41 protein-coding genes and 2 tRNA genes are annotated in these 57,671 nt (G+C 42.8%); 31 read left to right on the top strand and 12 right to left on the bottom strand.

Annotation, left to right across the window (positions count from 1 at the left end):
* The first annotated feature begins 279 nt into the window (after positions 1 to 279).
* The 4 genes from G500_RS0100505 to lhgO all read left to right on the top strand — a co-directional run bounded on the left by G500_RS0100505 (position 280) and on the right by lhgO (position 4,111).
* A tRNA-Ser gene (locus tag G500_RS0100505) sits at positions 280 to 366 on the top strand.
* A 55-nt stretch (positions 367 to 421) separates the two neighbouring features.
* A tRNA-Pro gene (locus G500_RS0100500) sits at positions 422 to 496 on the top strand.
* A gap of 756 nt (positions 497 to 1,252) precedes the next feature.
* Positions 1,253 to 2,779, top strand: coding sequence for an AAA family ATPase (locus tag G500_RS0100485; RefSeq protein ID WP_027001173.1), 1,527 nt, complete (start codon positions 1,253 to 1,255; stop codon positions 2,777 to 2,779).
* A 135-nt stretch (positions 2,780 to 2,914) separates the two neighbouring features.
* On the top strand, positions 2,915 to 4,111 hold the full coding sequence (lhgO, locus tag G500_RS0100480) for an L-2-hydroxyglutarate oxidase (protein ID WP_027001172.1): 1,197 nt from the start codon (positions 2,915 to 2,917) through the stop codon (positions 4,109 to 4,111).
* A gap of 100 nt (positions 4,112 to 4,211) precedes the next feature.
* Here lhgO and G500_RS0100475 read toward each other — a convergent pair whose 3' ends face one another.
* On the bottom strand, positions 4,212 to 5,297 hold the full coding sequence (locus G500_RS0100475; RefSeq protein ID WP_027001171.1) for an o-succinylbenzoate synthase: 1,086 nt from the start codon (positions 5,295 to 5,297) through the stop codon (positions 4,212 to 4,214).
* A gap of 300 nt (positions 5,298 to 5,597) precedes the next feature.
* Between G500_RS0100475 and G500_RS0100470 the strand changes: the two genes are divergently transcribed.
* The 6 genes from G500_RS0100470 to G500_RS21795 all read left to right on the top strand — a co-directional run bounded on the left by G500_RS0100470 (position 5,598) and on the right by G500_RS21795 (position 11,150).
* Positions 5,598 to 5,942 (top strand): HepT-like ribonuclease domain-containing protein, encoded by a 345-nt coding sequence (locus G500_RS0100470; RefSeq protein WP_027001170.1) that lies wholly within the window; start codon positions 5,598 to 5,600, stop codon positions 5,940 to 5,942.
* 218 nt (positions 5,943 to 6,160) lie between these two features.
* Entirely contained in the window at positions 6,161 to 6,349 is a 189-nt protein-coding gene (locus G500_RS21805; RefSeq protein WP_035755864.1) for a hypothetical protein, read from the top strand.
* 103 nt (positions 6,350 to 6,452) lie between these two features.
* Positions 6,453 to 7,421, top strand: coding sequence for a polysaccharide biosynthesis/export family protein (locus tag G500_RS0100460; protein WP_161626050.1), 969 nt, complete (start codon positions 6,453 to 6,455; stop codon positions 7,419 to 7,421).
* Positions 7,422 to 7,514: 93 nt separating this feature from the next.
* The gene (locus G500_RS24645) at positions 7,515 to 9,983 is read left to right on the top strand and encodes a GumC family protein (RefSeq protein ID WP_051203182.1); all 2,469 of its coding nucleotides are present in this window, start codon (positions 7,515 to 7,517) and stop codon (positions 9,981 to 9,983) included.
* A complete protein-coding gene (locus tag G500_RS0100450; protein ID WP_027001168.1) occupies positions 9,980 to 10,756 on the top strand; it encodes a tyrosine-protein phosphatase in 777 nt (258 codons plus the stop codon). The genes G500_RS24645 and G500_RS0100450 overlap by 4 nt, the downstream gene beginning before the upstream one ends.
* A gap of 10 nt (positions 10,757 to 10,766) precedes the next feature.
* Positions 10,767 to 11,150: a 2Fe-2S iron-sulfur cluster-binding protein gene (locus G500_RS21795; RefSeq protein ID WP_051203181.1), complete on the top strand. Its 384-nt coding sequence runs from the start codon at positions 10,767 to 10,769 to the stop codon at positions 11,148 to 11,150.
* Here the strand turns inward: G500_RS21795 and G500_RS0100440 are convergent.
* Entirely contained in the window at positions 11,108 to 12,346 is a 1,239-nt protein-coding gene (locus tag G500_RS0100440) for a tetratricopeptide repeat protein (RefSeq protein WP_154656956.1), read from the bottom strand. The genes G500_RS21795 and G500_RS0100440 overlap by 43 nt on opposite strands.
* 267 nt (positions 12,347 to 12,613) lie before the next feature.
* Between G500_RS0100440 and G500_RS0100435 the strand changes: the two genes are divergently transcribed.
* The 3 genes from G500_RS0100435 to G500_RS0100420 all read left to right on the top strand — a co-directional run bounded on the left by G500_RS0100435 (position 12,614) and on the right by G500_RS0100420 (position 17,896).
* Positions 12,614 to 15,157: a coiled-coil domain-containing protein gene (locus tag G500_RS0100435; RefSeq protein WP_154656955.1), complete on the top strand. Its 2,544-nt coding sequence runs from the start codon at positions 12,614 to 12,616 to the stop codon at positions 15,155 to 15,157.
* A 130-nt stretch (positions 15,158 to 15,287) separates the two neighbouring features.
* Positions 15,288 to 16,028: an ABC transporter ATP-binding protein gene (locus G500_RS0100430; protein ID WP_051203180.1), complete on the top strand. Its 741-nt coding sequence runs from the start codon at positions 15,288 to 15,290 to the stop codon at positions 16,026 to 16,028.
* Between the two features lie 425 nt (positions 16,029 to 16,453).
* Complete coding sequence (locus G500_RS0100420) at positions 16,454 to 17,896, top strand: aldehyde dehydrogenase (protein WP_027001163.1); 1,443 nt, start codon at positions 16,454 to 16,456, stop codon at positions 17,894 to 17,896.
* 94 nt (positions 17,897 to 17,990) lie between these two features.
* Here the strand turns inward: G500_RS0100420 and G500_RS21790 are convergent, their stop codons facing one another.
* The 3 genes from G500_RS21790 to G500_RS26415 all read right to left on the bottom strand — a co-directional run bounded on the left by G500_RS21790 (position 17,991) and on the right by G500_RS26415 (position 21,191).
* On the bottom strand, positions 17,991 to 18,962 hold the full coding sequence (locus tag G500_RS21790; protein ID WP_035755803.1) for a phosphoribosylaminoimidazolesuccinocarboxamide synthase: 972 nt from the start codon (positions 18,960 to 18,962) through the stop codon (positions 17,991 to 17,993).
* A gap of 102 nt (positions 18,963 to 19,064) precedes the next feature.
* Entirely contained in the window at positions 19,065 to 20,723 is a 1,659-nt protein-coding gene (locus G500_RS24640) for a sensor histidine kinase (RefSeq protein WP_154656954.1), read from the bottom strand.
* A gap of 342 nt (positions 20,724 to 21,065) precedes the next feature.
* The gene (locus G500_RS26415) at positions 21,066 to 21,191 is read right to left on the bottom strand and encodes a hypothetical protein (protein ID WP_281169302.1); all 126 of its coding nucleotides are present in this window, start codon (positions 21,189 to 21,191) and stop codon (positions 21,066 to 21,068) included.
* A gap of 112 nt (positions 21,192 to 21,303) precedes the next feature.
* Here G500_RS26415 and pheT point away from each other — a divergent pair, with 112 nt between their 5' ends.
* The 3 genes from pheT to G500_RS0100385 all read left to right on the top strand — a co-directional run bounded on the left by pheT (position 21,304) and on the right by G500_RS0100385 (position 25,355).
* Positions 21,304 to 23,751: a phenylalanine--tRNA ligase subunit beta gene (gene pheT / locus G500_RS0100400; RefSeq protein ID WP_027001162.1), complete on the top strand. Its 2,448-nt coding sequence runs from the start codon at positions 21,304 to 21,306 to the stop codon at positions 23,749 to 23,751.
* 261 nt (positions 23,752 to 24,012) lie between these two features.
* Positions 24,013 to 24,573 carry a TerD family protein gene (locus G500_RS0100390; RefSeq protein ID WP_027001161.1) on the top strand — a complete coding sequence of 187 codons (561 nt, stop codon included), beginning with the start codon at positions 24,013 to 24,015 and terminating at the stop codon, positions 24,571 to 24,573.
* 143 nt (positions 24,574 to 24,716) lie between these two features.
* Complete coding sequence (locus G500_RS0100385; protein WP_027001160.1) at positions 24,717 to 25,355, top strand: TerD family protein; 639 nt, start codon at positions 24,717 to 24,719, stop codon at positions 25,353 to 25,355.
* Positions 25,356 to 25,955: 600 nt separating this feature from the next.
* On the opposite strand, the gene G500_RS0100380 is transcribed toward G500_RS0100385, so the two are convergent.
* On the bottom strand, positions 25,956 to 28,139 hold the full coding sequence (locus tag G500_RS0100380; protein ID WP_027001159.1) for a glutamine synthetase III family protein: 2,184 nt from the start codon (positions 28,137 to 28,139) through the stop codon (positions 25,956 to 25,958).
* Between the two features lie 354 nt (positions 28,140 to 28,493).
* On the opposite strand from G500_RS0100380, the gene G500_RS21780 reads away from it, so the two are divergent.
* The 6 genes from G500_RS21780 (at position 28,494) to G500_RS21770 (ending at position 37,676) form a co-directional block, all read left to right on the top strand.
* The gene (locus G500_RS21780) at positions 28,494 to 29,129 is read left to right on the top strand and encodes an RNA polymerase sigma factor (protein ID WP_086047763.1); all 636 of its coding nucleotides are present in this window, start codon (positions 28,494 to 28,496) and stop codon (positions 29,127 to 29,129) included.
* A 26-nt stretch (positions 29,130 to 29,155) separates the two neighbouring features.
* Positions 29,156 to 30,262, top strand: coding sequence for a tetratricopeptide repeat protein (locus tag G500_RS0100365; protein ID WP_027001158.1), 1,107 nt, complete (start codon positions 29,156 to 29,158; stop codon positions 30,260 to 30,262).
* A 279-nt stretch (positions 30,263 to 30,541) separates the two neighbouring features.
* Positions 30,542 to 34,315, top strand: coding sequence for an nSTAND1 domain-containing NTPase (locus G500_RS0100360; protein WP_027001157.1), 3,774 nt, complete (start codon positions 30,542 to 30,544; stop codon positions 34,313 to 34,315).
* Positions 34,316 to 34,882: 567 nt separating this feature from the next.
* On the top strand, positions 34,883 to 36,301 hold the full coding sequence (locus G500_RS0100345) for a dihydrolipoamide acetyltransferase family protein (protein ID WP_027001155.1): 1,419 nt from the start codon (positions 34,883 to 34,885) through the stop codon (positions 36,299 to 36,301).
* Positions 36,302 to 36,414: 113 nt separating this feature from the next.
* Positions 36,415 to 37,032, top strand: coding sequence for an OmpH/Skp family outer membrane protein (locus G500_RS21775; RefSeq protein ID WP_051203177.1), 618 nt, complete (start codon positions 36,415 to 36,417; stop codon positions 37,030 to 37,032).
* A 95-nt stretch (positions 37,033 to 37,127) separates the two neighbouring features.
* Complete coding sequence (locus tag G500_RS21770) at positions 37,128 to 37,676, top strand: OmpH/Skp family outer membrane protein (protein ID WP_035755799.1); 549 nt, start codon at positions 37,128 to 37,130, stop codon at positions 37,674 to 37,676.
* 125 nt (positions 37,677 to 37,801) lie between these two features.
* Here the strand turns inward: G500_RS21770 and G500_RS0100330 are convergent, their stop codons facing one another.
* From G500_RS0100330 to G500_RS0100320, 3 genes are all read right to left on the bottom strand, one after another.
* Positions 37,802 to 39,412: a carbon-nitrogen hydrolase family protein gene (locus G500_RS0100330; RefSeq protein ID WP_027001154.1), complete on the bottom strand. Its 1,611-nt coding sequence runs from the start codon at positions 39,410 to 39,412 to the stop codon at positions 37,802 to 37,804.
* Between the two features lie 369 nt (positions 39,413 to 39,781).
* Positions 39,782 to 40,009, bottom strand: coding sequence for a hypothetical protein (locus tag G500_RS0100325; protein WP_027001153.1), 228 nt, complete (start codon positions 40,007 to 40,009; stop codon positions 39,782 to 39,784).
* A 139-nt stretch (positions 40,010 to 40,148) separates the two neighbouring features.
* A complete protein-coding gene (locus G500_RS0100320) occupies positions 40,149 to 40,754 on the bottom strand; it encodes a cytochrome c oxidase subunit 3 (RefSeq protein ID WP_245574446.1) in 606 nt (201 codons plus the stop codon).
* A gap of 419 nt (positions 40,755 to 41,173) precedes the next feature.
* Here G500_RS0100320 and G500_RS0100310 point away from each other — a divergent pair, with 419 nt between their 5' ends.
* The 4 genes from G500_RS0100310 to G500_RS24635 all read left to right on the top strand — a co-directional run bounded on the left by G500_RS0100310 (position 41,174) and on the right by G500_RS24635 (position 47,556).
* Complete coding sequence (locus G500_RS0100310) at positions 41,174 to 42,544, top strand: HU domain-containing protein (protein WP_027001151.1); 1,371 nt, start codon at positions 41,174 to 41,176, stop codon at positions 42,542 to 42,544.
* Between the two features lie 84 nt (positions 42,545 to 42,628).
* Positions 42,629 to 43,618, top strand: coding sequence for a M48 family metallopeptidase (locus tag G500_RS21765; protein WP_086047761.1), 990 nt, complete (start codon positions 42,629 to 42,631; stop codon positions 43,616 to 43,618).
* Between the two features lie 472 nt (positions 43,619 to 44,090).
* Positions 44,091 to 46,055 (top strand): AAA domain-containing protein, encoded by a 1,965-nt coding sequence (locus G500_RS0100295; RefSeq protein WP_027001150.1) that lies wholly within the window; start codon positions 44,091 to 44,093, stop codon positions 46,053 to 46,055.
* A gap of 322 nt (positions 46,056 to 46,377) precedes the next feature.
* Positions 46,378 to 47,556, top strand: coding sequence for a T9SS type A sorting domain-containing protein (locus G500_RS24635; RefSeq protein ID WP_154656952.1), 1,179 nt, complete (start codon positions 46,378 to 46,380; stop codon positions 47,554 to 47,556).
* 206 nt (positions 47,557 to 47,762) lie between these two features.
* On the opposite strand, the gene G500_RS0100285 is transcribed toward G500_RS24635, so the two are convergent.
* Complete coding sequence (locus tag G500_RS0100285; RefSeq protein ID WP_342664591.1) at positions 47,763 to 48,749, bottom strand: DUF58 domain-containing protein; 987 nt, start codon at positions 48,747 to 48,749, stop codon at positions 47,763 to 47,765.
* Between the two features lie 142 nt (positions 48,750 to 48,891).
* Complete coding sequence (gene mnmG, locus G500_RS0100280; RefSeq protein ID WP_027001148.1) at positions 48,892 to 50,754, bottom strand: tRNA uridine-5-carboxymethylaminomethyl(34) synthesis enzyme MnmG; 1,863 nt, start codon at positions 50,752 to 50,754, stop codon at positions 48,892 to 48,894.
* A 358-nt stretch (positions 50,755 to 51,112) separates the two neighbouring features.
* On the opposite strand from mnmG, the gene G500_RS0100275 reads away from it, so the two are divergent.
* From G500_RS0100275 to G500_RS0100250, 5 genes are all read left to right on the top strand, one after another.
* Positions 51,113 to 51,625 (top strand): DUF6438 domain-containing protein, encoded by a 513-nt coding sequence (locus tag G500_RS0100275; RefSeq protein WP_161626049.1) that lies wholly within the window; start codon positions 51,113 to 51,115, stop codon positions 51,623 to 51,625.
* 376 nt (positions 51,626 to 52,001) lie between these two features.
* Positions 52,002 to 52,385 carry a RidA family protein gene (locus G500_RS0100270; protein WP_027001146.1) on the top strand — a complete coding sequence of 128 codons (384 nt, stop codon included), beginning with the start codon at positions 52,002 to 52,004 and terminating at the stop codon, positions 52,383 to 52,385.
* Between the two features lie 388 nt (positions 52,386 to 52,773).
* Positions 52,774 to 53,304 (top strand): hypothetical protein, encoded by a 531-nt coding sequence (locus G500_RS0100260; RefSeq protein WP_211220119.1) that lies wholly within the window; start codon positions 52,774 to 52,776, stop codon positions 53,302 to 53,304.
* Between the two features lie 162 nt (positions 53,305 to 53,466).
* Positions 53,467 to 55,746 (top strand): helix-hairpin-helix domain-containing protein, encoded by a 2,280-nt coding sequence (locus G500_RS0100255; protein ID WP_051203174.1) that lies wholly within the window; start codon positions 53,467 to 53,469, stop codon positions 55,744 to 55,746.
* Positions 55,747 to 55,926: 180 nt separating this feature from the next.
* Positions 55,927 to 57,225 (top strand): GDSL-type esterase/lipase family protein, encoded by a 1,299-nt coding sequence (locus G500_RS0100250; protein WP_027001142.1) that lies wholly within the window; start codon positions 55,927 to 55,929, stop codon positions 57,223 to 57,225.
* Positions 57,226 to 57,247: 22 nt separating this feature from the next.
* On the opposite strand, the gene G500_RS0100245 is transcribed toward G500_RS0100250, so the two are convergent.
* Positions 57,248 to 57,481 carry a PspC domain-containing protein gene (locus G500_RS0100245; RefSeq protein ID WP_035755839.1) on the bottom strand — a complete coding sequence of 78 codons (234 nt, stop codon included), beginning with the start codon at positions 57,479 to 57,481 and terminating at the stop codon, positions 57,248 to 57,250.
* Positions 57,482 to 57,671 lie beyond the last annotated feature (190 nt).

The raw sequence follows: 57,671 nt of genomic DNA, 5'->3' as shown, positions 1-57,671 counted from the left end.
AATCCAATGCCATCAAAGAGGAGAAATGCTCTTCTGTGCATTTCTTTTTGGAGGGGTGTTTGAAAAAAAAGCAATTTTTTTTATATTTAATGCCTTGAAAATCAAACCGAAAAGAGAAAACTTCTGAAAAAAGCGAAAAAAAAAGCGCGAAACATTTGGAGGTTATCAAAAAACGCCTTACCTTTGCATCATCATTTCGGACGGAGATGACAAACAAAATCAAATCTTCTTTTAGTCTTTGGAACTAAACCGAACTAAAAGCGGTTTTCTAAAAAAGATAGAGAGGTGGCCGAGTGGCTTAAGGCGGCACCTTGCTAAGGTGTTGTACTCGTAAGGGTACCGGGGGTTCGAATCCCTTCCTCTCTGCAATCTTCCTAAGATTTTGTTCTGTCTTTCTAAGCAAACGAAATCTTAAAGAGTTCGGGGTGTAGCGTAGCCCGGTTATCGCGCCACATTTGGGATGTGGAGGTCGCAGGTTCGAATCCTGCCACCCCGACGAATTTACTTCATAGGATTGTTGAATAGATGCTTTTATATCTGTTCAACAATTTTTTTATCTTGTTTTGTCGCTTTAAAGTGCCAAAATAGATAAAAGTTGGTTCCTTAGCTCAATTGGATAGAGCAACTGCCTTTAAGCCTTTGCAAAAAAGACTTGCAAAATTAGGAGCCTTTATAGAGAAACAAAATCTATAAAGTGGATAGTACTATATCGGTGAAGCCTTCCTTAGATGTAAATCTAAAATGGTAATACCGAGGAAACTCTTATCCTTTGGGGATAGGGTGTCTTGAAGGCTCAAATCGAATTTAAGATTTGAGGGTAGAGATGCCTAAAAACAATCAGCAGGCAAATGTTCATCTTGCCTCTGATTATTTGGAGGTTCCGTAGAGACTACACGTACTACACCTGAAATGGTGAAGATATAGTCCAGACCACAAATTATCTTTGAATTTGAAGAAGATAAGCAATGAAAATTGTAGTTGGTACGCTAAGCAGTAGGTTGCTGGTTCGAATCCAGCAGGAATCACGATAAAAAATCTGCCTCACAAATTCTAATGGTAGAATGGTGTTAGAATGGCATTTGATAGGGCGTAAGACCCCAAAAAAGACCAAGACTCTTTGCGAAAAGTCTTGGTCTTTTTTGTTTGCTTTGCGTTGTATTGAAAAGTAAGCCCAAAAACCTTTTCGCCCTTATGCAAGTTTAAGAAAGGGTACTTTGTTTTTATTCACCAAAAGCCACTTCCTCTCTATTTTATGCCCTCATCTCTTACTTATACGCACCTTAGCACGTCACAACGCCTTGAACTTAAAACCTTAGGCGACCTAAAAGCGGCAGGTTATATGCCAATTTCGGTCAAAGAAGAGCTTAGACAGAATCTTATCCAAGCCTTAGAAAGTGGAAAGTCTGCCTTCGAAGGAATTTATGGATATGAAGATACCGTTATTCCGCAGTTGGAAAGGGCGATTCTTTCGCGTCATAACATCAATTTGCTCGGTTTGCGTGGGCAGGCAAAAACGCGCTTGGCACGCTTGATGGTCAATCTTTTAGATGAATATGTCCCCATTGTGGCAGGTTCAGAACTCAATGACGACCCTCTTGCGCCACTTTCACTTTACGCGCGGACGCAAATAGAAACTTTTGGCGACCAAACACCGATAGCTTGGCTACCCCGTCAGGAACGGTACACCGAAAAATTGGCTACGCCCGACGTAACCGTAGCCGACCTAATTGGCGATATAGACCCCATTAAGGCGGCAAACTTGAAAATATCCTATTCTGATGAGCGCAGTATCAATTTTGGTCTAATTCCTCGCACGCATCGCGGCATCTTTGTCATCAATGAAATTCCCGATTTGCAGGCGCGTATTCAGGTAGCACTTTTTAATATTTTGCAGGAGGGCGATATTCAGATTCGTGGCTTTAAGATTCGCTTACCGCTTGATATTCAGTTTGTTTTTACGGCTAATCCCGAAGATTATACCAATCGCGGCAGTATCGTAACGCCACTCAAAGACCGTATTGGCAGCCAAATCATTACACACTATCCGCCTACGATTGAGGTTTCTAAAAAAATTACGCAACAAGAGGCACAGGTCAAGACCGAACAGAAAAATCGTGTCCAGACCTTTGAATTTAGCGACAATTTGCTCGAAGCCATTGCTTTTACGGCACGTGAAAGCGAATTAGTAGATGCCAAAAGTGGCATTTCGGCGCGTCTGACCATTTCGGCTTATGAAAACCTTATCAGCACAGCCGAAAGAAGGGCGATTTTGAACAAAGAGCCACACACGTATTTGCGTATCAGCGATTTTATGGGCATTGTGCCTGCTTTGGCGGGCAAAGTAGAGTTGGTGTATGAAGGCGAACAAGAGGGCGCAGGTATTGTGGCACAAAGTCTTATCAATAAGTCCTTGCGCAACATTTTTACACAATATTTTCCTAATCCAGAAAAGGAAAAGAAAAATAAAATAAACCTTTACAAAAACCTGCTCGATTGGTTTGAGGCAGGCAATACGCTCGAACTGCTCAATGACTTATCTACGGCAGACTACGAAGCCAAACTCGATAGCGTGCCTTTTCTCAAAAAAATAGTTTTAGCAAAGATGCCGACTTTAAAGGGGGCAGAATTGTATCTGATGATGGAATTTTGTTTGCATGGCTTGGCAGAATACTCGGCTATTGGTCGGAAAAATTTGGATAATGCCCTTACTTTCAGCGACTTACTTAGTGGCATGTTTTCCCTACCACAAGAAGATGACGACGAAGAAGACGACTATTAAAACAAAAAATAGGGCAGCCACAAGGCTTTGAAAGGTCGTTTGCGCCTTTGAAAACGCGCTCTCTTTCGGGGTGCTTGTGCTTACTTTGCGCCCTTTTTTCTACCTTTGCGCCTTCAAAACGCTTTTCCAAACTTCATGACTTACGACATTACGCTCATCGGTGGTGGTATCGTTGGCTTGGCTACCGCCTATCAAATCTTACAACGCAACCCCAACCTGCGTCTTCAAGTTATCGAGAAAGAAAACGCCGTTGCTGCTCACCAGACGGGCAATAACAGCGGAGTCATTCATTCGGGGATTTACTACAAGCCCAATAGCTTGAAGGCGAAAAATTGTATAGAGGGCTATCATCTGCTTCTCGATTTTTGTCAGAAAGAAGGTATTTTTTACGACTTGTGTGGGAAAGTGATTGTCGCGACACAAGAAAGTGAGCTGCCTGCGCTGCAAAATATCTATGAGCGTGGAAAAGCCAACGGCTTAGGAGATTTAAAACTACTTTCTGCCGAGCAAATCAGGGAGCATGAGCCGCATGTGGCAGGCATTAAAGGCATTTTTGTATCACAGACGGGTATTGTGGATTACCGTTTGGTGGCAGAAAAACTTTGGGCTGCGGTACAAAAGGCGGGTGCCGAGGTGCGCTTAGGTGAAAAGTTGCTCGAAATAAAGCAAGAAGGCAGCCTGCTGCACCTCGAAACTTCGAAGGGTACTTATCAGAGCCGCTTCCTTATCAACTGTGCAGGATTGTATTCCGATAAAGTGGCTTTGATGACGGAAAAAAAGTTGCCGTTGCGCATTGTGCCGTTTAGAGGCGAGTATTACAAATTAAGACCTGAAAAGGAATATTTAGTAAAATCACTTATCTATCCTGTACCAGACCCTGCCTTTCCCTTCTTGGGCGTGCATTTTACGCGCATGGCACGTGGCGGCGTGGAGGCGGGACCTAATGCAGTTTTGGCATATCAAAGGGAAGGGTATCGCAAGTCCGATATTCAGTGGGGCGAACTCTATGAAACCCTCACTTGGAAGGGCTTTCAAAAAGTGGCGTTTAAATATTGGAAAACAGGCTTAGGCGAACTTTATCGTTCCTACTCAAAAGCTGCCTTTACACGTGCGCTGCAAAAGTTGATTCCCGAAATCACCGAGCAAGACCTCATAGACGGTGGCGCGGGCGTGCGTGCGCAAGCCTGCGATAGAGAAGGTGGCTTATTAGATGATTTTATGATTGTAGAGAAAAACAACATCTTGCACGTCTGCAATGCCCCTTCCCCTGCCGCTACTTCTTCTTTGGCAATCGGCAAGACTTTGGCAGAGATGATTCTGAAAAAGGTATAAAATATTGATTAGTAAATTAAGTTTTAAATTTATACTTCAAAGCTAACTGTCTAAGGGCAGTTGGCTTTTTTGCTTCTAATGTTTTTCATTTTTCATACTACTATCTTTTAAAATAAAGTTCTTCGCTTTCCAAAGTAAGGGGGGAGGGAATGTTGTTGTGATACAAACCACCCGTACCCAGACCTTGTGGTAGTGCCAAATCATACTGCGCTGCAAATTGTGCGATAGCGTTAAGCCCTATATTCGATTCAAGTGCCGAGGTAAGCCACCAACCTATGCCCTTTTCTTGTGCTAATTCTATCAAAAACTTACTCTTTTGCAAACCTCCCAAAAGTGTAGGTTTTATGATGCAATAGGCGGGACGCACGGCTTCCAACAAGGCGGGTAGGCTTTCTGAATCTTTGCCGATAAGTTCTTCGTCTAAGGCTATTGGGATAGGTGAATTTTTGCACAAATCGCTTAAAAAGTCCCATTCTTCGGGATTAGAAGGGGCAATGGGTTGCTCGATGGAATGAATTTGATACTTTGCAAGTTGTTCTAATTTTCTCAAAGCCTCCTGCTTCGAAAAAGCACCATTGGCATCTAAGCGAAGGATAAGTCTTGGGTCTGCTTCCTTTTTTTCTCTTATTTCTGATAAAATCTTACATTCTGTTTCGAAGTCTAAAGCTCCAATTTTGAGTTTGAGGCAGGAAAATCCAGCTTCTATTTTGGCTCTAATTTGCGCCCGCATGACTTCGGGTTTTCCTATCCAAATAAGCCCGTTGATGTGAATTTTTTTTCTGCCCCGATAAAAATCTTGGTCAAAAATTTTCCACTGATTGTGTGGGTCTTGATTTTTGAGCAAGTAGTCGGAAAGACGTGCTTCCAAATTGAGCCACGCCGTTTCCAATCCAAACCGAAAGGCAGGGTGTTGAAGGGGGGCTTGTTTCCAAAAGCCTTGCGATTCGGGAAGCAAGCCCTGTGCAAACAACGACTCGACTTCGGCGACCCATTTTTCTATTTCTACCTGATAATCGGGGCTTAGATGTGAAAGTGGAGCGGCTTCGCCACAGCCTTTTATTTCGGGCAAATCGCGATGGCAGAGATAGATTTGATAACTTTGATGCGTTTGAAGCACGCCTTTTGAAGTGGCAGCCTCGAAGCGAAATGCCAAGGGGTGCTTTTTGATAGAAATTTGATAGGGCATAAAAGCAGAAGGAGGGGCTATTTTTTGTTAAAAAAAGTCAAAACAGAAACCTAAGAAGCAAGATAACACAAAATCCTAAGTTTTCACTGCATTTTCGCTCTTTGGGTTTCGAATAGAAAATATTTTTTTGTATTTTGCCTTCGATTTACGCTACCCCTGCACTTTTGCTGCTTTTTTCGTCCGATTTGAAGAGGGGCGAGCCACCTTGCCTTCTCCAAATGGGAAGTCCGCGCTGGTCTGTTTTACCGCCTTTTACCTGTTCTAAATTGCTTTACTTTTGAAATTGTAGCCCTTATCCAAATGGAAAAAACCTTAGACGATTCGCCCCTAAACCAAATCTTGGATAGCATTTATGATGTAGAAAGCTATGTCGCAGGCAAAACGCATGAGGATTTTCTCAATACCTCCCTGATACGCATGGCTACCCTCAAACAGTTGGAGATTATTGCACAGTTAGCCAGCGAACTGCCCGAAGACATCAAAAACGAGTATAGGGAAATTCCTTGGGCAGAGATTCAAAAGTTTGGCGACAACCTGCATCACGAATACTATGGCATCAACCATGAGCGGATATGGCGTATTGCCAAACAAGAGATTACGCCGCTGCGCAAACAAATTGAGAGAGTGATAGACAAAAAGTTGTGAAAATCATAGGCGAAAAGGGCTTAAAAGTAGCTTTATGGAGGGCTTAAAAAATGTAAAAATTGCTATTTTTAGATAAAAGCCTTATTTTTGTCCTGCTCTTAAAAGTTCCTCACGACAAGGGCAAAAGGCAACTCTAAAAACACAAGGACAAAAAAATGCCTTGTTGCGTTTCGTCCTTTTTCTTCTCCTTTTTACTCACTCTTTTAGCTTGTTTTGGTATGTTTATTCAAATAATGGTTACATTGCTTGTCTTGGGACTCTTTTTTGCACTCATGGCAGTGCGTTTGGTGGCAAAAAAAGACGGCGAATTTCGTGGGACTTGTGCCAGCCAGAATCCTTTTCTGAAAAGAGAGGGCGAAAGTTGCAGTTATTGTGGCAAATCGGTAAGCGATTGTCCTAATAAATAACCCTTTGGGGCAATATTCAAGTGTAGAAAACCTTTTTGATACCTTTCTTGTGGCTAAAAACCTTTTATTTATTTTCCTAATGCGCTCTTTTTGGCAATCTCTAATGGGCTTAATTCTTCCTTTTTCCAAAAAAAAGACCTCACTTTTTGTTATTCCCTACTTTTCGCCTCTACTTTTGGTTTCTGTCGTCTTTCTTTTTAGCTCTTGTGCAAGCTATCAGAACAACCTACTCTTCCGTACAGGCGAAGACTTCGACAACCGCGCCTTCGATGCCTTAAAAGCAGATGCAGAAAAAAATTACCGCTTAGAGGCTTTTGACCAAATTACCTTTCAAATTTTTACCAATGACGGCGAGGTTTTGGTAGAGCCAAACTTAGAATTTACAGAAGCCGTTACTGATGAAATAGAGGGACAAAGCGCAGCCCGACGCGGGCAGCAGGCACGCGACCCACAGGCAGAGCCAGAGCCGCAGATTGGCGTGAGCATGCAGCAAAATAATAACATTGGCATTGGTGGAGTCGGAGGGGCAGGGCGATTTACACAACTTCGCCGCTATACTATCTTCGAAGATGGAACAGTTTTGTTTCCCAAAATTGGAATCGTACCTGTAAAAGGCTTGACTTTGAGAGAGTTAGATACCCTTTTGGCACAGAAATTTGCAGAATTTTATGTAGAACCCTATGTCATTACCCATTGTGTGAGCAGGCGTGTGATTGTGATGGGGGCAATGGGAAACAAAATCTTACCACTTAGATACGAAAATACAACACTTTTAGAAGTATTAGCCGCAACAGGCGAACTAAGCGACAACGTTCGCACCAATCGTGTCCGCATTATGCGCCAAGCCGACACAGGAAAGCCGATGCTCAAAAACATAGACCTTAGCACTTGGGAAGGCGTAAAGGAAGCGGAATTGATTATCCTACCAAACGATATTGTGTATGTAGAGCCGCGCCGCCGCCCCTTCAAAGAATTTATCGGCGATGTCGCTACTTTTACGTCCGCTGTGGGTTCTACCATTACCATCTTGCTCACTACCTTATTGCTCTACGACCGCTTTAATAATCCTTAGCCGCCAATCTTGTGCTTTTTCAGAAGTGCCAAAAAGGGCAGTCGTATTGGCTGATGTTCTTGCTGTTTTCTTATTTTTACAATCGTTTGTTATATGTCTGTTCAGTTTCCAAACCAAAGTTTTAATGAGGTAGAAGAAGAAGACGCGCTCTCCGACATTGATTTGGGTAAAATCGTGGTCGTGATTCGAAAAAGTCTGCTCTGGGTTGTTCTATTTTTTATCTTATCTTTTGCCTTAGTTTTTTTATTTCTAAGATACACAAGACCTATCTTTCGTGCCAATTCCGAATTGAAGTTGGAAAATTCCAGTGGAAGCCCCTCTTTGGGTTTGGGTCTTTTCGATTCCGAAGACCAGATGCAAAATAATTTGGTCGGCGAAATGGAGTTCATTCGCTCGCGTGTTTTGATGGAGGAGGTGCTGACGCGCATCAAATTAGACGTAAGCTATTTCGTCAGGGGGCGTTTTTGGTTCAATTATGATGAGCGTTTTCTTAGCTCGCCTTTTCAGATACGCGATTATGCCATTAAAAATCCTCTTTATTATAGCAGAGAAATTAACCTCGATTTCATCGACCAAGACGAATTTACACTCACCTATGAAACGCCCGAAGGGGAGGAAATCAGCACTATCTACAAGTTTGGCAGGCGCATCAAGACAGATTATTTTGAACTATTTGTAGATTTAAACCTGAATAATTTGAAGGAAACCGACCTTTCACGCAGTTTCTTTTTCACAATACAAGACAAAAACTCACAAATTCGATACCTGACCTCGTCCTTAGAAGTCAATGTCTTGAACCCTAAGGCGTATAGCATAGAAATTGCCTTTGCCGACCATAGCCCTGTGAAGGCAAGTGCCGTCATCTCTACGATTTATGATGCCTATAAAGAGAAGACCTTAGAATATAAAAATCAGAAATACCTCCAAACACGTGAGTTTCTCGAAAATCAGATGCAAATCATGAGCGATAGTTTGGAAAGTGCAGAAAACGCCATTGATGCCTACAAAAGGGCAAATGGAAATCAGGCAGAATGGTTAGACATCAAAACAAAGGTAGAAGAAATTTTAGCCAATATACGAAAATTACAAGAAGAACGCCTGCAAATTATATCGGAACTAAAAGCCTACTCCAAGATTGCCGAATTTATCGCGCACGATAGCAGTGCCATGCTGACCAGCACCTACGCACTTTTGGTCAATGATGCGCGAATCCGCGACAAAATTACCGAAGTAGATAGGCTCAAAAAAGAAAAACAAGCCCTTTTGCTTACCGCCAAAGAAACGACGGCTGCCTATAAAAAGAAGGAATGGGAAGTAGGTATTGCTGAAACAGATTTACTAAAAATTATAGAATTTAATAAATTGCTTCTCTATGACAAGCGAAATGAAATTGATGCTAACATCAGAAAGCAGGAAGGTTCTATTCCCGAAGGGGCAACCTTAGATTTGGAATTAAGGCGACTGACCCGCTATTCTGAATATTATCGCAATAATTACAACTTATTTTTGACCAAATTGGTGGAAAATAGTATTTCTATGGCAGGAACAGTTACCAACTTGCGCCTAATTTCGGCGGCTTCTGTGTCTACCATACCCATTTATCCGCAGAAAAAGATTTTTTATCTCTACGCATTGGCGGCAGGTCTGATTTTGAGTGTGGGCTTTGTGGCGGTACGCTATCTTTTAGAGAATAAAATTATGAATGTTAAAGAGTTGGAGGGACTAACGGCTGCGCCTATCTTAGGCATTGTCCCTGCTTCGCGTGAGCGCATGCCTTATTCGCAAATGATTGTGCATAAAAAGCCGAAGGCGGCTTTGAGTGAGGCGATGCGTTCTATTCGGACGAATTTAGATTTTTTTGGGAATTTACAACAAAAAACCATTCTATCCGTAACTTCTACCATTAGTGGTGAGGGCAAGACCTTTGTGGCACTAAATTTGGGCGGCGTTATCGCGATGTCGCAGCTTAAAGTGGTCTTACTCGACTTAGACTTGCGCAAGCCCAAAGTCCATTTGGTTTTCGGAAAAGATAACATCAAAGGCATGAGCGGGCTTCTGATTGGAAAACACACCTTAGAAGAATGTATCTATCAGTCTGAAATTCAGGGATTTGACTACATTACCGCAGGGGTGCCGCCTCCAAATCCTTCCGAACTTATCATGAGCGAAGCCTTTGATGCCTTGCTGCTCAAACTCAAACAGACCTATGACGTGATTTTATTAGATACGCCGCCAGTAGGGTTGGTTACTGATGGTGTTATCGTGATGCGAAAGGTCGATATCCCGATTTATGTAGTTCGTGCCGAATATTCACGTCGTAATTTTATCAAAAATATCAATAAACTTTACCAAAATCAGGATTTCCGAAAACTCTCGGTCGTGCTAAATGGCGTTTCCTCACAGGGCGTTTATGGAGCAGGCTACGGGTACGGCTATGGGTATGGCTACGGGTATGGCTACGGCTACTACGACGAAGACCATAAAAAAAGCATTGGCAAAACCCTAAAAACAAAAATCGCAGCAATTTTTACGTTTATTTTTAACAAGAAAAACGATTCATGATTTCACTCTTTAAAAGAAAACTCAAATCGTATGGTATGCTCATGCCGCTGCAAGCCGACATGCACTCGCATTTGCTACCCGCCTTAGACGACGGTTGTGCCAACTTTGAACAATCGATTGCGCTGGTGAAAGAAATGATTGAGTTGGGCTACAAAAAACTTATCCTCACGCCCCACATCATGCAGGATTTCTATCGAAATTCGCCAGAGGGCATACTTCAGAAATTAGACCAACTTCAAGACTTACTTCGCAGCTTGAAATTAGAAATAGAATTGGAGGCTGCCGCCGAGTATTATTTAGATGAGCATTTTTTTAAAAAAATAGAGAAAAATGAGCCACTTCTGACTTTTGGCAAGGAAAGGTATTTGCTCTTCGAAACCTCTTATATGAATCCTTCGCCCTACCTCAAATCCGCCATCTTTCTCTTACGCGCCTCTGGATATACGCCTATTTTGGCGCACCCCGAACGTTATGTGTATTGGTATAATAATCCAAAAGAAATTTTAGAATTAGAAGAACAAACAGGAGTGCTTTTGCAAATCAATATCAATTCTTTGGTAGGATATTACTCAACACCTGCCAAAAAGATTGCTGAAATGCTAATTGATGCAGGAAAAGTGCATTTTTTGGGTACAGATTGCCACAATCAAAAACATTTGGAGATGCTCAAAAAAGCGCGTGCCTCTGAATACTACGCCAAAGCCCTACAACTGCCTCTGCTTAATAACAAACTGATTGACAACCCTTATCCCGACTCTACCCCTTTGCGGTAAGGATTAGAAAATGCCCATTACGATTGAAAATTTAGGTGAAGAGATAGACTTTTCTAAGCAAGACCTCTTGCAAGAAAAGTCTATTCTGACCCTAATTCTACAAAATTATATAGACTTTTTGCACATTTGCGGCGGAAAAGGAAAATGTACCACTTGCAAAACAAAGATTTTGGAAGGCATGGAACTACTAACGCCTCTTTCGCCTGCCGAAGAACGCCTTAAAAGGCTAAACCGTTTGCAAGCCGATGAACGCCTCATTTGTCAATGCCAATGGTCGTTGGAAAAGATAGACCTAAGTTCGCAGGCAGTCTTGCGTTTGGCGGTTTTGCCCGAAAATCAACTGCCACACCTTCAATATGTCCCTTTGGAAAGCGATTTAGGCAAAGATTCGTAAGATTGTAGCCTCTGGCGAACATAGTCGGGGACACTTTCTTTTTTTTCTGTTGCAATTTTTATGTATTCTTGATAATAAAATTTGGCTTTTTCCAATTCCTCTCGCTCGTGATGGGTATCGGCTAAACGCAAAACAGCAAAAGGAATCGTGGCGGAGAAGCTAAAAACATAGGTATTCCACGCTAAGGCATCGCGATAACGCCCTGCCTTTAATAGATAAAGTCCGTAATCGGAGAGCATGCGTTGCACCTGTATCGCTTGCAAGCGGCTATTAGGCGACTCAAAAGTTGCTAAAAAATGCGCCTCGTCCTCAAATTTTTTCAAATAGCCCGCCCCCCAAAAGCCAAAAAACGCCTCTATCGTTTGGACGGCACTATCATAACGCCCTTGCTCGTAGAAATCTTGCGCCTTCAAATGCGCATTGTGAAGCAAACGGAGTGCCTCATCTTTGGGGTTCATATAGTTTTGAGGATAAATTACTTTATCGTATAAAAATACAGACTTTTCAATTTCGCCACTAATGGCGGCTTGGCGTGCCGCTTGCAAGGCTGATTTGGCGGGGTCGTAATCAACTTGATTCTGATAGATAAGTTTCAAACTTTTTTTATTGATTTCATAAATGCCACAATTTGTGTTTGCACTATACGCTTCTTGTGAGCAAATCCAAATTTTACCTGCCCGATAGACGCAATGTGTGATTTTAGACGCATTAAAGGCGTAGTTAAGTTTAATTTCTTGTAAAATTTCCTCGCCTCCTTCTGCAAGAGAAGCATATAAAATGAGCTGATAAGTTGGATTTTCTGCCTCACTACCTTCTATAATTTGTGGTTTTATCCATAAATCCTTGTATTTTTTTGGCAACAAGCGAGTTTCCAAACTGTCTATTTTCTTCTGTAAGGCAAGCTCTTGTTGTAATAAACTGGGCGCAGCCACTGTTTTTTCTTGCAATTCGCTTAGGTGGTCAAGTGCTTTTTCTTCAAAAATAGGCGTGTAGGTGCTATCGGTGGCGGTTGCGCTGGCGTTTTGCATTTGGTTGGTGCTTTCCTGACAAGCCAAAGAGAAAAAAAGAATAGAAAAATAAAGCACAAATCGAAGAAAAAGATAAGGCTTTTTACCGTTCTGGTATCCAAATTTATTTCCAAATTTATGTCCAAATATTTGTTCAAATTTATGTCCAAATGTCGGTTTGGTGCGCATACGAAGGTAGGTTTTATACAAGTTTTGGGTGGAAAGGGGCAAAATAAGGGCTTCAATCCCCCTGTCAAAGATTTTACCAAAGTAAAGATACTCATTTTTTTGATTGCTTCTTCCCTTATTTTCCATAAAAGTAGTGCCTTGCAGGTGATAAAAATGCTTTGATGCCTATTTTTTTGCTACATTTGCCTACTTTTCTTTTTATATTGCGACATTTATAGGCGCAAAGGTAAAAAACGCATTTTGTTTTCCAACAAAAAAAATAAAAAATTGAATTATACTCTACAAAATAAAATCTATGCTTGGCTTTGGCATATTTTAGCGGCAAAGCGGCTTTCGGCTCTGCCTACGCCTTTGGCTTGGCGATTTTATGCAGAGGACACTACTTTTGAAGATTTGCACCTGCTCATTAGCACTTCTTTTCAAAAAAAAGAACAAAAAAAAATATACTTGCATTATCTATGTTTTTTAAGTACTGAGCCAAATTCACAGACTTTTGTTAAAAAAATAGTAGAAGAAAAAGTAGAAAAAGGCAGCGATATAGCCAAAGTGCTTGCTATATATTTTCATTTTTTTCGTAAAAATTTGCCTAATAAATTAAAACGAAATTTGCGCCTACGTTTGATGTCGCTTCCTGCTGATAAGATTTTTTTTGAAGGTAAAATATACAATTTTGCATTTTCAGATATTTGTAAAATTTTACACCCAAAATTTAACCTATTAACACAAAATTTTATCAAAGAAAAATTATATCAAGAAAAAAACAAAACTTCAAAAAAAGAAAAATGGAAAGAAATTGAATTTGCACATACGCAAAATCTACCCTTTGCGGTGCGCCAACACCAAATTGCACAGGCTTGGGCGGCTCTTTTGCCTACCCTTTCTGAAGACGAACTTTGTAAAATTTGTCCCTACCTTTTTCTGCACGTACCCGAATGTATAGACAGTTGGGTGGAAAATTTGCAGGAAATTCTACAAAATACTGATAATCAAAGACTTAACGCGCCTATACATTTTGAAAAATGGGTAGAAGCCAAGCAAAATCTGCATCAGGCTTATGTCAAGCGCATGAGCAAACTGCTCAATACTTCTGACTTTTTGGAGGGCATTATCCAAACGCAGGAGCAGGAATTGCGCCGTTTGCAGGCGGTTAGTAGGCGGTTGTTGTCTATGTTAGAAAATGAAGTTTTTTTTGATAATTATTATACTTTGCTTTTTTACTTTTATGAGTTAGAAAAGTTAGAAAAAAAGTTTTTTGTAAAACTTACAAGTCGTAATTTTTCGCAAATTAGCCAAGAGATGCAGGGCGTTTTATCACAAATTGTGCAGTTGCAGCAAGATTTGGAACAGGCACGCAGCAAAGCACTTTCGCGCGATTTGGCAACACAAACCGAACAGATTTGGCAGCAAGCTGAACGAAAGTTTCTCAAAAAACTGAAAAAGAAAGTCGCCTTTTTTCAAGAAATAAACAAAATTTTATATTCCGAAGAAGGACAGCAGGTAAATCGTCTGTTTTATTATTCTGCCTTGCAAATTCAAGAAGTGCTTAAAAAGATTGCCGAAAATATAGAAGCATTAGAAAATGCAATTTTGTATAAAATTAGAGGTAGGATTTTAGCTTTTAAAGAGATTCAACAGCACTATTTGGCACAAGCACAGCCCAAAGTGGAGGCAGCTCTCTCACAGAGTTATGACATTGCTTTGGCAGTGGTGGCGCAGTTGCTCGAAAAATTGCATCAGGCGAATATTTTACAAGCCCAAGCACTTGCCAAAACAGAGCGTCCTGATACTGAAAATCCAGCTCTTTTAGGGCAGGCATTAGAAGAAAATTTAGAAGATAAGCAGAAAAAACAAATAAAAAAGGGAATTAAATTAGAAAATTTCCAAAATTTATATAAAGAACAAGTGCGAAAAAGCTATTGGCAAAAAAGTGAGGAAGCATACGAAAAAAGATTGAAAGATATTAGAAGAGAACTTACTGAACAGCTTTCACAGGCGCGAAAAGCAGCACAGGGCATGCTTGAAATAACGCAAGATTCGGTAGGAGAGGTATTGCAAGAAGTAAAACAAAATGTAAAAGTTTTTTATGAACAAATTGCGGAAGAAGAACAACAACTATATCCTTTTTTTACAGAAATTAGGGGAAAGGTCAGGCAAATTTTAGAAAAAAAAGAATACGACGGCGATTTTCTCGATTTCTATCCCAATCTTTCTAAGGTGAATAAGTTACAGAAAACAATTCATAAAGCGATTGAAATAAGGGTTCAAAATGAAAAGGTAGAGCCACTTAAAACGCTACTTTTGCTCGATGGCGTTTTGGCTATGGATATGTTGAGTTTGCAGAAAGCGGCTTTTTGGGCAGCTTTGTGGTCAAAAGTCAATGCGGATACAGAGGTCTGGATATTATCAAAACAGTTAAAAATTCCACTTAAAAATTTAAAAAGATACGACACAATTTTAGCCAAACAGGAGGCAATAGAAAACGAATTGATGCAATATGCTACCAATCAGCCTGCCCTTTGGCAGCCCACTTTTACGGCACTATCGGCTGATTATGAACGTGTTTTTTATCTAAACTTAGAACCCGAAGCGGAAAAACCAGATTTTAACATTTCAGACGATTTTAATTATAGCATTTTGAAAAAAGAACTTTTGAAAAAAAATAAGAGTAATTTTTACAAAAAAAGGTTTTATTTAATGCGCTTTTCCAAAAGGGAAAATGGTTTCTTTTTTTATCCTCCCTTTGTAGAGATGGGAAATGGCAACCTCAAAACGCTTTTGGAAGTGGTGAAATGGTTTGAAATCAATATTTAAACGATTCAGGTTACCGCTTTGAGAATTTGTGGGCGACTGTAAAAAAATCTTTTTTCGAGCTACTAATTCCCCGAAGTGCCTTTGGTGGGCTGCCCTTTTTCCAAATCCAGACTTTTATTTTTATCTGAATATGAATACAAATCACAATTCTGCACAAAATCAAATCAAAAGAGAGATTATTCGCACAGAAAACCTTGCCAAACGCTACGTGATGGGCAGCGAGGTCATACATGCCTTGAAGTCTGTTTCAATCCAGATTCACGAGGGCGAGTACGTGGCGTTTATGGGTCCTTCGGGGTCGGGCAAATCTACGCTCATGAATCTTATTGGCTGTTTGGATACGCCAAGTGCAGGACGTTATATCCTTAATAATCAAGATGTTAGCAATATGACAGACAATCAGTTAGCAGAGGTAAGAAATAAAGAAATCGGATTTGTATTTCAAACTTTTAACCTTCTTCCGCGTGCTACTGCCCTCGATAATGTCGCGCTGCCGCTGATTTATGCAGGCATAGATGGCAAAAAACGCAAGGAGCGAGCCTTGCAAATGCTCACCAACGTAGGTTTGGGCGAGCGAGCAGGGCATAAGCCCAACGAACTTTCGGGGGGGCAGCGGCAGCGCGTTGCCATTGCAAGGGCTTTGGTCAATAATCCGAGCATCATTTTAGCAGACGAGCCTACGGGTAATTTGGATACCAAAACTTCCTATGAAATTATGAATTTGTTTGAAGAATTGTATCAAAAAGGGCATACAATTATTATGGTTACACACGAAGACGATATTGCCCAACATGCGCGTCGGATTATTACGTTGCGCGACGGGCTAATTGAAAAAGACCAAATCAACGAAAGCCCTATTTTTGCCAAATAATGCTTATTTTTGTGGGAACGGCTTGTATTATTTTGCAACGAAACGCTTGATTTTAAGGCGTTATTACAACGGTTCGAAGCTCAAAAAACAAAGTTTTGGGCTTCGAACAAATCTTCTGAACCCCTCTGCCTTAGTCGTGTTACATTCTAAAAATCAGGTGCAGCGATAGGAAACTCTGCTGTCCTCTTTTTTGAAGTGAGATTGAAAGAAAAAAGATTTTTAGACTCAAAAATAGGATTTGAACCAAATTTTATTTTGTTTCTAATTTGACAAGGCTTTTCGTAGCACCTAATCTTTCGGCTGCAAGAAAAGGGAGTTGGAGATTTTACCGCAACGCCAATTTTGAGCAAGATAGTTTTTGAATACAAAACAAGTAAGTTAAAAATCGTTCTTAATTTTCTATTTTCCCAACTACTTTTCCAAGCATGGCAACTATACAAAATTACATTGATGGTGCTTTGGTGCCGCCCCTAAGTGCCAATTATTGGCAGTCAATCAATCCCGCTTCGGGCAAATCATTTGCTTCCTATGCCGATTCAGACAAAAGAGATATAGAAATGGCGGTGCTGGCAGCGGAGTCGGCTTTTCCGCTTTGGTCGAGAGCTACTACAAAGTTTCGTTCTGATTTTTTGCTGAAAATAGCCGATAAGATAGAAGAAAATTTAGAAAAATTTGCACTTGCTGAAAGTCTGGACACAGGCAAACCGCTTGCTTTGGCACGAAAAATGGACATTCCGCGAGCTATAGAAAATTTACGCTTTTTCGCCACTGCCATTTTGCACGACCAGCAACAGGCGCATTATACCGAACCTACTGCCCTGAATTACACCCTGCGTCATCCTGTGGGGGTAGTGGCGTGCATTTCGCCATGGAATTTGCCCCTGTATTTATTTACGTGGAAAATTGCGCCTGCATTGGCGGCAGGCTGTACGGTAGTGGGCAAACCTTCGGAAATTACACCTTATACTGCCTTTCTTTTTTCTCAAATCTGTGTAGAAGTAGGACTTCCTAAGGGGGTTTTGAATATTGTGCATGGTTTAGGTGAAAAAGTAGGTGAGCCTTTAATTAAACATTCAAAAGTAAAAGCCATCTCTTTTACAGGTGGAACGGCAACGGGCAAAAGAATTGCGACGCATGCCGCGCCTTTGTTTAAAAAACTTTCTTTGGAATTGGGGGGTAAAAATGCAAATGTCATCTTTGCAGATTGCGATTTGGAAGAGGCGGTAGAAAATAGTTTGCGAGCGGCTTTCCTCAATCAGGGGCAAATTTGTTTGTGTGGCTCGCGTATTTTTGTAGAAAAGTCTATTTATGAAACGTTTAAAGAGCGTTTTATTGAAGGATTAAAAAAATGGAAAGTAGGCAATCCGCTTGATGCCGAAACACAAATCGGGGCTGTGGTATCAGAAGCGCACCTGAAAAAAGTGCTGTCTTATATAGAATTGGCAAAAGGAGAGGGCGGAAAGATAATTTTTGGTGGAAAAAGGCTGCAAATGGAGGGCGATTGTCAAGATGGTTTCTTTTTAGAACCTACTATTATAGAAAATTTAAGTCCCTTTTGTAGAACAAATCAGGAGGAAATTTTCGGCTTGGTCGTTACCCTTACGCCTTTTGAAAGTGAGCAGCAGGTCTTGACTTATGCCAATAGCACCGATTACGGTCTGGCTACTACGCTTTGGACAAACGATTTGAAGCGAGCGCACCGCTTGGCTGCCGCCTTTCAAACAGGTATCGTTTGGGTAAATTGTTGGCTTTTGCGCGATTTGCGAACGCCTTTTGGGGGCATGAAGGCTTCTGGGGTTGGGCGCGAAGGTGGTTTCGAAGCGTTACACTTTTTCACAGAAACACAAAATGTCTGTATCAAACTTTAAACACAAATTTTAAACACAAATTTTAAGTATAAATCTTAAACATAAAATTTTAGGGCTAATAGTGTAACAATAAAGCTATTAGCCCTAAGCTCTTTTATTTTTGCTCAAAATAGCTTCGCAAGGCGGTTTCTATATCCAACAAAAGATTTTCACCTGCGGCAGGCACAAATTTTTCGCCTACTACCTGTTCATAAAGTTCTTGGTAGCGTTGGGAAATATGCAGGACAATGGCATCAGTCATAGGGGGAACACTTTCGCCTGCCCTTCCCTGAAAGCCATTTTCTATGAGCCATTCACGCACAAATTCTTTTGATAATTGTTTTTGTTTTTCTCCTTTTTCTTGTCTTTGTTCGTACCCTTCTGCATAAAAATAGCGCGACGAGTCGGGGGTATGCACCTCATCTATTAAAATAATCTGACTATTTCCTGCTTCATCTTGGTATTTTCCAAATTCATATTTGGTATCTACTAAGATAAGTCCGCGCTCTGCTGCCATCTGGCTGCCTCTTTCAAAAAGGGCGAGGGCGTATTTTTCTATCTGTGCATAATCTTGGGGACTGACCAAACCCTGCGCCAAAATTTCGGCTTTTGAGATGTCCTCGTCGTGTCCTTCCTGTGCTTTGGTGCTGGGCGTGATGATAGGCGTAGGCAGTTTGTCGTTTTGCTTCAAGCCTTCGGGTAGGGTTTCGCCACAAAGTTCGCGCTTGCCGCTGGCGTAGGTACGCCAAGCATGCCCTGCCAAATAGCCGCGCACCACTACTTCAATCGGAAGCGGTTGGGCAGCCTTTCCAACACTCACCTGTGGGTGAATCTGTTTTTCGAGCCAATTCGGTACAATATCAGCTGTATTTTTGAGAAAATAGACCGCTATTTGGTTTAAAATCTGACCTTTATGTGGAATCGTGCGTGGTAAAATGACATCAAAAGCCGAAATGCGGTCGGAAGCAATAAGAGCTAATTGATTGCCAAAATAATATACTTCGCGTACTTTTCCGCGATAGAAATTCGTCTGACCCGCAATTTGAAAATGGGTCTGATTGACGGTAGCAGCAGGAGTGGGTGTCATGTTTTGAGCAGTATGGTTTTGGCTGCAAAGATAGCTTTATTTGAAAAACAAAGGCTGCCTGTGCGTTTCAATTCTTACCCAAGTCTGCCGCATTTTTTCATTTTAATCGCCAAGCAGCGGCATTTGTGGAAGCTCCAACGTGAAAGTTGCGCCTATGTTTATATCAGATTGAAGCGTAATTTTTCCTTTTAATTTTTCTATTGTTTCTTTTACGATATACAAACCCAAGCCTGACCCCTGACTATCTTGTGAGGCGCGATAAAACATTTCAAAAACTTGTTGTTGTAAGGCAGGCTCGATGCCGCGCCCGTTGTCTTGAATTTCGATAAGGAAACTCTGCGTTGTTTTTTGAAGGCGAATCTTGATGTAAGGTTTTTCTTTGTTTAGGTCGTGATAATGAATGGCATTAGAAATAAGATTGACTAATATTTTGTGCAAACGGTTGCTATCACTACAAACCCAGAAGTCCGCTGCCTGTGGTGCATCTACTATTTCTACGCTTTTTTCTATAAATGGGCTTTGAGGCAGATAGGCTAATTCTTCAAAAACTTCTCCTATCAGTTTGACAAGGCAAAAGCGTTCTATCCTGATTTCTAAGCGTGTATTGCGTGAATAGTGCGTAATTTCGCGCGTAAGGTGGTCTAATTTTTTGACACTTTTTTCAATCATCTCCAAATATGCCCGCTCATTGGGTTTTGCACTCAAATCGCTATCCAAACGGATAAGTTCCAAAATGCCCAAAATAGACATCAGCGGCGCACGCAAATCGTGAGAAGCACTATATACAAATCTATCTAATTCTTGATTTACTTTCCTAAGTTCTTCATTTTGAAGATGTAAGATTTCTTCCGATTTCTTACGCTCTGTGATGTCGCGAATTGCGCCATCAAACCAAATATTGCCTTCGGTGTCCTTGCTCGTCATGCCGCTCAATTCGCCCCAGAAGTGAGAGCCGTCTTTCCTACGAAAATGCACTTCTACGTTGGTAAAGATGGTATTTTCTACTAACTTCTTAACGATACGCTCGCGCTCTTCGGGCAGGAAATAAAGTCCGCTTGCCGAATTTTTGCGCAAATCTTCCAAAGAATCGTAGCCAAACATCTCTAAAAAGGTTTGATTGGCATAATAGACTCCAAATTTGGGACTACTTCTATAAATCCCTTCTCTAATATTCTGACTAATAGAAGTTAATAAATTCTGATTATCTGCTAACTGCCTTTGTTGAGCAATTAGCTCGCTTAGGTCGCGAATCACAACAGAAACCCCTGCGACTTCTTGTGTGCCATTTTGCGCCATCAAAATAGGATTAAAACGCACTTCAAAGGTTTGTAGGTAGCCATTTTTGTCTATTACTTTATCTATCAAACTAAAAACTTCACCTTGTAGGGCGCGTTCATAGTAGGGTCGCCAATAGGCAGAGCGGCTATTTTGATGTGAAAAGGAAAATAAGTTTTTTCCTACCTCTACTTGAATATGATAGTTTTCGTAAAAATAGTTTTGGTATGATTTATTTACTAATAAAAGCGTAAAATTTTTATCCACAGCCAACATCATATCATTGCTATTTTCTACAATCGCTTCCATGAGTGCGTTTTTTTCCATCAAAATCTGTGTGTAATGAATCGCCTGACATTGATGACATTCTGCTTTTGCTGCCAGTAGGTCTTCTATTTCTGTTTGAATTTGTGTATAATTTTGAGGCAAATCTGACTCAAACCGTCTTTCTGTCTTTATGTTAGGTTTCTTATTAGAAGTATTCATAAGATTAAAAGAAAAGTTCAATGAATAATAATTGATGATAATTTGAAAGAGATAATTTGAACGCGATAATCTGAAAAGGCAGTTGGTAGCGGGCGTTTGAAAGGCGCATCTTGCACTTTTTTGTTAAGATTTTGCTGCTGTGAGATTTTGCACCTCGCAAAAACTTCTCCCCTGCGGGTGTTTCCGAACACAATTTTTCAATTTCACACGACTTTAATATAGCTAAGGTACGGATTCTAATAAAAAAAGACGCGCTGAAAGCAAAAAATAGGCGTAGGAAGGAAACTTTTTAGTAGTTGGAAACGTTTAAGCGGACAATTTTTCGCATTTGTGCCTATTTTTTTAAACTTCTCTGCTTTTTCTTACATAGACCAAAAACAGCCGAAAAAGGCGAAACTTACAACCCAGTGCGCCATAGCCTTCTAAGCCAAACTTAGCCAAACTTTTGTGATTTGCTAAAAAATTCATAGTTTTGAAGGCGCAAAAGTAAAGCCGCTTAGGAGTTGCCAATTTCTTGCTGCTTCGAAAAGCTCTGCCTTTTGTTTTTCACTAACCCTTTGAAAATTGCAACATTCTTTTTATGAATATTTCCTTAAAATGGCTCCAAAAATATATAGCCCTATCAGATAAAACGCCACAAGAATTAGAGGCTTATCTTACCGAATTAGGCTTAGAAGTAGAGGCGATAGAAACCTATGAAACGGTAAAAGGTGGTTTGGAAGGATTGGTGGTAGGGCAGGTTCTGACTTGTGAAAAGCACCCCGACGCTGACAAACTCAAACTTACAACAGTAGATATAGGAGCAGAAAATCCGCTCTCTATCGTTTGTGGTGCGCCCAATGTAGCGGCAGGGCAGAAAGTCATTGTCGCAACCGTAGGCGCAACGCTTTATCCAACAGAGGGCGAGCCTTTGAAAATTAAAAAAGGGAAAATCAGAGGGGCAGTGTCCGAAGGTATGATTTGCGCCGAAGATGAAATCGGTTTGGGACATTCGCACGAAGGAATTATGGTTTTGCAGACAGACGCGCCCAATGGCAGCCCTGCCGCTACCGTTTTAGAAGTGGAAAGCGATACCGTTTTCACTATCGGACTAACGCCCAATAGAATTGATGCCGCCTCACACTATGGCGTAGCACGCGATTTGAAGGCGCGTTTGAAAAGAGAACTTTGCCGCCCTTCGGTAGAAAGTTTCAAGCCTAAAAATACAGATTTTAAAATAGAAATAGAAGTAAAAAATTCAGAAGCCGCACCGCGTTACGCAGGACTTACACTTACAGAAGTTAAGGTTGCGCCCTCTCCCGATTGGCTCAAACAGGCACTACAAGCGATTGGCGTGCGCCCTATCAATAACGTAGTGGATATTACCAACTATGTGCTGCACGCCTTCGGACAGCCGCTGCACGCTTTTGATGCTGATAAAATTGCAGGCAATAAAATCATTGTAACGACTCTCCCAAAAGATACAACTTTCAAGACCTTAGACGAAGTTGAGCGCAAACTTAGCGATACCGATTTGATGATTTGCGACGGCAACCAAAAGCCACTTTGTTTAGGCGGTATTTTTGGAGGGTTTGATTCGGGCGTAACCGAAAGCACAACGCGCATCTTTTTAGAAAGTGCTTATTTCAATCCTACCTATATTCGCCGTAGTGCCAAGCATCACGATTTATTTACAGATGCTTCTTTCCGTTTTTCGCGTGGTGCAGATATCAACAATGTTTTATATCCGCTCAAATATGCCGCTTTGTTGATTGAAGAAATTGCTTCGGGTAAGATTAGCTCCGAAATTACAGATTTCTATCCGCAAAAAATAGAAAATGCCGTCTTTTCTGTTAGGTATGATTATTTGGATAAGATTATCGGAAATAGTTTGGAAAAAGAACTCATTTTTGATATTTTAGAAAGCCTTGAAATTGAGGTCATAGAAAAAACCGACACAGATTTTAAAGTATCCGTACCGCCTTATCGCGTAGATGTATTGCAGCCTGCTGATATTGCTGAGGAGGTTTTGCGTGTCTATGGTTTAAATAATATTGCATTTTCTCAAACACCGCGCACTGATTTTGTTGCTGCCTTTGCCAAACCAGATGCACATTTATTGCGTCAGCAGGTGAGCCAACTTTTAGTGGGGGCAGGTTTGAGTGAAATGATGAACAATTCGCTAACCAGCTCCAAATATAGCAAAGCCCTGCAAATAGATTCAAAAGACGTTGTTATTCTGAATTATCTAAGTGAAGATTTAGATGTAATGCGACAAGATTTGCTTTTTGGTGGCTTGGAAAGCATCAAACGCAATCAAAATCGAGGGGTGCAAGATATAGCAGCCTTTGAATTTGGAAAATTCTACCAAAAACACACTGCGCCCGAAGGAAAAAACAAATATGTAGAAGCAGAACGCTTGGCAATTTGGCTATCGGGCAATAAAGGCGTGGAGTCTTGGCGTGAAAAAGCGAAAAAAGCAGACTTTTATGATTTGGGAGAGCTTGCTTCTAAAATTTTAAACCTACTGAATATCAAAGGTTTAGAACAAAGAACCCTAACAGACGACCTTTATTTTCAATACGGTTTGGAGTTGGGCAAACGCAAGGGCAAAGACGACTTTGAGCCTATTGTGCGATTGGGATTAGTTAAAAGAAAGGTCTGTAAATTAGCAGACTTAAATGTTGATGTTTTTTATGCCGACCTAAATTGGGAATGGCTCATCAAAAATCACAACGAAAAGAAAACGTATCAAGAAATTTCGCGTTTCCCTTCGGTGCGTCGCGACCTTTCTTTGGTTGTTGCTAAAAATATTTCGTTTCAGACCTTAGAGAATATTGCCAAGCGCACTGAACGAAAACTTTTGCAAGAGGTTGGTGTCTTTGATGTCTATGAAGGGGAGCGCATCGATGCCGATAAAAAAGCATACGCCCTTCGCTTCATTCTCCAAGACCAAGACAAAACCTTAGACGAGCAAACCATAGAAAAAACAATGAACAAGTTAATGCTTGCTTTTGAAAAAGAAGCAGATGCTTTAATTAGAAAATAGACTTTTTAACTACTTAGCTTTACTAATCTTCAAAAAATTAGTAAAGCTAAGGATTTTTCTAATTAGATTGACTTTCTGAACGTGGTAACAAGGTTGGGAAAAAAACAAATTTTTCTCTATTCTTTCCCTGTTTTTTTCCTTTTCGGGTATCTTTTCAAAATTTTTTTCGTACTTTTAAAGCGGTGCAGGCTTCTGTTTCTGAATTGAAATACAAACAAAAGTCTAAACCTTAATTGTTTATTTTTTAATTTTACTATCAAAATGGCAATTTCTTTGAAAAAAGGCAACTCTTTTAATCTTTCTAAAAGCGAACCCGCGCTCAAAAAAATTTTGGTCGGTTTGGGTTGGGAAATGTCCTCACAGGCAAAGATGGATTTAGACGTTTCTGTGTTTATGTTGGGTAGTTCGGGCAAACTGCCTGCGGACGAGTTTTTCGTTTTTTACAACAATCTCAAATCGCCCGACGGTTCGGTGCAACACACAGGCGATAATCGCACAGGCGATGACGAGGGCGACGACGAAATGATTTTGGCAAATCTTGCCTTAGTGAGTCCCCAAGTGAGCGAAATTCTTTTTGTCGTTACCATACACGAGGCGCAAGCCCGCCGCCACCATTTTGGCTTGCTTCAAAATGCCTATATCCGCATTGTAGATGTGGAAAACAACCGCGAGATTTTGCGCTATGATTTAGACCAAGATTTTACGCAATACACCGACATGGAATTTGGCAAACTGACCCTACAAAATCAGGATTGGCACTTTACTGCCCTTGGCATTGGCAATCAGAACGGCTTACAAGGTTTTGTGGATAAATATGCGTAGTAGGTCTTTTGTTGCGTTTGTGAGCCAGCTTAAACAGAGGGCAGAATCTTGGTAAGCCATTGAAAATCAGGCATTTGCATAGAAAAAGTCCCTGCTCCAAAGCTATTCACAAACTTTACTTCTCACTTTTTAATCTCTTTACTATGAGCATTTCGCTAAACAAAAAAACGGGCATCAATCTTTCCAAAGGAAGCCGCATCTCTTTGGAAAAAGAGGGCAGTGCGCTGCAAAATATTTGTATTGGCATCAATTGGGGCAAAATCAAGAAAAAGAGCTTTTTTGGCTTGCTTTCCTCCGACGAATCGGTAGATTTAGATGGCAGCGTTGCCCTTTATGATGGCAATAATCGCTATTTGGAAACGATTTATTTTAAAAATCTCACTTCCAGCGACGGGGCTATCCGACACAGTGGCGACGATAGAAGTGGCGATAGTGTAGAAGATGACTACGATAATGAAGTGATAGAAATTTCATTGTCTAAACTTTCCATGCAGGTAGCCAAAATGGTCTTTTTCATCAACTCTTATTTGGGGCAGGATTTTGCCGACATTCCCTACTCTAAAATTAGAATCTACGAAGGAACGCCGCAAGATATAAGGCAGGTCTTGGCTACCTTCAATTTGTCGGCGGAAGCGGCTTTTGGCGGACATACTGCCATGCTCATGGGAAAGATGTGGCGCAAAGAAAACGGAAAATGGGACTTTAAGGCACTTGGCGAACCGCTACGCGCCCCCAACATTTCGGAAACCTTGCAAAAAATTGAGGCGCACTTTTTAGACTAAACAACGCAGGACAAGGCATTATGCTTCGCGCTACTTTGCAGGGTAAGATGCTGTATTGTCCGAATTTGGGTTGAAATAAAATGCTGTATTTAAAAAACAGACCCTAAGTTTCTTCAAGACACTTAGGGTCTGTTACAACGGTCAGAAAGTCAAAAAACGGGGTTTTGTGCTTCGCGCAAATCACCTGAACCCCCACCCTGCCCTCCAGTGATGTTAAATTCTAAAAATCAAATGCAAATGTAGGGACAAGGCACTGCCTTGTCCGCAGTGAGATTGAAATAAAAAAGGATTTTCAGACCCAAAAATAGGGGTCAGTCCAAATTTTATTTCGTGTCAAATTTGACAAAACTTTGACAAAATAAGGCTTTTTACAGAACTTAACATTACTGCCCTGCCCTCCCCCCATAGGGGAGGGTTCGAAAACCAAATCATTTTTTTATGCTCGCATAAAAAAATGATACCATATCAAAGCCCCTCCCTTTGGGGGAGGGGTTTGGGGTGGGGTGCATTTAAGGCTTTTATCGTTGTAACAACGCCAGACACTTAGGGTTTGTTTATCGATACGATTTTAAAACTTTGCAGGCTTTTTATGCTAAAAAACTATCTAATAAATAGCAATTCACGATATTTGGGCATCTTCCAAAGTTCGTCATCTATCAGAAGTTCCAACTTATCGATGCTATAACGAATTTCGTCAAAATAAGGCTTGATGATTTGGCTATAAGCCTTCGCCGATTCCGCCACATCGAGCGCATTGGCATCTTTTCGGGCGTTAATCATTGCCTTGACTTTGTGCGTTATCAAAGTTACATGCTTGGCAATACGGCGGACGGTATCGACCATTACTTCGGTTTCGCTTTCCAAACCGATTTGGCGCATCTGGCTGATAGTTTCCAAAAGTCTTTGCTGGTAGGCGATTGCCGAAGGTACGATATTATTCATGGCAAGGTCGCCCAAAAGTCGCGACTCGATTTGGATTTGCTGGGCGTATTTTTCGAGTTGGATTTCATGGCGTGCCTCCATTTCCACTTCTGTAAAGATGCCATTTTTTACAAAAACCTCCTTGCAGTGTTCGCTCATGGCGGCTTGCAATGCGTCATAGGTGCTACGATAATTGGAAAGTCCGCGTTTTTGGGCTTCTTGTTTCCATTCTTCGCTGTAATTATTGCCTTCGAAGCGAATGGCTTTGCTTTCCGTAATGTAGCGGCGCAGGATATTGATAATGGCTAATTCCAACTTTTCGCCTTTTTCTACGGCTGCTTCTACTTCGGTGTGAAAGACTTGAAGCTGATTGGCGACAATCGTATTGAGCGTCGTCATTGGAAGGGCTGAATTGGCAGACGAACCAACGGCTCTAAATTCGAACTTGTTACCTGTAAAGGCAAAAGGCGAGGTGCGGTTGCGGTCGGTGTTGTCTAAAAGGATAGGTGGAATTTTATCGATGCCCAACTTCATGTACATATTGTCGCCTTTGCCAATTTGTACGGTCGCATTATTTTCTAATTCCTCCAAAACGCGCGTGAGCTGTTCGCCGATAAAGACCGAAATAATGGCAGGCGGAGCTTCATTTGCGCCCAAGCGATACTCATTTGCGTCAGAGGCGATACTTGCCCGCAATAGGTCGGAATAGACATGAACGGCTTTGATGGTATTGACAAAAAAGGCGAGAAATTGTAGGTTGTCTTTGGGTTTGTTGGTAGGCGAAAGCAGGTTTTTGCCTGTGTTGGTCTGCATAGACCAGTTATTGTGTTTGCCGCTTCCATTGACTCCTTGAAAGGGTTTTTCGTGAAAAAGTACCCTAAAATTGTGCCTATCCGCTACGCGGCTCATGGTGTCCATCAGCAGCATATTGTGGTCTATCGCTACATTGACTTCCTCGAAAACGGGGGCGCATTCAAATTGAGCAGGCGCAACTTCGTTGTGGTGGGTCGTGATGGGAATACCCAATTTAAGTGCCTCAATTTCAAAGTCTTGCATAAAGGCTTTGATACGTGCAGGAATCGAGCCGAAGTAATGGTCTTCGAGTTGCTGTCCGCGTGCAGGGCTATGTCCGAAAAGGGTTCTGCCTGAAAGCATCAAATCGGGACGCGCCATGTAGAGGGCTTTATCGATGAGGAAAAATTCTTGTTCTATGCCCAAAGTGGCGGTTACTTTCGTTACGTTTTTATCGAAAAAACGACAAACTGCCGAAGCCGACTTGCTCAATAGTTCCAAAGATTTTAGCAGCGGAGCTTTTGTATCTAAAGCTTCGCCTGTGTAAGCGACAAAAATAGAAGGAATACAAAGCGTTTTGCCGCCGCCACTTTCTACCAAAAAAGCAGGCGAGGAGGGGTCCCAAGCACTGTATCCGCGTGCCTCGAAGGTGTTGCGAATCCCGCCGTTGGGGAAAGACGAGGCATCGGGTTCTTGCTGCACTAAGGTTGTGCCTTTAAATTCTTCTATGGCTCTGCCTTCGCTATCTAAGCGGAAAAAAGAGTCGTGTTTTTCAGCGGTGCTGCCGCGCAAAGGGTGAAACCAGTGTGTAAAGTGTGTCGCACCGCGCTCTATTGCCCAACTTTTCATGGCGGAGGCTACGGTATCGGCAAGTGAGCCGTCTATTTTTTCACCTTTTTCAATGGCTGCCTCCAACTTTTTAAAACTACTCGGCGAAAGATAGGCTTTCATGGTCTTTCTATCAAAAACATTGACCCCGAAGTAGTCGGAAATCTTGGAAGCAGGCGGCGTTACGGTTTGTTCGTGGCGGTTTTGTGCAGCCTCGATAGCGCGAAAACGAAGAATAGCCATATAGAAGAATTTTGATGGTTTTTGGGTGAAAAGGCTTCAATATACAGGGGCAAAGTTAGAAAAAGTATCATCAATTTCCAAATATACCCTCAAAAAAGAAGGGGTATTCACAAAAACGTAAAAATAGGAGTTCCCTTTCCCTACAAATTCTTGACAGATATTGCGAAGGGTTGAATCGCTTGTGCAGTTGTGAGCCAAAGTGCTGGGCGCACAGATTTGGTATAGATTTGACACAGATTCGACACAGATTGGGAAAAGAGTTGGGTATAGATTGGCTCAAAATCTCTATCTTTGCCCTTTGCCAAAAGAAGTGCCTTATTTTTGCCGCCTCCAACCTATCCTTTTTGCCTGACGATGAAATTTTTAAAACTCTTTTCTGCCCAAAACGAACCGAAAAGCGACTTAGAACTCGTCGAATTATACAAACAGACGAGCGACAATCGCCATGTGGGAGAGCTTTTCAATCGTTATACTCACTTGGTCTTTGGGGTCTGTATGAAGTATCTCAAAGATGAAGAGGAGAGCCGTGATGCGGTGATGCTCATTTTCGAAAAACTTCTTACCGACTTAAAACGTTTTGAAATACAGAACTTTGCCCCTTGGCTGCATCGGCTCACCCAAAATTTTTGTCTGATGTATCTTCGGCAAAAAGAAAGGGACTTCAAACGAACCGAAAATCTGAAAAATGACGTATATGCAGATATGGAAAGTCAGACAAATTGGCATCTCTCTGATGAAGCCGACCCTGACGCACCGCAAACTCAAATTCACAACATAGAGGAGGCTCTAACGCATTTGAAAGAAAACCAACGCCTTTGTTTGGTGTTATTCTATTTGGAAGAAAAGAGCTACCAAGAGGTAGCCGCTCAAACAGGCTTTTCGCTGGGCGAAGTAAAGAGCTATATCCAAAACGGACGGCGCAACATCAAAAAGCTATTAGGCATTTTGTGCGTTTCGGGCAGCGTCATCTGTCTATGGCTATTTTTTTAAACCTACCTCTCTAAACTGTTTTTCACATGAATCGCAAATTTACCCCTTCGGCTTATCGTCAAATCATTGAAAATACCGATAGTGTTTCGCCTAAGCAGCTCAAAAAATACCTCGAAGGGAAACTTTCCGAAAAAGAAGCCCATCAGGTGGAAAAGCAGCTCATCAACTGCTCCTTCGCTACCGAAGCCTTAGAGGGCTATCAGCAAAATAAGGCTTTAGACCCTACTGAAATTGCAAAGAAATTGGCGCAGGACATCGACAAATACAACCGTGAGCGCGGTTTCGGCGACGGACTCCCAACCCTTAGTAATTGGCTTCGATTGGGGTCTGTGGCTGCCGCAGGCTTGTTTTTGGTCGGATTTGTAGGGCTTATTTATTGGCAGATGCAGGGCATTGTCTATAAAGCCGAGCAGCAAAATGCGGCTACTGCCCTCAAACAAAGCACGCAAGCCCAAGAAGCCCCCCTACTTGCAGACGCACCTGCCCAAACGCAAGAAGCGGCAAGAGAAAACGAAAATCAGAACCAAAATCAAGACCAAAATCCAAATCTGCCAGAAAAGCCACAACAAGAGCAGCAATCTATCGCACAGGCAGAGCCAAACAAATCTGAAATCGACCAAGCACAAAGGGCTGCACAGCAAGCACAGCAAGCACAAAGAGAGGCTACCCAAACGCCTACGGTCATAGAAACAGACGATTTTACTATCGAAAAAAAGAAAGAAAAAAGCACAGACCAAAAGGACACATCAGGCGACAAAACTGTCCTGAAAAATCCCGAAAAATTCACCCTCACACAAGCCTACCAATTTTATCAAAGGGGTGAATTTGGGGCTGCCAGCCAACTTTTTGACTTTTTTCTAACCAAAAATCCAAAAAACGCCGAGCTACTCTTTCATGCCGCCCATGCGCATTTGCTCAACAAAAACCATAGCCGCGCCGCTACCCTTTTCGAGCAACTTCTAACGCAAAAGGCGGAACTCGAAGCCTCGCGCGTGGAGGAAAGCCGCTATTATTTGGCTCTTGCCTATGTAGAATTGGCTAAAAAAGAGCAGGCACGTGAAATTTTGCAAGACCTTGTCAGAAAGAAAGGCAGTTTTGCGGCGAAGGCACAGCAAAAACTCAACGATTTGTAGGTGCATTTGTAGGTTCTAAAAATTAGATACAAATGCAGGGACAAGGCATTGTCTTGTCCGAAGTTGGATTGAAATAAAAAAGAACTTTCAGACCCAAAAAGAGGCGCAAGTTGGAAGCAGTACCCACCAAAGCAGGAAGTGCTGCCCGAATTTCGGTAGGAATAAGTGCCTGACTTTATTTCTGCCACAAAAAATCCTAAAAACAAAAAAAAGCCTTCATTTGCAAAATAATCTTAAAATGACTATTTTGCGCAGGGTTTTGATGCAGTTTCAACTTTTATGGCGAGTACAAAAGTAATTCCTGTTATTTTTTTGGCTTTTTCGAATCCAAAATACGACTTGCGTAGTTTGGACGAGGAACAAAATGCGATTCGAAGGATTGTCTATCGAGCGCAGCAGGCAGGAATTTGTGAATTTGTCGAACGCCCCAATGCGAGTGTGGAAGACATCTTCGAGGTCTTTCAAGACCCTTTGTATAGAAACAGAATTGCGATTTTTCACTATGGCGGACATGCAGGCGATTTCGAGCTACTCATGCGTGGCGGCAGCGCACATACGCAGGGTTTAGATGCTTTTTTGGCGAGCCAAGATAGTCTGCATTTGGTCTTTCTCAATGGTTGCTGCACCAAATTGCAGGCGCAATCGCTGATAGAAAAAAATATTCCTGCCGTCATTGCTACTTCGCAGGCGATAGAAGACACCGTAGCGGCAGACTTTTCATTTCAATTTTATAGTGCCTTGACCGTAGGCGAGGATATAGAAAGTAGCTACCGCACTGCCGAAAATTTTATCAAGACCAAAGTAGGAGATTTTGAAAAAGAACCCGAATCGCATCGCGCCCTTATCCGAAAGAGTAGCATCATCAAAGATAAGAGCGACAAGATTCCTTGGCAACTTTATGAAAGTCAGGGCATAGAAAGGCAGGCGGCTTGGTCTTTGGCAAAGGCAAACAAAAATCCGCTTTTTGGCTTGCCCGAACTGCCTGCTCACCAGTTTCATCTGCCCAATCAACCCTTTATTTCGTTGCGCTATTTTACAGAAAAAGAAGCCCCTATCTTTTTTGGGCGTGGCGAGGTCATTCGCGATTTGTACCTAAAAATTGCCAATACAGACAACAACGACTTGCTCCTTTTTTACGGACAATCGGGGGCAGGCAAATCATCTCTTTTAGATGCGGGCTTAGTGCCGCGTCTGCGCCTTTATCACGAGGTCTGTTATGCGCGTCGGAATGGGGCTATCGGACTTAGCAAGACGCTACAAACGGCGTTGGTAGGCGAGGAAAAAGCCCTACAACAGGACACCAGCACGATTTCTTCGGCGTGGAAAGCCATCGAGCAAAAGAGCGGCAAACCTTTGGTAGTGGTCATAGACCAAGTGGAGGAAGTCTTTACCAAACCCAATAGCTTTTTGGGTACGGAGTGGCGTGATTTCCTCGATTTATTGAGTTCGATTTTTCTCTTGCGCGACCAAGCTCCCAAAGGAAAGCTCATTCTAAGCTATCGCAAGGAATTTCATGCCGAAATTGAGCGCAACATAGAGGAGCGGCATCTGCCCACAACGCGCTATTTTTTGGAACACCTCAAAAGGGAAAACATTGTAGAAATTGTATCGGGGCTAACCTTAGGGCGCAGAACGCGCGAAAAGTACCATCTGGAAGTAGAGCCGATGCTGCCTGAAATTATCGCCGACGACCTTTTAGAAGACCAAAGCTCTGCCATTGCGCCTGTACTGCAAATTTTGCTTACCAAGATGTGGCATCAGGCTTCCGACATCAACGACGCGCGTCCGCATTTTACCATCGAATTGTACCAAAAACTCAAAAGGGGCGGCATCTTGTTAGATGATTTTTTTAATCAACAGATGAATTTGGTGCGCGAATGGAACGCCGAAGTAGAGCAAACGGGTTTGGTCTTGGATATACTCAATTTCCATACAACTGCCTTGGGAACTGCCGACGTAAGGGAGCGCAAGGAATTGCAACAAAGGTATAGCCATCAGCAAAAAGTGTTAGAGCCGCTTTTGGGCAAATTGAGCGAACTCTACCTTCTTTCAAGCGTTACGCCTACCCTAACGGGTTTGGCACACGATACCCTTGCACCCCTGATTCAGAACGAATTTAAAAATTCCGACCGTGCAGGGCAGCGTGCTTTTCGTATCTTAGAAAATAGGGTCATCGAATTTGAGGCAGACCCCACAGCGACTCTCGACGAAACCGACCTTACCTTAGTAGAAAGGGGGGCAAATGGTATGCGCCTTTGGAATCAGAAAGAAAAACTTTTGATAGAGGCAAGCCGTCAGCAGCGCAAAAAGCGCAAGCGCGTTATCGCTGCCTTGCGTTGGGCAGGCGTTGCGGTGGTAGCCCTGATTGCAGGCTTTGGCATTTGGGCGCAATACCTTAGAGGGATTGCCGAAGATGCGCGTGAGAGCCTCGAAATCACGATGCAGCAGAAAGATAGCACTTCTAAGGAACTTTCAAAGGAAAAGTCGAAGGTAGAATTTGCCCTCTCGAAGGTAAAAGAGCAGGAGCAGGTCTTGAAAAAAAATATCACCCAGCTCACCGAAAATGAGGAAAAGCTCAAAAAGGCAATCGCCGACGCGACCGCCTCCGAACAAAGGGCAATTCAGCAGGGAAACATTGCCCGTAAAAATGAGCGCATTGCCATAGAAAAAGGAAAGGAATTAGAGCAATCTTTGTCCAAAGAAAAACGCGCACAGATGGCTGCCAACATTGCCCTCAATGCTGCCAACACTTCTACACAAGTTTCGCAACACCACCTTTATTTTTTCAACGCCAAAGAATTGGCTTCGCAGTCTTTAAACCAGCAGAGTTTCGATACCCTGCAAGCACTTTTAGCCCTCACTTCCGCCGACCTGACGGAGGAAGCCTTCAATCCGCAAAGGTTTTCGCTTTTAGGAAATTTCTTTACCAAACAGTATTCGCCCGAAACCTTAGAAGCCCTCTTGCGTGCCTTTTCGCGCTTTGGAAACGACCTTTTGGCAAAAGGCGAGGTGCGCCATCTGGCAGTCAATCCGATATATAGGCAGGTAGCACACCTGACGGCAGAGGGAAAAATCGAAATTGCTGACGTGGTAGAGCAGGAATCGGACTATCCTTATTTGCGAAAAAAGGCGCAGTTTAGTTTGGGTAAAAATGAATACCTCAAATCGCTTATCTTCAATAGATTGGGAACGTTTTTATGGGCAGCAAGCGAAACAACACTTTTTCGCCTTAATCCGCAGGCTGATGACAAAAAGACTAAAAAAGTAGAAAAAATAGCCACGCTAAGTGCAGTTCCCCTCGAACTTAATTTGATAGAGAATGAGAAAAATGCCCTTGCCGTTTTGCTTTTAGAAGATGGAAAAATTGTGCTTTATGATTTGAATACTTCACAAAGCCAATTCCTTGAAGTGCCTGCACCCGACAAACCCACAGCCATTGCCGTAGCTCAACCTTCGGAACAGGAAACACGCCTTTTTATCGGAACAAAACGCGGTAGCCTTTATTTTTACGACTTGGGCAAAAGCAAGCAGCCCGAACTTCTTTTGAAGGAGGTGAGCAAAAGCCCTATTTCGGCTCTGGCTTTCAATAAAATCAGAAACTGGTTAGTGGCAGGCACTACCATAGGCGAGGTCTTTACCCTTACGCGCCCTTATAGCAGCAATGCCAAGCAATTAAACCCACAATTTTTCACACGCCACCATCAAGGAATTGTATCGAAAATCGCCTTCAATGCAACGGGCGATTGGCTTGCTACGGCAAGTTTAGACCAAAGCATCATGTTGCGAAACCTTAAAAATGTGCGTGCCAATGAATTAGAACGCCTTGTGCCTGTTGTTATCCAGCAGGAAGGACACTATGTCTTTCAAGTTGGGTTTGCCACCGAAAACGACTATCTACTCACAGGTGATGCCTTTCAGATGAACGTCTATTCCACAGACGTATATTGGTTGTATGAAAAAATTAAGAACGCAACACAAAATAAATTGCTTTCTTCGCGCGACTGGGCGTATTTTATTCGTGGTGAGATTCAGCGTCCTAAAAATGACGATTAAACGCTGCCTTTGCATCTTTTTATTTTTTATCTTTTTGTATCCTTTTTGTGTGAAAAAGGCATTTTCCTATCTGAATCATAGCCCACAGACTTACATTTTTTGGACTTAGAAAGCGAAATTTTCAAAAAATCGAAGAATTTTATTAGCTTTGTGCAATCTTGCTGTACGTGTCAGAAAGGCTTTGAAGGTGAAAGTGTTTGCTTGGCACTTCCCTACGTCGTTTTACGCACCTTTCGGGAGCATGGGGGCTGCTTGAAATCTCTTTTTTGACTTTTTGAAGCAAAAAAAGAGAAAAAATAGCGTAAAAGCGTAGCTTGATGCAACGCAAAGGTTGTCTTTCGCATCATCTTTTTGTGGCTGTGTTCCAATGCGCTGACTTGCCGCTCATGAAAAGATAGAAGGCGTTTTTTAAAACCTTTATCCCTATCCTACCTATGCCAAATCGCCTTACGGTGAAAAAAAAGCAGCAAGCCGACTTCTTTGCACCTCTTTTTTGTCTTTCTTTGCAAAAAGAACACAAAAGACCCTAATTTTTCACACCACAACTCCTAAAACAACTTATCCAATATGGCTCGCATAGAAATGGTTATGCCCAAAATGGGCGAAAGCGTCATGGAAGGGACTATCATCACTTGGCTCAAAAAAGTGGGCGACAAGATAGAACAAGACGAATCGGTCTTGGAAGTAGCTACTGACAAGGTAGATACCGAAGTTCCCGCTACTCATTCTGGCATTTTGGTAGAGATTTTGGCACAAGAGGGGGAAGTGGTGCAAATCGGAAATCCTATCGCCGTCATCGAAACAGAAGCCACCGCTACTGCAAAAGTGGCTGAAAATGGGCAGGCACAAAGCCAAGAAAAGCCCCAAGAGGCACACCAAGAAACGCATCAGGAAAGGCAAGAGGTAGCTCCTTTGGCAGCGCAGGCGCAGGAACTTATCGAATCGCCGCTGGTTGCTAAAACCGAAACAGGACGCTTCTATTCGCCCTTAGTTCTCAATATTGCCCGCCAAGAGGGAATTTCTATGGCAGAATTAGAGCAAATTGCAGGCACAGGCGCAGAAGGGCGCGTAACCAAACACGACATCTTTGCCTATCTCAAAAATAGAAAAGCCGCCCCCACTACCAACGGCAAAGCCGCAGAACCGCTCAAAACCGAAACGGCTCAAATTGCCAAAGCGGAAACGATTGCGGCAGTGGTAGAGGAGCGCGTAGCACCTGCACCAAGCAAAAGCGACGCACCTTTGGAAGCCGTCAAGCCTGCTAAATCGTATGGGGGCAATGTAGAAATTATCCAAATGGATAGAATGCGCAAGATGATTGCCCAGCGCATGGTCGACTCGAAGCGCATCTCTCCACACGTAACCTCTTTTGTAGAAGCCGACGTTACCAATATCGTAAATTGGCGCAATAAGTGGAAGCGCGTAGCGCAAGAACGCGAAGGCGTAGCCCTTACTTTTACGCCTATCTTTATCGAGGCGGTAGCAAAGGCAATTCAAGACTTCCCCAAAATTAACTGCTCCTTAGATGGCGATACGATAATTCTTAAAAAGGACATCAACGTGGGCATGGCAGTTGCCCTCCCTAACGACAATCTTATCGTGCCTGTGATTAAAAATGCCAATCATTACAACCTTATCGGTTTGGCAAAAAAGGTCAATGATTTGGCAGAACGCGCTCGCATCAATAAACTCTCACCCGACGATTTGAGCGAAGGCACTTACACCGTTTCCAATATCGGCTCTTTTGGCAATATGCTGGGAACGCCTATCATCATGCAGCCGCAGGTAGCCATTCTTTCTTTGGGTGCAATTATCAAAAAGCCAGCTGTGGTAGAAACCGAACACGGCGATATGATAGGGATTCGCCACATGATGTACCTTTCGCACTCTTACGACCATAGAATTGTAGATGGTGCTTTGGGGGGCAGATTTGTGCGCCGCGTGGCAGACTATTTAGAAAAATTTGATGTAAGTCGTAGCCTATAAAAGTATTCTTTTCCACGACAAGACCCTAAGCCTTGTCATAACACTTAGGGTCTTGAAATGGGGCGCATGAAGCCCGATGTGGTGTTTTTTATTTTCACCTTTTCAATATCATTATGCGATTTTCGAAGGGACAACTTCCCAAACTCAATCCAACTGCCCTTTTGCTCTTTGCCTTTTTTGGCTTTTGGGGCTTTTTTTCGCAGGCAAAGGCGCAGCGATTCGGTTATGTGGATACCCAAAAGATTTTGGCTCTGATGCCTGAATATCAAGCGGCACTCAAAGATTTGGAAACGCAACGCCAACTTTGGGAAAAGGAATTGAAGCAAAAAGAAAGCGACCTATTAGAGGCGCGATTAGGGCTTGAAGCCGAGCGCGTTTTGCTTTCTAAGTCTATGCAGCAAGAGCGCGAGGCTACTTTGCGCAGCCAAACGGAGGCGGTTTTAGCCTTCCGTGAGCAGATTTTTGGCTTCGAAGGAGCTTTTTTTCAGAAAAGGCGACAGCTTGTCGAGCCTTTGCAAGCGCGTGTGATGGAGGCGGTGCGCATTGTGGCAGTACAAAAAAAATTGCATTTCATTTTTGACAAAGCCAGCGATTTTCACATGCTCTATCACGATACCACTTACGATTTTACCGATTTTGTCTTAGACGAATTAGGCATTAAAATTGAAAAGGTAAAAAGCAGCAGCGGCGAGGATACCAAGCAGGCTACCAAAGAAGGAACTAAGGGCTAAGAAGCCCCAATTTTCGGATTTTCTTTTCGGATTTTCAAGTTTCCATATTTCATTTAAACACCCTTTAAAACCATTTTCATTAACATTTGAATACAATGAAAAAAACTCTCTTTTTAGCCTTTTTAGCGGCTACCTTATTTGTTTTTGGTGCAAATGCACAAAATACACTCAAAATTGGCTACACCAGCGCGACGCAGATTTTGGTCTTGATGCCTGAGTTTAAGGTCAAGCAAAGTGAATTAGAATCCTACAACAAAGTTTTAGACGGACAATTAGCCGCCAAACAAAAAGAATTTCAAACCAAATACGAAGAGTACGAAAAAACACGCGCCCAAAATCCGCCTGTGGTCAATCAGCAAAAAGAAAACGAATTGCGACAGTTACAACAGAGTTTTACCGACATGCAGCAGCAATTCCAAAATGATTTGGCTGAAAAAGAACGCGCCCTTTTAGAACCGCTTTTCGGAAAAATCCAAGATGCTATCAACGAAGTAGCGAAAGAAAACCAATATACGCTGGTTCTCAATGCTTTTGATGGCACAAACAACCCCAATATCCTTTATGCTGCCGAAGGCATCGATATTACGCCTTTGGTATTGAAGAAGTTGGGCGTAGAGCCTCCCAAAGAAGAGGCAGGCAACTAAGTTTTACTTCCTGACTACGTTTTATTTCGTGTTTGATAGCCCGAAAAAAAGACCCGAAGCATTTTTTAGAAAAGGCTTCGGGTTTTTTGCATTGCTTATTTTGCTTTTTATACTAAATTTCGCGCTTACTTTTTGCTCATCAAGCCTTTCTTTTTCCACTTCAAAGAGTAGATATCGAGGCGGCGGTCTTTGAGATTGCGCACGCTGCCATGGCTATGCAGTTCCTTTAAAAGGTCGAGATTGACATCAGCAATCATGGTCATTTCGGTATTGGGAGTGGCTTCGGCGATGATGGCGTTGTTGGGGAAGGAATAGTCGGAGGGCGAGAAAACGGCAGATTGGGCAAACTGCACGTCCATGTTTCGCACTTTTGGCAAATTGCCTACGCTCCCTGCAATGGCAACGTAACATTCATTTTCTACTGCCCTTGCCTGCGCACAGACGCGGACGCGCATGTAGCCGTTTTGCATGTCGGTAGAAAAGGGGACAAAAAGGATTTGCATGCCCTCTTCTGCCAATAGGCGCGAGAGTTCGGGAAATTCTACATCATAACAAATCAGAATACCAATTTTGGCGACATCGGTTTCAAAGACTTTGACTTTATCGCCTCCTACCATGCCGTAGTCTTGCACTTCGCTGGGAGTGATATGGATTTTGTACTGCACGTCCCAAGTGCCGTCGCGCCTGCAAAGGTAGGAAACGTTGTAGAGCCTACCGCCTTCGTAGAGGGGCAAACTGCCGCCTATGATATTGACATTATAGGAAACGGCATATTCTACCAACTTATCGCGCACCTCTTCGGTGTACTCGGCTAAGTGGCGAATGGCTTTGGCGATGTCTTCTTCATTGAAGCCTGCCATGAGCGGTACATTGAAAAATTCGGGAAATAGCACAAAGTCGGAACGATAGGAACTAAGGGCATCTACAAAAAACTCTACATTTTCAAAAAAAGATTCCAATGATTTCACATTTCGCATCTGCCATTGTACTACGCCAATGCGAATGACCTCTTTTTGCTGATTGACAAGTTTGGGTTTGTCTTCGTAATAAATATTGTCCCATTTGAGCAGGGTCGCATAGGATTCAGATTCGCTATCTTCGGGCAGGTAGTTGCGCAAAACTTTCTTGACGTGAAAGCCATTACTAAGTTGGAAGGTCAAGACGGGGTCGTAGATTTCCTTTTGGCGCACCTTTTCGATGTACTGTCGGGCAGAAAGTTCGTCGGAATATTTGCTGTAATTGGGCATTCTACCGCCTGCAATCATGCCGCGCAGGTTGAGATTTTCGCACAGTTCTTTTCTGACATCATACAAACGCCGCCCCAATCTCAAATCGCGATAATCGGGGTGTACGCAGACTTCGAGTCCGTATAAGATTTCGCCATTTTCGGGGTCGTGAGTAGAAAATTTATTGTCGTCGAGGATTTCGGCGTAGGTATGATTGTCGCCTATTTTTTCATAATTGACGATAATAGCCAAAGCAAAGGCTACTACTTCGCCTTTGTCTTCGATACAAAGCTGCCCTTCGGGGAATACGTCTAATAGTTTTTCTATGGCTTGTCTGCTCCAAGATTCCCCTGTGGGGCGATACACCAAGCGGGAAATTTCTATCAAACTCTCGATGTCTTGGTGGGTGATATTGCGAAGTTTGATGAGATGCTGTTCGGATTCGCTATTAGAAGAGGGGGCAGCATCTTTTTCTAAAAATTCGTCTTCTTCGGTTAGGTAGTTATCCATAAAGGGTATCAAATAATTGTTTAAAAAATCCTTATACACAAGGCTTTCACACAAAGATACTGATTTTGAGGCAAAAAGGCAAATGAAAGGCGTTTTTCCCCTCGTGTTATATCAGATTTAGACCCTTCAATGCAGTCATGTTAAATTCTAAAAATCAGATTCAAATGTAGGGACAAGGCACTGCCTTGTCCGCAGTGCGATTGAAATAAAAAAGGATTTTTAGACCCACAAATGGAATTTAGTCCAGATTTTATTTTGTATCAAATTTGACAAAACAAGGCTTTATACAGAACTTAACACTACTGCCCTTCAATGGGGCAGTTGGGCAGCAATTTGAGAGAAGACAAAAGTAAAGATAATTTCTCACCCCTATTTTTTACTACCAAAAAAAGTAGTGTATAAAACCAGACTTGCGCCTAAGAAAAAGAAAGCCGTAATGCCTACAAAAAAGAGAAAGTGAAAAGGCTCTTGCTCGAAGGTGTAATGCAGGCTGCGAAAGTTATAGACTTTTGTCGTGATATTTTTGTATAATACAAAGCCCGAAGCAGCCCAAACAAAAATCCAGAAAAGGATAGAAGCAACTTTTTTGAGTGTCATGATGCCGAAAGAAAAATAAAAACAACGCTATGGGTAGAGCAAGACCCGTTAGGGGTAGTGGTGCTAAATTCTAAAAATTATCTTCAAATGTAGGGACAAGGCATTGCCTTGTCCGAAGGTTAGAGTGAAATAGAAAATCTTATCTATACCACATCAAAAATACAAAGAGGTAGAGCCAAAGCAGGTCGAGGAAGTGCCAAAAAGTATTGCAAAGGCTGATGCGCAATAGGCTTTTGGCATGGACTTTATAGCGGAAGGCATTGAGTAGGGTAAAAAACACAAAGACCAGTCCTGCGACGATATGCAAGCCATGCACCCCTGAAATGATATAGATAAACGAACCCGCAGGATTGCTCTGTGAGCCGCCCAAAAACACGCCGATATCCACAAGCTGTCCCCAACCTTTCACCTGCATCACCAAAAAAGCAAGTCCTAAGAGAAAGGTAATGCCTAAGCCAATTTTTACCTGCCCAATCTCATCTTTTTTGGCTGCCCAATACGCATATTGCATCGTTAGGCTGCTTAAAAGTATGACTCCCGTACTCCAATAAAAGAGCGAAGGTAAGTCGAAGAGTAGCCAATTCCCATCTGCACGCCGCACGATATAAGCCGAAGTGAAGGCGGCAAAAAGCATGATGATACTCACGATAAAGAGCCACAAGACGAATTTCTTGGGGTGCATTGCCGCTTGTGAGGCTTCTTTTTGGGGCATATTTTGTGAAAGTGTAGTACCTTTCTGACTCATAAAAACGAAGAATAAGGGTGTAAAGAGAGTGAGAAACCGTAGAAAATCGTCCGCAAAGGTAGCGAAAAAGGTTGAGAGAAGGTTTATTTTTGGGAAATAGAAACAAAGATGCAAGATTTTTGTACCTACTTGCTTGCGACAATCCTGCCTATTCAACCCTAAGAAGTGGCAATATGTTTGCTTTTTTGTGGTAGAAGGGTGGCTTTTGTAGTAGAAAAACCAAAGCCTATTGGCTTTTTTCTCGCTTTTCTACGCCAAATATAGGCAGGGGCTTGCTTTTGTGTAAAAAATTGTGTTATTTGGCTGCTAAGTTTGCTACTTTTTCGCCTACTTTGCTTGCGGAAAAGGCGGTCGGCAGGTTGCCCTCTCTTTTCTTTGCCTCTCGATTCTTTTTATCACGATACTCACGCAACTCCTTTATGTTAGAACCCTATATCAAACAGCTACTTATCGATGAAAATGAGGTGGTCGTTCCCGAAGTAGGAACGTTTGTCGTTACACACAATCAGGCAGAAATTCTTTCTGATTCTATCACGCCTCCTCGCAGGAAGATACAATTTTATAGCAAGTTGCGCAGCGATAAAAATGAAAAACTCGCTAAATTAGTAATCGCCTCCGAAGAAATTAGCCGCGAGGATTTTCATACACAGTTGGAATATTTCATCGAGCAGGTGCAGACACAGATAGACTTGCAGGGTAGCTATCAGCTCCTCGACTTGGGAAAGTTGGGGCGCGACGCGGAAGGGTATTTTACTTTTTCGCAAGCCTTCAAAGATGAAATTTCGGAAGAAAACTTCGGCTTGCCACCTATCTACAAAAAGCCTTTGATGCAAGAAGACGAAACTTTCTTCGAAGAAGATTCGGAAAGCAGTGCTTCTTCTTTTTCGGATACAAAAGAAGAGGAAAAGGAACAGAGCGCACCTTTTATTGCCCCTATTTTGGCAACTCCTCAAAATCCTCCTGCCACTATTAAAGACACAGAAGAGGCAAAAAACGAATCTGACGCTTCTAAAACCGCTAATTCAGAGGACGACGATTTAGCACATAATTCGGAGAAGCGCGAGGCTGAAAAAGCAAATGCCACAGAGCAGCAAAATCAGGACGAAGAAAATCAGGAGGAAGAAAATCAGGACGAGGACGAAAAAGTCAGTCCGCTTGTCATTTGGCTTATCACCATTCCGCTATTGGCTATTTTTGCCTTCCTACTCTATCTCTTTACTCAACCCGAAGCCATGAGCAGTTTTCGTAACCTTTTGGGTATGAAAGCCGCCGCAACTTTGCCAAAGGAAAAAGAGAAAATCGACCCCAATGCGCAAGCAGGCAACACAGAAACTGCACAGCCAAACACAGACAACCAAGCCGAACAAGCACAAAATCAGACAGCAGCCCAAGATACAGAAACAGCACCCAATCAGGCAGCTACCGACCAGTCAGATGCTAATCAGGGTCAGAATCAGACCCAAAGTCAGGAACAAGCCGCCCAAAATGCAGGCAGCCAGAGCAGCCAAAATTCGGATACGCAAACGGCTTCTTCTACCAATCCTACCAATCCTTCCGATGTCATCGACGAGGAGCGCAATGTTTTTTATGTCATCGTGGGCAGTTTTGTTAATTTGGAGTATGCTCGCCAAATGCAACAACAAGTTGGGCAGAACTCACGTATAGTCATTTATCCAAAAGGCGGCAATTATCGTGTTACAATCGCCGAGCAGCCTTCTGAACGCGAAGCCTACAACGAACGCCTCCGCCACCTTTCGAGCTATCCCAACGCCTGGGTTTTAGATTATTAAATAAAGGGCAAAACTGCCTCTTTGTGTGTTCCCTTTTTTAAACCAATCATCAACCGCACCGCAAAGGTGTGCTATTTTTCTCTTATGCCTTCTACTTACACTGCTACTGCCCTTCCCAACATCAGCTCTTTGGCTTGGGAACACCCTGCCGACCGTACTGCCCTACAAGCTCTCCGCAAAGTGCCGGGCTTTGATAAGGTAATTCAGATGGTCTTTGGTGCGACTACCGAGCGTTCGTTGCGCCTTTTGTATTTGGGCAGCAGCGTGCGAGCCTCTTCCAAACAGTTTGGACGCGCCCATGAGTTGTTGGTAGAAGCCTGTCGCGTCTTTGACGTTCAGCAGCGTCCCGAACTTTTTATCATGCAAAATCCGCTACTTAATGCAGGGGCTGTGGGCATGGACAATCCCTTTATCGTACTCAATTCTTCTATGGTCGAATCTTTTGATGAGGCAGAATTGCTAACGGTTATCGGACACGAACTTGGACACATTCTAAGCGGGCATGTCTTGTATAAAACGGTGGCAAATCTTATCTTTTTGCTTTCACAAAGGGCAATTCGTTTCCCTTTGAGCGATATTGTTTTGATGGGCGTGGTGATGGCTTTGCAGGAATGGCAGCGAAAAAGCGAACTAAGTTGTGATAGAGCAGGGCTTTTAGCGGCGCAAAATCCTGATGTTTCTATTCGCGTGCTTATGAAATTGGCAGGCGGCGGCAATGTAGAGCAGATGGATTTGGGCGAGTTTTTAGCACAGGCAGAAGAATACGAGCGCAGTGAAGAAATTGCGGATACTGTTTTCAAATTGTTCAATACCTTAGATAAGACGCACCCTTTTGCCGTAGTTCGCGCTGCCGAACTTATCAAGTGGATACGGTCGGGTGAATATGATGCAATCCTTTCGGGCGATTATTTGAAGCGAAATGAGAGCCAGTCTTATTCTTTTCGCGAGGATTTTGCCCGCACCCAAGAGGCTTATGGGCAGGATTTTAAAAAAGCCACCGAGCCACTCCAAAATTTCGGACAAGACCTAAGCCAACAAGCCAAAGACTTTTTGGGGAACATTTTTAAAAGGTAGTTTTTGATAGGGCGTTGTTGCAACGATAAAAGTCTTAAATGCACCCCACCCCAAACCCCAATGATGTTAAATTCTAAAAAAACAGATTCAAATGTAGGGACAAGGCATTGCCTTGTCCGCAGCGAGATTGAAATAAAAAAGGATTTTCAGACCCAAAAATAGGGTTCAGTCCAAATTTTATTTTGTGTCAAATTTGACAAAACAAGGCTTTTCGCAGAACTTAACATTACTGGGGCAGGGTGGGGGTTCAGGAGGCTTGTACGAAGCACAAAACCCCGTTTTTTGACCTTCTGACCGTTGTAACAACGCCTTTTGATAGCCAAACATTCAACTCTTTTGGGGAAGTTAAAAAACGTATCTTCACTTTTCCACTTTCACACAACTCCCAAACAAGGCAATTCTCAAAAGTGTTGTACCTTTGCTTGTTCAAACCAGAAAGCTGTACGCCACTTCGAAGAAATAAACCCTTGTCATGACAACTCCTTTTACCGATACGCGCCAAGAATTGCGTCACCTCAAAGAGCTACTCAAAATAGAGCAAGAAGCAGATAAGGCGCAATATCAAGAAAAAATGCTCAATGCCCCCCTTGCCAAAAGGCGAAAAGATGGGCTTTGTTGGTATCCCCTGCGCCTGATAAGCGAGCAACTTGGCGTAGGCGGCAGATGGATTATAGAAGTAGAGCGCAAGGCAGACAAAGGGCAGCCCCACCAACTGCAAACAGGCAGCGTCGTTACTTTTTTCAATGTAGAAAATGGCAAGGAAGCCAATCAAAGCAATGGCGTAGTGGGCAAATTGCAAGGTGATGTCATGCAGGTTGTTCTCAATCAAGACGAGCCGCCGCAGTGGGTCAGTGCAGGTCAGATTGGCGTTTATCTTGCCTTCGATGATAGCACCTACCGCGAAATGAACTTTGCCTTGCGCAACGTCATAGAAGCCGAAAATAATAGATTGGCAGAGTTACGCGAAATTTTATTGGGCTATAAAAAAGCTACCTTCGACGAAGCCTACCAAAACTCGACGCAGTATCAGGTCTATGTAGAAAAAGTTACCCGATTGAACGACTCTCAAAACCAAGCCGTTGCCAATCTGGTCTATGCCAAAGATGTGGCAATTATTCACGGTCCTCCGGGTACGGGTAAAACAACGACTTTGGTCGCTGCCATCGAAGCCATTTTGAAGCGCGAAAAGCAGGTCTTGGTCTGTGCGCCCAGCAATACGGCAGTGGATTGGCTTGTCGAGAAAATTCATGCGCAGGGAATCAGCGTAACGCGCTTAGGACACCCTGCCCGTGTGAGCGAAACCTTAGAACATCTGACCTTAGATGCCAAAATAGAGTCGCACCAAGATTATCGTAGCTATAAAGAAATGATGAAAAAGGCGGAGGCTCTCAAACGCGAAGCCCTGCGTTTTAGGCGCAATTTTGGGGCAAAAGAACGCCAAGAGCGGCAGTTTCTTTTGCGCGAAGCCCAAAATATCAAGAATGAAGCCCTTAGATTGGAGGATTATTTGGTGCATAAAATCTTCGACCATTCGCGCGTTATCGCTTGTACGCTCACCACAGCGAGCAGTTATATTTTAAAAAATAAAACATTTAGCAGCGTTTTTATAGACGAGGCAGGACAAGCCCTAGAACCAGCCATGTGGATTGCGGTGCAGAAAGGGCATAAGATTTTTATGGCAGGCGACCACCAGCAACTCCCTCCTACCGTCAAATCCTTAGAGGCGGCGCGTGCAGGGTTGGAAAATACACTCTTCGAAAAAACGATTGCAAGGCAGCAAGTCGACCGTATCTTGCAGGTGCAATACCGCATGCACGAGCAAATTATGGCATTTTCTAATCAAAAATTTTATCAAAATAAATTAGAAGCCGCGCCTGCAAATCGCTATCATACGCTTTTTAAAAACGACAAGCCCGTTCTTTTTATCGATACCGCAGGGACAGGTTTTGCCGAAAAACAAGACGAAGAAACCCTAAGCCGTTACAATCCCGACGAGGCGCACCTGCTTTTGCGCATTTTAGGCAGCATTTTGAATGAAGTAGAAAACGACCCGATGGCGGCGGCACAAATCTATGATTTGAGCATTGGCATTATTTCACCCTACAAGGCGCAGGTCTATTTTCTCAAAGACCATATCTTAGACCATGACGCGCTCAAACCCCATTTGCCTCAAATTACAATTCAAACCGTAGATGGCTTTCAGGGGCAGGAACGCGATTTGATGCTCATCTCTTTGGTGCGTTCTAATGAAAAGGGTGAAATTGGCTTTTTGGCAGATTTAAGGCGTTTTAATGTCGCCATTACACGTGCCAAAAAGAAGTTAGTTGTTATCGGCGATTCGGCAACTTTGGCTACACACCCTTTCTTTGCCGATTTTATCAAATACAGTGAAAATATAGAGGCTTACCAAAGTGCTTGGGAATGGTGGGAAAGTTAGAAAACTGCAACCTAAAAGATTGAAAAAGAGTATAAGTAAATAACAAAACACGCCGCTCCCTTTTGTTGTGGCGTGTTTTTGTTAGGTGTCAAGACGAAACGCACTGTTTTATTTTTTGCTTTTATTCTTTTCAAGGTTAGAAAAATACAAAAAAGAAGATTTTACGTTCAAAAGCCCTGTTTTTCGTCTAAAAAGACGATTTTTTTACATCAACTTGTTTTCGGATACGAAAAAAAAGTCAGTTTTTTTGTATCTTTCGTCTGAAAAACTTGATTCTTTCCTGCACGTTTACCCTTTTTCTGATAATAGAACCTACAAATTTATGAGGCACACTATACAAAAAATATTTTTCTTAATCCTTGCCCTAACGCTACTCGGCTTTATCGCACAAGTGGAGGCGGCGACGGTTACTTCGGTACAAAATGGCGATTGGAGCGACCCCTGTACGTGGAGCGCAACCTGCGACCCTGCCGCTATGCCGACTATCAACGATGATGTAGTCATCAACCACGACGTTGTGGTAGATGTAGACGTAACAGTTAATAGTATCAATATTTTTCGTCCCGCAGGTGGTGGCGGTGGTACGCGCGAACTGACTATCAATGCTGACGTAACCCTTACGACGATAGACGACTTTATTGCAGGCAATCAATCCGATGTACTAAATAATGGCTTGCTGATAGTAGGAGGCGATATTTTTGTTTCCAACAATGGCAATATCAATGGGGACGGGACTGGCTTGCTTATCGTTTTGGGCTGCCCTGTCAAAAATGGCAACACCAACATTGAAAATATCTTTGGCTCTGCTGATAGTACGGCAGGCAACATGCTTACCTACTGCTTTGTTCAAATCGTAGATGACCCCACGAATTGTACCACAGGCGATTACGGCTATACCAACCTTCCTGCTACCCATGCAACGAATTGTGGCACGCTTATTCCTATTTTGCCCATAGAGCTTACCTTTTTTGAAGCGACTTTGCAAAAAGACCCCACCCAAGATGCTTTTGTAGCCCTTCATTGGGCGACAGCCGCTGAAAAAGACAACAGCCATTTTGAATTACAAAGAAGCACCAACGGACGCGATTTCACTACCATAGGGCAGGTTTTGGGTACAAATCAAAACCAAACTACTTTTTACCAATACAAAGACTACGAGTTTCAAGAAGGCAGAAATTATTACCGCCTCCTGCAAGTAGATTATGACGGAAAGATGTCTTATAGCCCTATCGTTCAAGTTTGGGTTGTACAGAAATCGCGCTTTGTCGTTTATCCAAATCCTGCAACCGATTATTTCTTTGTAGAGAGCAATAACTTTTCTAAAAACTTACATCTGAACCTTTTGGATAGTAAAGGGCAGCAGGTTGCGGTTGAAGTCATTGCCATAGGCATAGACCGTTTTAAAATCGTGCCTACCGAAAAATTAAGTAAAGGGCTTTATCTTCTGCGCTATCTCTCCAAAGAAGGACACTATCAGAGCCACAAAATTTTGGTAGAATAGTGAAAGCCACTGTTCTATCCCCACTGTTCTATCCCCACTGTTCTATCCTAAGTTTGGTTAAAAAAATACTCTTTCAGCTCCAAAACTAACAGCTTTCAAAAGACTGTTGGTTTTTGTGTTTTTGGGGAAATCGTATAAGGTAGTGAAGTTGTAGCTTCGCCCTACTTTTTTGAGCAATATGCTGACTAAAAATTGTAACTAAAAACTTACTTGCGTTTGGTCTTACGCACTTTAAAGAGTTTGACCAATTTGGGTACAAAGTCCTCGCCTGCTTCTATGCCTACATAATCGGCTTGGTATTGATGGCATATTTTTTCTAATTCTTCCTGCTTTTGTGCAAATTGATTCATAAATTTTTTCCGAAAGGCATCAGAATTGGTATTGACCCAAGTTTTTTTCCCTGTTTCTTTGTCTAAAATGGGAACAATTCCTAAGGCAGGAAAGCGTTGTTCGCGCTGGTCGGAAAGGTGCAGACAAATTAAATCGTGCTTTTGCGACATGCCTTTGAGGGCAGTTTCATAGTTTTGGTCTATAAAGTCGGAAATCAGGATAATAACACTTTTGCGTTTGATGAGCCGCATGGCTTGTTGGATAGCCTTCGTGAGGTCGGTTTTTTTAGAGTCAGGCACAAGGCGGTACAAAACTTTGATAATTTGAGAAGCCTGCTTACTTCCCTTATCGGGGCGCACGTAGGCTTCTTTTTGGTCGGAAAAGGCTAAAATACCAACAGAACTGGCTTCGCGGATTGCTGAAAGGGTCAGCACACCTGCCAATTCTTTACCTGTGTCTAATTTTTGCTTGCCCTTGTGTCCTACCTGCTGGGATTCACTCACATCTAAGATGATAAAGATATTTTGCTCTTTTTCTTCCTTGTACGTATTGACATACACGCCATGCCCTTTGGCACTTACGTTCCAATTGACGGTACGCACGTCGTCGCCGTATTGGTATTGCCGCACGTCATCAAATTCAAGCCCCGAACCCTTGAAGACCGACCGCGCATCACCTTGCATGCTCGTATTAACAGCCTTTCTAATTCGGATTTCATAACGCCGTAGCTTGCCGATAATACTTTTCATATTCAGCCCTGCCTCGCCAAAGGCGACAGGTTGTGCCGTTTGGGGAGTGGGTTGTTTGAAAACATTTTGTATTTTCTCAAAAAATTGAGCAAAGGCATTTTTAGCATCAGCCATAGGGTAGGGGGCTTTTAAAAGGTTTGGATAGTCAGAATTGTGGGCAGAATATTAGTCAAAATATTAGCCAGAATATTAGGCAGAATATTAGCCAGAATTTAGGGGCTACAACTTTGGGTTAGATTTGGGCAGCAGCTTGCGGCTATCTATCCAAATAGACCATCAAGACCGAAATATCGGCAGGACTCACGCCACTAATGCGCGAGGCTTGCCCTAAGGTAGAAGGGCGCATATTGGCAAGTTTGATGCGTGCTTCGGCAGAAAGAGCTTTGATACTTGAATAGTCTATTGCACCTAATTTCAAGTTTTCTAATTTGCCCATTTTTTCTACCGATTCCTGTTCCTTTTCTATGTATTCGGCATACTTGATTTGAATTTCTGCCTGTTCGAGGGCTTCTTGTGGGTATTTTTCCAAAAATTCGCGAATTTCAGTACCCATTTCTGCCAAATTCGCCATCTCCACTTGGGGGCGTTTCAAGATGTCCTGCGCCTTAATTTTTTGACGCAACGGCGAAGTGCCTAAGCGCGTGAGCGTACCATTGACAACTTCGGGGTCTATGCTTTTTTGGCGTAGGAAATTGACAATTTGTGCCGTTTGTCTTTTCTTTTCGAGCATTTTTTCGCGCCTCTGGGCTGTGGCTAATCCCAACTGGTAGCCTTTTTCGGTGAGGCGCAAATCTGCATTGTCTTGGCGCAAAAGGATTCTATACTCGGCGCGTGAGGTGAACATGCGATAAGGTTCGTCTGTGCCTTTATGCACCAAATCGTCAATCAGAACGCCGATATAGGCATCAGAACGTCCTAAGACGAAAGGTTCTTGTCCTGTGTGTTTCAAATGTGCATTGATGCCTGCTACCAAGCCCTGTGCGGCGGCTTCTTCGTAGCCTGTTGTGCCATTGATTTGTCCTGCAAAATAAAGATTTTCTACCAATTTGGTTTCCAAAGTCGGATATAATTGTGTAGGAGGGAAGAAGTCGTATTCTATCGCATAGCCCGGACGGAACATTTTGGCATTTTCGAAGCCCTTGATTTTGCGCAAAGCCTGATACTGCACATCTTCGGGTAGAGAGGTAGAAAAGCCATTGACATAGACTTCTACCGTATCCCAACCTTCGGGTTCTACAAAAATTTGGTGTCTTTCGCGCTCGGCAAAGCGCGTGATTTTATCCTCTATCGAGGGGCAATAGCGGGGACCTAAGCCCTGAATCCTACCTGCAAACATAGGCGATTTTTCGAAGCCTGTCTTCAAGACTTCATGCACCTCTTCGCTTGTGTAGGTAATGAAACAACTTCTTTGTTCGGTCAGCGGCTTGGTTTCGTCGGAAAAAGAAAATTTAGACGGATTTTCGTCGCCTTGCTGCTCTTCCATCAGGTCGTAATTCAGCGAGCGTCCATCTACACGTGGCGGAGTGCCTGTTTTCATGCGCCCTGCTTGGAAACCCAAACTTTCGAGCTGTGCCGTCAGTGCTGTGGCGGCTTTTTCGCCTGCTCTGCCGCCGCCGAAATTTTTTTCGCCGATATGAATAAGTCCGTTTAAAAAAGTGCCGTTGGTCAGGATTACGGTTTGGGCTTCGAAGGTGATGCCTAATTGTGTCTTGATGCCGACGGCTTTCCCTTCTTTGACTACAATTTCGGAAACCATTTCCTGCCACATATCAACATTTGGGTTTGCCTCCAATGCCAATCGCCAAGCCTCTGCAAAACGCATACGGTCGCTTTGGCAGCGCGGACTCCACATGGCTGCGCCCTTCGAGCGATTGAGCATGCGAAATTGAATCATGGTCTTATCGGAAATAATGCCCGACATGCCACCCAGCGCGTCAATTTCGCGTACAATCTGACCTTTGGCGACTCCGCCCATAGCAGGGTTGCAGCTCATTTGTGCAATCGTCTGCATGTTCATAGTCGCGAGTAGCACTTTCGAACCCATAGTCGCAGCTACATGCGCCGCTTCGCAGCCTGCATGCCCTGCGCCCACTACAATAACGTCATATCTTGGATACATCTTTTTCGGAGGCTTGAGGGTTTGTCTGTTTCGCTTTCTTTTCCTTTGAAGGTAGGAAATGCGAAAGGGGTTTTGAGATACGGCTTCCAATACCGTTTTGAATGACAAAGATACGCAGTTTTTTCGCATTTTTCCACAACCTTATCGAGAAAGCCCAAGACGCAAAAGGCACTTTTTACTAATTTCTGACAAAGTTGGGTAGGCAAAGATACAAGTTAGCACAATTTTAGTAATTTTGAAAAATCGTAAAGCAAGTCTGTGAGCCTTTTGGTGCTGCCAATTAGACCCAAATATGCAGACCCAAGCAGGCAGACTTGTCATTTTCCTATCTTTTCACCTCCTACTCCTTTCTCTTTGTATGCAAAAAAACACGTTCCAACCTTCTTTTTTCGCAAGCCTTTTGTTTATTTTTAGCTTGCTTCTTAGCTTTACTGCTTGTAATAAAAGTGGCAAAGACAAAGCCAGTCAAGACTCTGCCCTTGTGGTGCAGATGCGCAAAACGCCTTGTTTTGGGCAGTGTCCTACCTACGAAATCAAGGTTTTTGAAAACGGCTATGTTTGGCTAAAAGGCGAAAAACACATCGAGCAGATAGGCACTTTTGAAGCTAAAATCGGAAAAAAAGAATTAGCCGTTCTCAAAGATAAGTTTGAAGCCAATAAGTTTTGGGATTTGGACGAAGCCTATGAAAAAACCATGACCGATTTGCCTACTACTTATCTTCGCTACACCAGCGGCAGCAAAAGTAAGGAAGTGCGCAGAACGGGCGACGCGCCTGAAAATCTGACCAACCTCGAAGACGTAGTGGCGGACTTGCTCAAAAGTCTGAAATGGACAAAAATAGAAGACGCAAGCCAAGAGAGCGAAAAATAAGGTTGAGTCGTTTGTAGGAAATTAAGGACACAGGCAGGCAGTCAGGCAGTGATGTTAAATCCTAAAAGTTAGATTCAAATGTAGGGACAAGGCATTGCCTTGTCCGCAGTGAGATGGAAATACAATAGGGTTTTCAGACCCAAAAATAGGGTTCAGCCCGAATTTTATTTCGCTTCCAATTTGACAAAACTTTGACAAAACAAGATTTTTCACAGAACTTAACCTGACTGCACAGGCAGGAGCGAGGAATTAGCTTTCCTACCGTTTTAGCCCTGTTTGTGTCCAGCAGACGGCAGGGGCTACAAAAAGTATAAAAAGCATAAAAAATCAAATTTTTATTCGCAAATCTTTAATTCTATCACGTCAAAAAAACAAAATGGCGAAGAAAATCATTTATACCAAAGATGCCCCTGCGCCTATTGGGGCTTACAATCAGGCGGTTTTGGTAGCGGGAACGCTCTATGTATCAGGTCAGATAGCGATAGATTCCCAGACGGGGAATTTTATCCAAGATAGCATCGAAGCCGAAACCGAACAGGTCATGAAAAATTTAGCAGCGGTCTTGAAGGCTGCCGACATGGGCTTTGAGCAGGTAGTAAAGTGCAGTATTTTTATCAAAAATATGGACAACTTTGCACGCATCAATGAAGTCTATGGACGCTATTTCAATCAAAATGCTCCTGCACGCGAAACCGTAGAAGTGAGCCGATTGCCCAAAGATGCCCAAGTGGAAATTTCTTGTATCGCAACGGCAAACTAAATGACTCGTTTGTAGGCAGTTCAAAAAAGTTTTACGCCCGAAAAGATTTTCTGCACACGCATTGAACACGCACATTGAAATTGCTTTCTAAAAAACAGACTCAAATGCAGGGCAAAGCATGCCTTTTCCTATGCCCCAAACCCTAAGGGTCTTCAAGACCCTTAGGGTTCAAGTCCAAGTTTTATTTCGTTCCAACTTTGACAAAGTTTTGACAAAAGAAAAGGTTTTTTGCAGAACTTAACATTACTACCCCATTCTACCTCAATGCTTATGCCTTCCCTATAAGTCCTTTTTTGGCACAGAGTTGCCGTCCTTTGTTTTGGTTTTTCAGAAATATTCTCGATATTGGTTATCATTTCTCCGCTATCCTTCTGACTTGCATGACGACATGTTACAAAAATTGAATCACTTTTTACGACAAAGTTTGAGTTTTAAAAAGAGCCAGCTCCCTGCTAAAAAGCGTACTAAGAGCTATCGGGTGTTGGTTTCCTCTCTTACGGTTGCCGAAATTCAGTTGCGCCTTCTGCATTATACCAAACCGACGGACGAAAAGCGTCGTGCTGATGATGCCGAGCGGTATCTTTTTTTGGGCAATATTCATTTTTCGTATTTCGAGCTTATCCGTACAGTGTGGCAGCCCCATAGCTTTTTGGTCATTGCCCAGGGGCATGTGGAAAGCACCTCTACGGGTACTCTGATTTGGCTGCGCTATCGCGTCTTTAAAAGTACGTTTTGGGTTGTTGGCTTGGGGCTGCTTTTGGGTATCGTCATGGGGCTTTGGTTTTTATGGGAAAATATTTGGTGGAACGCTTTTATTTCTTTTCTCCTTGCCTTTTTGCATCTCTTTTTTTCGATAGAAAACATCAGAAGGCAGCGCAAACTTATCTATGAGCGTATTGTAGAAGTTTTGCAAACATAGGAAATGCGACATCTGATTTTTTGTTTTTTTTGAAAGAAAGTAAAAAATGTTTAAGTTTGCCTAATTGCTTCCTCCTTTCACCCCAGTTGGGTTAAGTTCTAAAAAGTCATTGCCCTTTGCAAAACTTAGCCTGCCTGCTTTTCACCCTTTGCCTGCTCGCCCATGAAAGAGCATTACCACAAAGACCTAAGCCATCAGCCGCATGGCATCTCCAAATCGCCACCCTCTTGCTCGCATCACCCCGCCTTTCAGAGCTATCCCAACTTTGAAGACACGCCGCCGCCTTCGCGTTTGGAAAGTTTGAAGCCCATTCTTTGGCTGCTGTTGCGAATTTTATTTGTTTTTGGGTTGCTTTTGCTGCTGCTAAGTTCGGCTTTTGCACAAAATAGAAAACAAAATGCCGAAGAAGCCGACTTCGATTTGCTCATTCAAGAGCTTTTTCCTGTGCCAGAAGAAGATGTAGATTATTCCGATTTATACGAATCCATTTTTCAATTCTACCAACAACCCTTAGACCTCAATCGCGCTACTGCCGCCGACCTCAAAAGTCTTTTTATCCTTTCGCCTACCCAAATCCAAAATTTTTTAGCATATAGAGAAGAATTTGGCAAACTGTTATCTGTTTTCGAATTACAAGCCATTCCTACTTTTGATAAAAATACGATACAAAAATTGCTTTATTTTGCTACAATAAACGAAAGTAGCCTACAAGAAGACACGCGCAGCCTTTTGAAGCGCATCATAGACGAAGAAAATAGAACCTTGCTTATCCGCACTGCACGTAGCTTTCCCAATGCGCGTGGGTATTTGATTGGTGAAAACGACACCAGCAGTACGGGCAGACCGCGCTCGCGCTATTTGGGCGACCCTTACGCGCTTTATGTCAGGGCAAGAATTGCGCATCTCAACGATTTTAGCATTGGGATTACGGCAGAAAAAGATGCAGGCGAACAGTTTGTTTTTGATAGAAATACAAGGCGCACAGGCATGGATTTTTACTCGCTACACGCCATTTTTTACGACAAGGGCAAGTTCAAACGCCTCGCCTTTGGCGACTACCAAATTCAAGCAGGGCAGGGCTTGGTCTTGGCAGGCGGCTTTGCCGTTGGAAAAGGCTCGGAAACCATCAATACCATCAGGCGTGGCACAACGGGCATCAGACCCTATACTTCGGTTTTGGAAACTAATTTTTTTAGAGGCGCAGCCGCCACTTATCAGCTTTCGCCACGCCTCGAACTAACAGGTTTCGTTTCTCGCACACGCGAATCGGGCAATTTGAACGAAGTATTGGATAGTTTGGGCAACGATACCAGCGAGGGGGACGCTTTTTTGAGTTCCGTCTTGGCGACAGGCTACCACAGAACGGCTACCGAAATTGCAAATCGGCGCATTTTTCAGAAAACAGAAGGCGGCGGCATGGTCAATTACACCAGCAAAAGTCGACAGTTTGAAGTAGGGGCAGCCATGCTGCATACGTATTTTGAAGTGCCTGTACGCCGAAATCCTACCAAATACAACCAATACGAATTTAATGGGCAGTACAATTACAACCTAAGTATTTTTTCAAACTATAATTGGCGAAATTTTAGCTTCTTTGGGGAAGCCGCTCGCTCGAAAAGTGGAGGCATTGGGGCAGTAGCAGGCGTAATTGGCAGCCTTGCCAAAACGGTAGAGGTAGCTTTGCACCTACGCCACTACGACAAAAATTTTCATACCTTTTATGGGGCAGGCTTGGGCGAAGGCACACGCAATATCAACGAACAAGGCATTTATTGGGGGCTGAAATACACACCGACGCGCCGTTGGGTCATTACGGCGTATCACGACCGCTTTCGCTTCCCTTGGCTACGGTTTTTGGTAGATGCGCCTTCGGAAGGCTATGAAACTTTGTTGCGCATTTCTTATCGCCCTACGCGAAATATCCAACTCTACTTTCAATATAGGCAGGAATCGCGTGCGCGGAATTTTACCCAAAACGACCCCAATTTGAGTTTGGTACTGCCCTATTTGCGCCAAAACTACCAAATCAGTTTCAACTACAAAGCCGAAAAAATCTTATCCTTAGCCTCGCGCCTTCAATTTAGCGATTTTTCGCACCAAGCACCCACTACGCGCGGTTTTGCCATTACCCAAGATGTCAATTTCGACTTAGGGCGTTTCCGACTTTCAACCCGATTTGCTCTCTTTGATACCGACGATTACGAAAATAGACAATACATTTATGAAAAAGATGTACTCTACTATTTTTACATTCCACCTTATTACGGGCAGGGCTTCCGCACTTACTACGTTTTTCAGTTTAAAGCCCATAAAAGGTTAGATTTTTGGTTTAAATATGCCTACAATAATTTTCGCAACCAGACCGAAATTAGTTCGGGTTTGGCACAAATTGAAGGCAATCAGAAACATGAACTTCGCATGCAGGTGCGATATAAATTTTGAAACCTGCAAATTGTATCCTAAAAAAAGGAAAAAAAGAGGGCGCAGTTTTGCCGACAAAAGGCTCTCCCTTTTTTTGTGTGAAAGTATTAGACAAAATAAAAGCGTATCTTTGTTGCAGGGCGTTGTTGCGATAGATAGGACATACCCCTTATTTTGTCTGATGGTCTAAGTCTAAAATTTATGAAAATCCTTCTTTCTGCATTTCTCTTTTTTTTGACATTCCCTGCCCTTTTTGCACAAGAAAGAAACTTGGAGCAGGCAGAAAATAAAAACGCGGCAGACCCTTTTTCCGATTCGGTACGTAGAATTTTATACGGCGATTTGCCACACTATCAGGTCATTGATTACGGTGCAAATGATATTTTATTTAGCCAATATTTAGAACCTTTTTTCAAAGCCTTACAAGATTTGCAAAACAAAAAGCGCAGGCAGGTTCATATCCTACACATAGGCGATTCGCACCTGCAAGCGGATTTCTTTACGGGCGAAGTTCGCAGGCGATTGCAGGCAGATGCACGTTTTGGAGAGGCAGGGCGCGGTTTTGTCTTTCCCTACAATGTTGCCAAGACAAACAATCCGCTCGACTACAAGGTGTCTTATACAGGAGTGTGGGAAGGTTTTCGCAGTGCTTTGCCGCGCCAGCAGAGCCGTTGGGGGCTTGCAGGGGTTACGGCACAGACCTATCAGAGCAGTGCCACTTTTGCCATCAAATTACAAACTTTCAAAGGCAAAAGTCCGATTGGGTTTAATAAAATTCGCATCTACTATCCCCTTCAAGATAGCACCCAATTCGAGCCTACCTTGCACCTTGCCAGCAGCGAAATTCTTTCGCGCAAAGTAAGCAATGAGGGCTATATGGAATACACCTTGCGTCAGGTGCAGACCGAATTAAATTTGGGCTTAGTCAAGACCGAAGCAGGGCAGAAACGCTTTCTTTTGCAGGGCGTTTGGTTGGAAAATACCGAGCAGGCGGGCATTTTATACAGTGCCGTAGGGGTCAATGGGGCAGATTCGAAGACCTACCTACGTTGCGAGGATTTTGAGCCGCATTTGCGAAGCCTTGCGCCCGATTTAGTGGTTATCTCTTTGGGTACAAATGATGCCTATGCGACTAATTTTAATGAAAGCCTCTATCAGGCAAATTTGGAATTTCTGATAGCCCAAATCCGTAAAAATTTCCCACAACTTCCCATTTTGCTTACTTCACCCAACGACACGTATCGCTACCAAAAATATATCAACTATCACACTGAAAAGGCACAGGAAAAGTTGTATGGCATTGCACAAAACAAACAAGTGGCTTTTTGGGATTTCTTCAAAATCATGGGCGGACTCAAATCTATCGCCTATTGGCAGAAGGCGGAATTGGCACAACGCGACCGCGTTCATCTAAGCCAAGCAGGATACGAACTACAAGGGCAACTCTTTTTTGAAGCCCTTGATGAAGCCTATAAAAAGTGGCAGAAAAAGAGAAAATAGGCAGCAGGCAAAACAGAACGTCCTAACAACGCTCTTGTATGAGCTGACGGTAACGACGCAAATTGCGCCTTAGGTGCAGCCAAAAAGCCAAAAATAGATACACAAAGATAGGTGAGCCAAAGGTGATAAAAGAAACGTAAATAAAAGAAAGGCGAATACTATTAGACGAAATGTGTAGCCTTTCGCCCAAACGCGAGCAGACTCCAAAAGCGTTTTTCTCGAAAAAGTATTGGATTTTTTGTACCACAGTGTTCATAAGAAAGGCAGATAAAATTGTAAAGATATTAGATAAGGCAATCAAAATAAAAAGCTACCGCGAGGAAATAAAAGAATGTTGGGAAAGGTAAGATTAGGTTAGGTTCATAACACGAAAATCTTATTTTTGTTGTGAAAGTACGGACTTTTTCCGAAAAAAGCAAATAAAAAATGGTTTTTCGCTTCTTTAT

Source organism: Hugenholtzia roseola DSM 9546 (genome assembly GCF_000422585.1).
In the GTDB taxonomy this organism is placed as follows: Bacteria; Bacteroidota; Bacteroidia; order Cytophagales; family Bernardetiaceae; genus Hugenholtzia; species Hugenholtzia roseola.
This window is presented reverse-complemented; position numbering and strand designations above follow the sequence as displayed.

Excerpts from the sequence above, each read along its gene's own strand:
- G500_RS0100485 (WP_027001173.1), top strand. The coding sequence starts at position 1,253 with ATGCCCTCATCTCTTACTTATACGCACCTTAGCACGTCACAACGCCTT.
- G500_RS21775 (WP_051203177.1), top strand. The coding sequence starts at position 36,415 with ATGCGATTTTCGAAGGGACAACTTCCCAAACTCAATCCAACTGCCCTT.
- G500_RS0100360 (WP_027001157.1), top strand. The coding sequence starts at position 30,542 with ATGGCGAGTACAAAAGTAATTCCTGTTATTTTTTTGGCTTTTTCGAAT.
- G500_RS0100285 (WP_342664591.1), bottom strand. The coding sequence starts at position 48,749 with ATGGCTGATGCTAAAAATGCCTTTGCTCAATTTTTTGAGAAAATACAA.
- G500_RS0100385 (WP_027001160.1), top strand. The coding sequence starts at position 24,717 with ATGAGCATTTCGCTAAACAAAAAAACGGGCATCAATCTTTCCAAAGGA.
- G500_RS0100460 (WP_161626050.1), top strand. The coding sequence starts at position 6,453 with ATGGGCTTAATTCTTCCTTTTTCCAAAAAAAAGACCTCACTTTTTGTT.
- G500_RS21805 (WP_035755864.1), top strand. The coding sequence starts at position 6,161 with ATGTTTATTCAAATAATGGTTACATTGCTTGTCTTGGGACTCTTTTTT.
- mnmG (WP_027001148.1), bottom strand. The coding sequence starts at position 50,754 with ATGTATCCAAGATATGACGTTATTGTAGTGGGCGCAGGGCATGCAGGC.
- G500_RS24645 (WP_051203182.1), top strand. The coding sequence starts at position 7,515 with ATGTCTGTTCAGTTTCCAAACCAAAGTTTTAATGAGGTAGAAGAAGAA.
- G500_RS0100250 (WP_027001142.1), top strand. The coding sequence starts at position 55,927 with ATGAAAATCCTTCTTTCTGCATTTCTCTTTTTTTTGACATTCCCTGCC.
- G500_RS0100450 (WP_027001168.1), top strand. The coding sequence starts at position 9,980 with ATGATTTCACTCTTTAAAAGAAAACTCAAATCGTATGGTATGCTCATG.
- G500_RS0100430 (WP_051203180.1), top strand. The coding sequence starts at position 15,288 with ATGAATACAAATCACAATTCTGCACAAAATCAAATCAAAAGAGAGATT.
- G500_RS0100270 (WP_027001146.1), top strand. The coding sequence starts at position 52,002 with ATGGCGAAGAAAATCATTTATACCAAAGATGCCCCTGCGCCTATTGGG.
- G500_RS24640 (WP_154656954.1), bottom strand. The coding sequence starts at position 20,723 with ATGAATACTTCTAATAAGAAACCTAACATAAAGACAGAAAGACGGTTT.
- G500_RS0100295 (WP_027001150.1), top strand. The coding sequence starts at position 44,091 with ATGACAACTCCTTTTACCGATACGCGCCAAGAATTGCGTCACCTCAAA.
- G500_RS0100365 (WP_027001158.1), top strand. The coding sequence starts at position 29,156 with ATGAATCGCAAATTTACCCCTTCGGCTTATCGTCAAATCATTGAAAAT.
- G500_RS0100390 (WP_027001161.1), top strand. The coding sequence starts at position 24,013 with ATGGCAATTTCTTTGAAAAAAGGCAACTCTTTTAATCTTTCTAAAAGC.
- G500_RS21795 (WP_051203181.1), top strand. The coding sequence starts at position 10,767 with ATGCCCATTACGATTGAAAATTTAGGTGAAGAGATAGACTTTTCTAAG.
- G500_RS0100470 (WP_027001170.1), top strand. The coding sequence starts at position 5,598 with ATGGAAAAAACCTTAGACGATTCGCCCCTAAACCAAATCTTGGATAGC.
- G500_RS0100275 (WP_161626049.1), top strand. The coding sequence starts at position 51,113 with ATGCAAAAAAACACGTTCCAACCTTCTTTTTTCGCAAGCCTTTTGTTT.
- G500_RS0100475 (WP_027001171.1), bottom strand. The coding sequence starts at position 5,297 with ATGCCCTATCAAATTTCTATCAAAAAGCACCCCTTGGCATTTCGCTTC.
- G500_RS0100380 (WP_027001159.1), bottom strand. The coding sequence starts at position 28,139 with ATGGCTATTCTTCGTTTTCGCGCTATCGAGGCTGCACAAAACCGCCAC.
- G500_RS0100325 (WP_027001153.1), bottom strand. The coding sequence starts at position 40,009 with ATGACACTCAAAAAAGTTGCTTCTATCCTTTTCTGGATTTTTGTTTGG.
- G500_RS0100440 (WP_154656956.1), bottom strand. The coding sequence starts at position 12,346 with ATGCGCACCAAACCGACATTTGGACATAAATTTGAACAAATATTTGGA.
- G500_RS0100260 (WP_211220119.1), top strand. The coding sequence starts at position 52,774 with ATGTTACAAAAATTGAATCACTTTTTACGACAAAGTTTGAGTTTTAAA.
- G500_RS0100330 (WP_027001154.1), bottom strand. The coding sequence starts at position 39,412 with ATGGATAACTACCTAACCGAAGAAGACGAATTTTTAGAAAAAGATGCT.
- pheT (WP_027001162.1), top strand. The coding sequence starts at position 21,304 with ATGAATATTTCCTTAAAATGGCTCCAAAAATATATAGCCCTATCAGAT.
- G500_RS0100345 (WP_027001155.1), top strand. The coding sequence starts at position 34,883 with ATGGCTCGCATAGAAATGGTTATGCCCAAAATGGGCGAAAGCGTCATG.
- G500_RS21780 (WP_086047763.1), top strand. The coding sequence starts at position 28,494 with ATGAAATTTTTAAAACTCTTTTCTGCCCAAAACGAACCGAAAAGCGAC.
- G500_RS0100245 (WP_035755839.1), bottom strand. The coding sequence starts at position 57,481 with ATGAACACTGTGGTACAAAAAATCCAATACTTTTTCGAGAAAAACGCT.
- G500_RS21770 (WP_035755799.1), top strand. The coding sequence starts at position 37,128 with ATGAAAAAAACTCTCTTTTTAGCCTTTTTAGCGGCTACCTTATTTGTT.
- G500_RS21765 (WP_086047761.1), top strand. The coding sequence starts at position 42,629 with ATGCCTTCTACTTACACTGCTACTGCCCTTCCCAACATCAGCTCTTTG.
- G500_RS0100420 (WP_027001163.1), top strand. The coding sequence starts at position 16,454 with ATGGCAACTATACAAAATTACATTGATGGTGCTTTGGTGCCGCCCCTA.
- G500_RS24635 (WP_154656952.1), top strand. The coding sequence starts at position 46,378 with ATGAGGCACACTATACAAAAAATATTTTTCTTAATCCTTGCCCTAACG.
- G500_RS0100320 (WP_245574446.1), bottom strand. The coding sequence starts at position 40,754 with ATGAGTCAGAAAGGTACTACACTTTCACAAAATATGCCCCAAAAAGAA.
- G500_RS26415 (WP_281169302.1), bottom strand. The coding sequence starts at position 21,191 with ATGAATTTTTTAGCAAATCACAAAAGTTTGGCTAAGTTTGGCTTAGAA.
- G500_RS0100255 (WP_051203174.1), top strand. The coding sequence starts at position 53,467 with ATGAAAGAGCATTACCACAAAGACCTAAGCCATCAGCCGCATGGCATC.
- G500_RS0100310 (WP_027001151.1), top strand. The coding sequence starts at position 41,174 with ATGTTAGAACCCTATATCAAACAGCTACTTATCGATGAAAATGAGGTG.
- lhgO (WP_027001172.1), top strand. The coding sequence starts at position 2,915 with ATGACTTACGACATTACGCTCATCGGTGGTGGTATCGTTGGCTTGGCT.
- G500_RS21790 (WP_035755803.1), bottom strand. The coding sequence starts at position 18,962 with ATGACACCCACTCCTGCTGCTACCGTCAATCAGACCCATTTTCAAATT.